This is a genomic window from Senegalia massiliensis (assembly GCF_900626135.1).
Classification (GTDB): Bacteria; Bacillota; Clostridia; order Tissierellales; family SIT17; genus Anaeromonas; species Anaeromonas massiliensis.
The window spans coordinates 1-57,671 of record NZ_LR130785.1 but is presented as its reverse complement, the minus strand read 5'-3'; the positions used below and the strand labels follow the sequence as shown (position 1 = coordinate 57,671).

General features: G+C 27.0%; 45 protein-coding genes, 2 pseudogenes and 1 riboswitch (1 of these 48 running past the window's edge). Of the genes and pseudogenes, 37 read left to right on the top strand and 10 right to left on the bottom strand.

The window, feature by feature from the left end:
- The 16 genes from E0D94_RS00235 to E0D94_RS00160 all read left to right on the top strand — a co-directional run.
- A protein-coding gene (locus E0D94_RS00235; RefSeq protein WP_130805314.1) for an ABC-F family ATP-binding cassette domain-containing protein crosses the window boundary here: on the top strand, positions 1-846 show its 3' end. 1,050 nt of this gene lie to the left of the window's left edge; the window shows 846 of its 1,896 coding nt (coding positions 1,051-1,896); its start codon lies off the left edge, out of view; its stop codon occupies positions 844-846.
- A 44-nt stretch (positions 847-890) separates the two neighbouring features.
- Entirely contained in the window at positions 891-1,454 is a 564-nt protein-coding gene (locus E0D94_RS00230; RefSeq protein WP_130805313.1) for a class I SAM-dependent methyltransferase, read from the top strand.
- A gap of 117 nt (positions 1,455-1,571) precedes the next feature.
- Positions 1,572-1,883, top strand: coding sequence for a hypothetical protein (locus E0D94_RS00225; RefSeq protein ID WP_130805312.1), 312 nt, complete (start codon positions 1,572-1,574; stop codon positions 1,881-1,883).
- Between the two features lie 22 nt (positions 1,884-1,905).
- Positions 1,906-2,967 carry a V-type ATPase subunit gene (locus E0D94_RS00220; RefSeq protein ID WP_130805311.1) on the top strand — a complete coding sequence of 354 codons (1,062 nt, stop codon included), beginning with the start codon at positions 1,906-1,908 and terminating at the stop codon, positions 2,965-2,967.
- Complete coding sequence (locus tag E0D94_RS00215) at positions 2,968-4,929, top strand: V-type ATP synthase subunit I (protein ID WP_130805310.1); 1,962 nt, start codon at positions 2,968-2,970, stop codon at positions 4,927-4,929. It begins immediately after the preceding gene.
- Positions 4,930-4,947: 18 nt separating this feature from the next.
- Positions 4,948-5,376 carry an ATP synthase subunit C gene (locus E0D94_RS00210; protein WP_165442815.1) on the top strand — a complete coding sequence of 143 codons (429 nt, stop codon included), beginning with the start codon at positions 4,948-4,950 and terminating at the stop codon, positions 5,374-5,376.
- 9 nt (positions 5,377-5,385) lie between these two features.
- The gene (locus E0D94_RS00205) at positions 5,386-5,694 is read left to right on the top strand and encodes a V-type ATP synthase subunit F (protein WP_130805309.1); all 309 of its coding nucleotides are present in this window, start codon (positions 5,386-5,388) and stop codon (positions 5,692-5,694) included.
- A gap of 12 nt (positions 5,695-5,706) precedes the next feature.
- Positions 5,707-6,342, top strand: a complete 636-nt coding sequence (locus tag E0D94_RS00200; RefSeq protein ID WP_165442814.1) for a V-type ATP synthase subunit E — start codon at positions 5,707-5,709, stop codon at positions 6,340-6,342.
- 49 nt (positions 6,343-6,391) lie between these two features.
- Positions 6,392-8,125, top strand: a complete 1,734-nt coding sequence (locus E0D94_RS00195) for a V-type ATP synthase subunit A (RefSeq protein WP_242620511.1) — start codon at positions 6,392-6,394, stop codon at positions 8,123-8,125.
- Complete coding sequence (locus tag E0D94_RS00190; RefSeq protein WP_130805307.1) at positions 8,125-9,510, top strand: V-type ATP synthase subunit B; 1,386 nt, start codon at positions 8,125-8,127, stop codon at positions 9,508-9,510. Before E0D94_RS00195 ends, E0D94_RS00190 begins: the two co-directional genes overlap by 1 nt.
- Positions 9,511-9,512: 2 nt before the next feature.
- Positions 9,513-10,127 carry a V-type ATP synthase subunit D gene (locus E0D94_RS00185; protein WP_130805306.1) on the top strand — a complete coding sequence of 205 codons (615 nt, stop codon included), beginning with the start codon at positions 9,513-9,515 and terminating at the stop codon, positions 10,125-10,127.
- Positions 10,128-10,337: 210 nt separating this feature from the next.
- Positions 10,338-10,922, top strand: coding sequence for a helix-turn-helix domain-containing protein (locus E0D94_RS00180; RefSeq protein WP_130805305.1), 585 nt, complete (start codon positions 10,338-10,340; stop codon positions 10,920-10,922).
- 626 nt (positions 10,923-11,548) lie between these two features.
- Positions 11,549-12,052, top strand: a complete 504-nt coding sequence (locus E0D94_RS00175; RefSeq protein WP_130805304.1) for an RNA polymerase sigma factor — start codon at positions 11,549-11,551, stop codon at positions 12,050-12,052.
- Positions 12,049-12,948 (top strand): zf-HC2 domain-containing protein, encoded by a 900-nt coding sequence (locus tag E0D94_RS00170; RefSeq protein WP_130805303.1) that lies wholly within the window; start codon positions 12,049-12,051, stop codon positions 12,946-12,948. Before E0D94_RS00175 ends, E0D94_RS00170 begins: the two co-directional genes overlap by 4 nt.
- Before the next feature lie 195 nt (positions 12,949-13,143).
- Positions 13,144-13,647 carry a hypothetical protein gene (locus tag E0D94_RS00165; protein ID WP_130805302.1) on the top strand — a complete coding sequence of 168 codons (504 nt, stop codon included), beginning with the start codon at positions 13,144-13,146 and terminating at the stop codon, positions 13,645-13,647.
- Between the two features lie 85 nt (positions 13,648-13,732).
- On the top strand, positions 13,733-14,392 hold the full coding sequence (locus E0D94_RS00160; RefSeq protein ID WP_130805301.1) for a CPBP family intramembrane glutamic endopeptidase: 660 nt from the start codon (positions 13,733-13,735) through the stop codon (positions 14,390-14,392).
- A gap of 245 nt (positions 14,393-14,637) precedes the next feature.
- Here E0D94_RS00160 and E0D94_RS00155 read toward each other — a convergent pair whose 3' ends face one another.
- Complete coding sequence (locus E0D94_RS00155; RefSeq protein WP_130805300.1) at positions 14,638-15,597, bottom strand: helix-turn-helix domain-containing protein; 960 nt, start codon at positions 15,595-15,597, stop codon at positions 14,638-14,640.
- Between the two features lie 273 nt (positions 15,598-15,870).
- Here E0D94_RS00155 and E0D94_RS00150 point away from each other — a divergent pair, with 273 nt between their 5' ends.
- The 4 genes from E0D94_RS00150 to E0D94_RS00135 all read left to right on the top strand — a co-directional run bounded on the left by E0D94_RS00150 (position 15,871) and on the right by E0D94_RS00135 (position 22,286).
- Positions 15,871-17,187 (top strand): hypothetical protein, encoded by a 1,317-nt coding sequence (locus tag E0D94_RS00150; protein ID WP_130805299.1) that lies wholly within the window; start codon positions 15,871-15,873, stop codon positions 17,185-17,187.
- Entirely contained in the window at positions 17,160-20,204 is a 3,045-nt protein-coding gene (locus E0D94_RS00145; RefSeq protein ID WP_130805298.1) for a M28 family metallopeptidase, read from the top strand. Before E0D94_RS00150 ends, E0D94_RS00145 begins: the two co-directional genes overlap by 28 nt.
- A 152-nt stretch (positions 20,205-20,356) precedes the next feature.
- Entirely contained in the window at positions 20,357-20,890 is a 534-nt protein-coding gene (locus E0D94_RS00140) for a sigma-70 family RNA polymerase sigma factor (RefSeq protein ID WP_130805297.1), read from the top strand.
- Entirely contained in the window at positions 20,883-22,286 is a 1,404-nt protein-coding gene (locus tag E0D94_RS00135) for a DUF4179 domain-containing protein (RefSeq protein ID WP_130805296.1), read from the top strand. Before E0D94_RS00140 ends, E0D94_RS00135 begins: the two co-directional genes overlap by 8 nt.
- Before the next feature lie 31 nt (positions 22,287-22,317).
- Here the strand turns inward: E0D94_RS00135 and amrS are convergent, their stop codons facing one another.
- On the bottom strand, positions 22,318-23,169 hold the full coding sequence (gene amrS, locus E0D94_RS00130; protein ID WP_479725509.1) for an AmmeMemoRadiSam system radical SAM enzyme: 852 nt from the start codon (positions 23,167-23,169) through the stop codon (positions 22,318-22,320).
- Between the two features lie 23 nt (positions 23,170-23,192).
- Positions 23,193-24,531, bottom strand: a pseudogene (gene amrA / locus E0D94_RS00125) (AmmeMemoRadiSam system protein A).
- Positions 24,532-24,638: 107 nt separating this feature from the next.
- Between amrA and E0D94_RS00120 the strand changes: the two are divergent.
- Together E0D94_RS00120 and E0D94_RS00115 are read left to right on the top strand one after the other, a co-directional pair.
- Positions 24,639-26,444 carry a MutS-related protein gene (locus tag E0D94_RS00120; protein WP_165442813.1) on the top strand — a complete coding sequence of 602 codons (1,806 nt, stop codon included), beginning with the start codon at positions 24,639-24,641 and terminating at the stop codon, positions 26,442-26,444.
- Positions 26,445-26,512: 68 nt separating this feature from the next.
- Positions 26,513-27,910 (top strand): L-cystine transporter, encoded by a 1,398-nt coding sequence (locus E0D94_RS00115; protein WP_130805293.1) that lies wholly within the window; start codon positions 26,513-26,515, stop codon positions 27,908-27,910.
- Positions 27,911-27,952: 42 nt separating this feature from the next.
- Here the strand turns inward: E0D94_RS00115 and E0D94_RS00110 are convergent, their stop codons facing one another.
- Positions 27,953-29,509 carry an ABC-F family ATP-binding cassette domain-containing protein gene (locus E0D94_RS00110; RefSeq protein WP_130805292.1) on the bottom strand — a complete coding sequence of 519 codons (1,557 nt, stop codon included), beginning with the start codon at positions 29,507-29,509 and terminating at the stop codon, positions 27,953-27,955.
- 126 nt (positions 29,510-29,635) lie between these two features.
- On the opposite strand from E0D94_RS00110, the gene E0D94_RS00105 reads away from it, so the two are divergent.
- From E0D94_RS00105 to E0D94_RS00095, 3 genes are all read left to right on the top strand, one after another.
- Entirely contained in the window at positions 29,636-31,330 is a 1,695-nt protein-coding gene (locus E0D94_RS00105; RefSeq protein ID WP_242620446.1) for a Na+/H+ antiporter NhaC family protein, read from the top strand.
- Between the two features lie 273 nt (positions 31,331-31,603).
- Positions 31,604-31,687, top strand: a riboswitch (cyclic di-GMP riboswitch).
- Between the two features lie 89 nt (positions 31,688-31,776).
- Positions 31,777-32,781, top strand: a complete 1,005-nt coding sequence (locus E0D94_RS00100; RefSeq protein WP_130805291.1) for a ketoacyl-ACP synthase III — start codon at positions 31,777-31,779, stop codon at positions 32,779-32,781.
- Between the two features lie 21 nt (positions 32,782-32,802).
- The gene (locus tag E0D94_RS00095) at positions 32,803-34,335 is read left to right on the top strand and encodes a methyl-accepting chemotaxis protein (RefSeq protein WP_165442812.1); all 1,533 of its coding nucleotides are present in this window, start codon (positions 32,803-32,805) and stop codon (positions 34,333-34,335) included.
- Between the two features lie 38 nt (positions 34,336-34,373).
- Here the strand turns inward: E0D94_RS00095 and E0D94_RS00090 are convergent, their stop codons facing one another.
- Complete coding sequence (locus tag E0D94_RS00090; RefSeq protein ID WP_130805289.1) at positions 34,374-35,606, bottom strand: aminopeptidase; 1,233 nt, start codon at positions 35,604-35,606, stop codon at positions 34,374-34,376.
- Positions 35,607-35,745: 139 nt separating this feature from the next.
- Here E0D94_RS00090 and E0D94_RS00085 point away from each other — a divergent pair, with 139 nt between their 5' ends.
- Entirely contained in the window at positions 35,746-37,683 is a 1,938-nt protein-coding gene (locus E0D94_RS00085) for a S9 family peptidase (protein WP_130805288.1), read from the top strand.
- Between the two features lie 37 nt (positions 37,684-37,720).
- Here the strand turns inward: E0D94_RS00085 and E0D94_RS00080 are convergent, their stop codons facing one another.
- Entirely contained in the window at positions 37,721-39,070 is a 1,350-nt protein-coding gene (locus E0D94_RS00080; protein ID WP_130805287.1) for a sodium-dependent transporter, read from the bottom strand.
- A 111-nt stretch (positions 39,071-39,181) separates the two neighbouring features.
- Positions 39,182-39,394 (bottom strand): EscE/YscE/SsaE family type III secretion system needle protein co-chaperone, encoded by a 213-nt coding sequence (locus tag E0D94_RS00075; RefSeq protein ID WP_242620444.1) that lies wholly within the window; start codon positions 39,392-39,394, stop codon positions 39,182-39,184.
- A 279-nt stretch (positions 39,395-39,673) separates the two neighbouring features.
- On the opposite strand from E0D94_RS00075, the gene E0D94_RS00070 reads away from it, so the two are divergent.
- The 4 genes and pseudogenes from E0D94_RS00070 (at position 39,674) to E0D94_RS00055 (ending at position 44,707) form a co-directional block, all read left to right on the top strand.
- On the top strand, positions 39,674-40,999 hold the full coding sequence (locus E0D94_RS00070) for an FAD-dependent oxidoreductase (RefSeq protein ID WP_130805286.1): 1,326 nt from the start codon (positions 39,674-39,676) through the stop codon (positions 40,997-40,999).
- Between the two features lie 94 nt (positions 41,000-41,093).
- Positions 41,094-42,872, top strand: a pseudogene (locus tag E0D94_RS00065) (YgiQ family radical SAM protein); the annotation flags it as partial.
- A gap of 213 nt (positions 42,873-43,085) precedes the next feature.
- Positions 43,086-44,609 (top strand): sodium-dependent transporter, encoded by a 1,524-nt coding sequence (locus tag E0D94_RS00060; protein WP_130805284.1) that lies wholly within the window; start codon positions 43,086-43,088, stop codon positions 44,607-44,609.
- On the top strand, positions 44,609-44,707 hold the full coding sequence (locus tag E0D94_RS00055; RefSeq protein ID WP_130805283.1) for a MetS family NSS transporter small subunit: 99 nt from the start codon (positions 44,609-44,611) through the stop codon (positions 44,705-44,707). Before E0D94_RS00060 ends, E0D94_RS00055 begins: the two co-directional genes overlap by 1 nt.
- Positions 44,708-44,750: 43 nt before the next feature.
- On the opposite strand, the gene E0D94_RS00050 is transcribed toward E0D94_RS00055, so the two are convergent.
- Positions 44,751-45,752 (bottom strand): YhdH/YhfP family quinone oxidoreductase, encoded by a 1,002-nt coding sequence (locus E0D94_RS00050; RefSeq protein ID WP_130805282.1) that lies wholly within the window; start codon positions 45,750-45,752, stop codon positions 44,751-44,753.
- 119 nt (positions 45,753-45,871) lie between these two features.
- On the opposite strand from E0D94_RS00050, the gene E0D94_RS00045 reads away from it, so the two are divergent.
- From E0D94_RS00045 to E0D94_RS00035, 3 genes are all read left to right on the top strand, one after another.
- Entirely contained in the window at positions 45,872-47,569 is a 1,698-nt protein-coding gene (locus E0D94_RS00045) for a M3 family oligoendopeptidase (protein WP_130805281.1), read from the top strand.
- 23 nt (positions 47,570-47,592) lie between these two features.
- Positions 47,593-49,347: a sigma-54-dependent Fis family transcriptional regulator gene (locus tag E0D94_RS00040; RefSeq protein ID WP_130805280.1), complete on the top strand. Its 1,755-nt coding sequence runs from the start codon at positions 47,593-47,595 to the stop codon at positions 49,345-49,347.
- Between the two features lie 153 nt (positions 49,348-49,500).
- Positions 49,501-50,790: an L-cysteine desulfidase family protein gene (locus E0D94_RS00035; protein ID WP_130805279.1), complete on the top strand. Its 1,290-nt coding sequence runs from the start codon at positions 49,501-49,503 to the stop codon at positions 50,788-50,790.
- A 24-nt stretch (positions 50,791-50,814) separates the two neighbouring features.
- Here E0D94_RS00035 and E0D94_RS00030 read toward each other — a convergent pair whose 3' ends face one another.
- Positions 50,815-51,354: a GNAT family N-acetyltransferase gene (locus E0D94_RS00030; protein WP_130805278.1), complete on the bottom strand. Its 540-nt coding sequence runs from the start codon at positions 51,352-51,354 to the stop codon at positions 50,815-50,817.
- Between the two features lie 129 nt (positions 51,355-51,483).
- Positions 51,484-52,332, bottom strand: coding sequence for a patatin-like phospholipase family protein (locus tag E0D94_RS00025; protein ID WP_207289569.1), 849 nt, complete (start codon positions 52,330-52,332; stop codon positions 51,484-51,486).
- Between the two features lie 127 nt (positions 52,333-52,459).
- On the opposite strand from E0D94_RS00025, the gene menA reads away from it, so the two are divergent.
- From menA to E0D94_RS00005, 4 genes are all read left to right on the top strand, one after another.
- The gene (gene menA, locus E0D94_RS00020) at positions 52,460-53,407 is read left to right on the top strand and encodes a 1,4-dihydroxy-2-naphthoate polyprenyltransferase (RefSeq protein ID WP_130805277.1); all 948 of its coding nucleotides are present in this window, start codon (positions 52,460-52,462) and stop codon (positions 53,405-53,407) included.
- Positions 53,408-53,590: 183 nt separating this feature from the next.
- On the top strand, positions 53,591-54,070 hold the full coding sequence (gene nuoE / locus E0D94_RS00015) for an NADH-quinone oxidoreductase subunit NuoE (protein ID WP_130805276.1): 480 nt from the start codon (positions 53,591-53,593) through the stop codon (positions 54,068-54,070).
- A 9-nt stretch (positions 54,071-54,079) separates the two neighbouring features.
- On the top strand, positions 54,080-55,978 hold the full coding sequence (locus tag E0D94_RS00010) for an NADH-ubiquinone oxidoreductase-F iron-sulfur binding region domain-containing protein (protein ID WP_423213398.1): 1,899 nt from the start codon (positions 54,080-54,082) through the stop codon (positions 55,976-55,978).
- A 12-nt stretch (positions 55,979-55,990) separates the two neighbouring features.
- Positions 55,991-57,671 (top strand): NADH-dependent [FeFe] hydrogenase, group A6 (locus tag E0D94_RS00005; RefSeq protein ID WP_130805275.1); only part of this gene is annotated, 1,681 nt, incomplete at its 3' end.

Sequence of the window (57,671 nt, the reverse complement as noted above, 5' to 3'; positions counted from 1 at the left end):
AAATCTACTTTGATAAATATAATAACTGGAATTACAAATCTTGATGCTGGGAAAGTAGAGATAGGTGAAACTGTTAAAATAGGATTATTTTCTCAAGAGACTTCTCATATTGATGGAAATCAACGTGCAATTGAATATATAAAAGAAGGAGCAGAATATATAGAAACAGGAGATGGAGATAAAATAACTGCATCTCAAATGATGGAGAACTTTCTCTTTTCAAAAGATTTACAATGGTCATATATATCTAAGCTTTCTGGTGGTGAAAAAAGAAGGTTACATCTCTTAAGGGTTCTTATGGAAACACCTAATGTATTATTATTAGATGAACCTACAAATGATTTAGATATAGAAACTTTAAGAATACTAGAAGATTATTTAGAAAACTTTGATGGAGCTGTAATAGCAGTTTCACATGATAGATATTTTCTAGATAAAATAGCAGAAAAATTATTTGAATTTAAAGGTAAAGGTGAAATAGTACAACATACAGGTAATTATACTGCATTTAAAAAGAGTAGAGATAAAGCAATAAATACATTATTTAAAAAAGAAGAAAAAACTAACAATGAAAAGAAAAATAAAGAGAAATCTAAAAGTCAAAAATTAAAATTTTCTTATAATGAAAAAAAAGAATATGAGGAAATAGACGATATTATATTAGATTTAGAAACTAAAATAGAAGAAGTTGATAAAAAAATAAATGATACTACTTCAGATTATGTTTTATTACAAGATCTATTAAAAGAAAAGGAAATATTGGAAAAAGAGTTAGAAGCAAAGATGGAAAGATGGATATATTTAAATGGATTAGCTGAAAAAATAGAAGAAGAAAAAAGCAAATAATAACTATATAATTCATATACTATACTAAACTAAGGAGGGATTATATGGCATATTTCGATAATATAGAAAATGCAAAAGAATATATTAATATGGCAGAAGGAATAGATGGAACTTATTTAGTTAACATATTAAAGAAATATTTACAAAAAGGTTCTACAATTTTAGAACTAGGTATGGGACCAGGAAAAGATTTAAACTTACTTAAAAAAGATTATAAAGTTACTGGTTCTGATAAATCAAAGGCTTTTTTAGATTTATATAGTGATGAAAATAAAGATATAGAACTATTATTACTTGATGCTAAAACCTTAAATATAGATAGAAAATTTGATTCTATTTATTCAAATAAGGTTTTAATACATTTAGATAAAGATGAATTAAAGGAATCAATAAATAGACAATATGATATACTGAACAATGATGGTATAACTGTTCATAGTTTTTGGAGAGGAGAAACAGAAGAAGTAGTAGATGGATTAAAATTTGTATATTATGATAAGGATGAATTAATAAATTTGTTTAGTAAAAAATTTAAAATTTTAGATATAGCATATTATACTGAAATGGAATATAAAGATTCAATATATATTGTTATAAAAAAGGCTTAATTCAGTTTGAGTCTTTTTTTTGTTTAATGGGTATATTATTAGTGTAGAGTTGAATTTAAAATTTAAAGAGATATAATATAATTATATGAAAATTCAAAATTAATAGAGGTGATATATTTGGAACAGATTATAAAAAAGATAATTGATATAGATAAAGAGGCAACTGACTTAGAACAAAGAACTAAGGATTTAATAGAGCAAAAGCAAAATAACTTGAGAATGTATTTTCAAGATATAGAGGATAGAGAGCAAAAAAAAGCAGAAGAAAAAATACAAAAAGAAACAAATTTTATAAGACAAGAAACCTATAAAACTATTAAATTTATGGAAAATAAAAAAGAAAAAAAGATTTCAAACTTCAAACAAATATATAGTGAAAATAAAGATGAAATAATTGAAAAAGCTCTAAAAGAAATATTAGAAATATAATTTTATCTAAGGAGTGAATACGTTGAGTAGTGTTACAAAGTTTGCTGCTGTAAATACTAAAATAAGAGCATTGAAACGAAACATGCTTACATTGAATGATTATGAAAATTTAATATCAAAAAAAAATATTGAAGATTTTGTAGATTATTTAAAATCTAATACAGGATATAGTGAAGCATTAGAGCAAATTAATACAAAAGGTATACATAGAGATAAGTTAGAAATATATCTTAAAAAATATATGAAAAATCAATATGAGAAAATAATTCATTTTTTCATTGGTGAATATAGAAAACTATTTAAAATACTATTTAAAAAATTTGAGATAGAAGATTTAAAACTATATCTAAGAACTCTTGCTAGAGGAAAAGATTTAGATTCAATAAAAGATTTGATACTTTACAAAGGAAGTTATAGTACTATTGATCATGATAAGTTAATTAAATCAAAAAATACTTCTGAGTTAATAGAAAATTTAAAAGGAACAATATATTATGATAGACTTTATCCTTATTTAGACGAAGAAGAAGATAGACTGATGTTTTATATTGAGATGAACCTAGATAGATTTTATTTTACAAAATTATATGAACAGATTGAACATTTAAAAAGCACAGATAGAAAAACTTTAGAAGATATATTAGGCATAAATATAGATCTTTTAAATATAGAGTGGTTATATAGAGGCCGTAAATTTTTTAATTTATCTAAAGAAGAGCTAGTAAATTATGCTTTAAAAGGTGGAAGAATAACAAATTATAATTTAATTAAAAAACTTAGTTATGCAAATTCTGAACAAGATTTTATAGAAATAGTAGCTACTACTCCGTATTATTTTTTATTTGAAGATAAAAATACAATAGACTTATATATGGAAATAAAATTAGAAACTTATATGTATAATAGATTTTTAGATTATTTTAATCAAGGAAAAATGAATATAATGGTTGCTGTAAGCTATATCCATTTATTAGAATATGAAATAAGAGATATAATATCTATAGCTGAATCCATAAGATATGATTTAGATAAAAAAGAAACAGAAAGATATATAATAAGAGAAATTAGCAAGGAGGTGAAATAATTGAGTATAGAAAAAATGTCTATGATAAATTTAGTAGGTTCAATTGAAGATGTAGATAAAATTGCAAGACAAATTATACTTTCTGGAAATTTAGATGTAGTAAGTGCATTAAATGAAATAAAACAAAGTAGATTTAATTTAGATGTAACAGAAAAAAATGTAGAAAGTTTAGCAGGAATGGCAAGTGTTCATCCTTTAACTTTACATGAAGGTTATAAAAAAGCTCTTGAAAAAATGAAACTAATAGAAAAAATATACGATGAAAGCTTTGATATAAAGGAAGAATATATAGATGAAAATTGTAGTTTAGATGACATGGAAAAAAATATGGATGAGCTTTATAACAAAATCTTACCTATAATGAATAAAAGAGAAAAAATTAAAGGTCATATGGACAATATACAAAAATCACTTGATAATATAAAGCTAATAGAAGGATTGGATATAGAGATTGAAAAATTAGATAATATGGAAAGATTTAATTATTATTTTGGATTATTATCTAAAGAAAACAGAATAAAATTGAAAAAAAACTATGAAAATATTCCCGCGATAGTTTTACATGAAGATACTTTAAACTCTGGAGAACTTTATCTTGTAATATTTCCAGTTGACTTAGGCAAAGAAACTGAAAGAATATTACGTTCTTTAAGTTTTAAAAAATTAGATATTAAAAAGGGATTTAAAGGTAAACCTAAAGATATAATAGAACAATTAAATCAAGAAAAACACAATAAAAAGTCAGAATTATTAAAAGTTAGAGAAAAACTAGAAAATTTCAAACAGGAAAATAGAGAAATGATTGAAAGGTGTTATTCAATATTCAAACTACAGGAAAGAGTAAATAGCTTAAAAAAATTAATGGTAGCTACTAAATACTTTTTTTATTTATCTGCATGGATACCTACGGATTGTACACATGAGTTTGAATCAAGATTAAAAGATTTTGATATAACTATTCATTATGAAAAGGAAGAAAATTTAACTACATCATTAAATCCTCCTACAAAATTAAAAAACAATTGGTTATTATCTCCTTTTGAATACCTTATAGAGATGTATGCAACGCCTTCATACAAGGAATTAGACCCTACTCCCTTCTTAGCAATAACATATATGTTGTTTTTTGGAGCTATGTTTGGTGATGTAGGTCAAGGTTTTGTGATAACCGTTGGAGGGATTTATTTAAGTAGAAAAAATGGAAGTAAATTTGCAAAACTTATATCAAGAATTGGAATAAGCTCTATGATATTTGGGGTTTTATATGGAAGTATATTTGGTTTTGAAGAGATAATTCCTGCATTAGTAATCAGACCTTTTGAAAATATACAAACTGTTTTAATAGCTTCAGTTTCAGCAGGTGTATTTTTAGTATTTATAGCTTATATATTTAATATTATTAATGGAATAAGATTAAGTGAATATGAAGATGCTTTATTTGGGAAAAATGGAATTGTTGGTGGATTATTTTATGGAATTGTACTTTATTTGGTAGCACAGAATTTCTTAAACATACCTCAGATTTCAATATTTTTAGGAATTATAATATCCTTAATTTTAATAGCATTAATGATATTAAGAGAGCCTTTAACAAATATTATTTTTGGGAATAAACCTTTATATTCTGAAGATATAGGTGCTTATTATATAGAAAGTTCATTTGAAATAATTGAAACATTACTTAGTATGATTAGTAATACACTTTCTTTTATAAGGATTGGAGCATTTGCCTTAACACATGTAGGGTTATTTATGGCATTTCAAGTTATATCTGATATTTTAAGCAACTTAGGTTTTAGCATAATAGTGTTAACTATTGGAAATATAATAATAATTGCTTTAGAAGGTCTAATAGTTGGTATTCAATCACTTAGACTTGAGTATTATGAATTATTTAGTAAATATTATAGAGGAGAAGGAAGACCTTATAAACCTTTTAAAATACATGAAGAAAATAAATAGATTATAGGAGAGATAAAAATGATTATTGCAATAATGATTATGACAACTATTTTAGTAATTGCTACTATAGCAACAGGCTTATATTTTTTAAATAAAGAAAATGAAAAGACAGGATTTAAAATAAGCAAAGCTTTAAGAATAAATCTCTTTGTATTTATACCTTTACTTTTAGGAGCACTTACTATACTAATGCCAGATGCTGTAAAAGCTGCTACTAGAGCACCAGAAGAGACTAGTGCTTCTGGACTTCAATATATTGCAGCAGCACTGTCTACAGGACTTGCAACGATAGGTGCAGGTTATGCAGTTGGAGCAGTAGGATCCTCAGCACTTGGTGCAGTATCAGAAGACCCTAAAATACTAGGTAAAACTCTTATATTTGTAGGGCTTGCAGAAGGTGTTGCAATATATGGATTAATTGTATCTATATTTATACTTTTTGTATAGGTGATATTTATGAAATCATTTTTAATAAGTGACAATAGAGACACACTTCTTGCAATGAGACTTGCAGGAATTGATGGAATAATAGCACATGAAAAAGAAGAGATTTTAAAACAACTAAACTCTGCACTAAAAGATAAAAATATAGGAATTATAATAATAACAGAGAGAATACAAGATAAAATCATGGATAGGGTAATGGAAGTAAGGATAAATGAAAATAATCACCTTATAGTTACAATACCTGATAGACATGGATTTTCAAGTAAAGAGGATTTTATAACTAAATATATAAATGAATCTATAGGAATAAAAATATAGGGTGGTGGTATTTTGATAACCATTGAAGAGAAATTAAATCTCTTTTCCAAACATGTTTTTGAAGAGATTAGAGGAGCTAGCGAAGAAAAAATAAGGAAAATAGAACAACACAATAAAGAGCAAATGGACGCACATAGATATAAAATAGAACAAGAAAAGAAAGCATATGCAGAAGAAATAATAAAAAAAGAAAAAGAAAAAAATGACAAACAAATTTCTCAGAAAAAAGGACAAATAAAAAAAGAAATTATGCTTGAAAAGAATAAACTATTTAATAAGCTTATAGAAGGTATAAAAAATAAATTAACAATATTTATAACTACTAATGAGTATAAAAATTATCTGAGAAATATTCTAGAAAACGGATTGAAGGAAATGAGTAACAAAAGTAATATAGAAGTGAAAATTTCTAAATATGATATAAAAAATAATAAAGACTATATAAAAACTATAATATTAGACAATGGTTTTACTAATGTAAATATGTTGGAATCAGATGAAGATATAATTGGTGGAATGATATTACTTGATAAAAGTAATCGTGCTATTTTGGACCTTAGCCTTCTAGATAAATTAGAACAGAATAAAGAGTATATAGGAAAAATGTTATATGAAGCATTGAGAGAAGGTGAAGAAATTGAAAAATAAATATGGCATAATATCACAAATTAATGGACCTGTTATAAAAGGAAAATCTATGAGCAGTTTTAGGATGAGGGAAATGGTTACAGTAGGAAATGATAAATTAATTGGAGAAGTAATATCAATAAATGGTGACATAGGAACTATTCAAGTATATGAAGAAACAGAGGGACTTAAGCTTAATGAGAAAATTTATCCTACAGGTAGACCTTTATCACTTAAACTAGGACCTGGAATGCTTGGGAATATGTTTGATGGAATACAGAGACCTTTACAAAAAATAAATAATATTTCACAAAATTTTATACCTGAAGGAATAGGCCTTTTATCTATTGATGAAGAAAAACTATGGAGTGTAAAAATCAATGTTAAAAAGGGCGAAAAGCTACAATCAGGAGATATTTTTGCAGAAGTAGAAGAAACTTCTTTAGTAACTCATAAAATAATGGTTCCACCTAAAGTAAATGGAGAAGTAGTAGAAGTAAAAGAAGATGGACAATACAATATAGAAGAAACACTTATAGTTTTAAAAGATAATAGAGGTAATAATCATGATATAAAAATGTATCAATATTGGTCAGTAAGAGAACCTAGACCAGTGATGAAAAGAAGGCAGATAGAAAGACCACTTGTTACAGGTCAAAGAGTTATAGATATATTTTTTCCTATAGCAAAAGGTGGTACTGCTGCAATTCCAGGTGGATTTGGTACAGGGAAAACAATGACCCAGCATCAACTTGCTAAATGGTCTGATGCAGATATTATAATATATATAGGTTGTGGTGAAAGAGGAAATGAGATGACAGAGGTTTTAGAAGATTTTCCAAAGCTTATTGACCCTAAATCAGACAAACCTATAATGGAGAGAACAATACTTATAGCAAATACTTCAAATATGCCTGTTGCAGCAAGAGAAGCAAGTATTTATACAGGAATTACTATGGCAGAATACTTTAGAGATATGGGTTATCATGTAGCAATAATGGCAGATTCTACTTCAAGATGGGCAGAAGCTCTTCGTGAGATATCAGGTAGACTTGAAGAAATGCCAGCAGAAGAAGGATATCCTGCATATCTTCCAACAAGACTAGCTGAGTTCTATGAGCGAGGTGGCTATGTTGACACATTAAATGGGAAAGAAGGTTCAGTTACTATAATAGGAGCAGTATCTCCTGCAGGAGGAGATTTTTCTGAGCCTGTAACTGAAAACACTAAAAGATTTGTAAATGTATTTTTAGCTTTAGATAAAAATTTAGCATATGCAAGGCATTATCCAGCTGTAAATTGGCTTGAAAGCTATAGTGGATATATTAAAGTGTTAGATGAATGGTATACGGAAAATGTAGCAAATGATGTATTTAAATTAAGAGCTAATATTATGAGATTGCTTCAAGAAGAAGATAAATTAAAAGATATAGTTTCTCTTGTAGGTGAAGATGTATTACCAGATGATCAAAGACTGGTATTAGAAATAGCAAAAGTTATTCGTAATGGATTTTTACAACAAAATGCATTTCATAAAGAAGATACTTATGTACCACTTAAAAAACAATATAAAATGTTAGAAGCTATAGATTACTTATATAAAATGACAAGTAATAGTATAAGGGAAGGGATTGCAATATCTCAAGTGAAAAATGATGAATTATTTAATGAAGTCACTAAAATGAAATATAATATTTCTAATAATGAGCTAGAAAAAATAGACCAACTAGAGGAAAAAATTAAGTCTTATTATACAAATTTACTGTCAAAATATAAAGATGATGGAAATGAGGATGTGATTTAATGAAAAAATCTTATATGGGACTCAAATCTATAGATGGACCACTCATATCCTTGAATTCTATAGAAGGGGTAGGATATGGTGAACTGATAAATATAGAAACTGAAGACAATGAACATAAAACTGGAAAAATTATAAAAATAGAAGAAGATAATATGGTAGCTCAAGTATTTGAAACTACATCAGGTATGAGTACAGAAGATACAAAAATAAGATTTACAGGAAAGCCATTTACAGTAAAATTATCAAAAGATATAATGGGGAGAGTTTTTAATGGATTAGGTGAACCTATAGATGGTGGAGGCAATATTTATACTGGGAAAGATTATAATATAAATGGTAGGCCTATAAATCCTGTAGCGAGAAAATACCCTAGAAATTTTATACAAACTGGCATATCTTCTATAGATTGCTTAACAACACTTATAAGAGGACAAAAATTACCTATATTTTCAGGAAATGGACTAAGTCATAATGAACTTGCAGCTCAAATAGTAAATCAAGCTAAAATAAGCTCAGATGAGGATAAAGAATTTGCTATAGTTTTTGCAAGTATTGGTTCAAAACATGATGATGCTAACTTTTTCATAAAAAGTTTTGAAGAATCAGGAGTACTTGATAATGTAGTAATGTATATAAATTATGCAGATGATCCTATAGCAGAAAGAATTACTACTCCAAGATGTGCATTAACTGCAGCAGAATATTTGGCATTTGAAGAAAATATGGAAATCCTCGTTATAATGACAGATATCACAAGCTATAGTGAAGGACTTAGACAAATTTCATCAGCTAGAGAAGAAGTGCCAAGTAGAAAAGGATATCCAGGATATCTTTATTCAGATTTAGCGGCACTTTATGAAAGAGCAGGAATGCTTAAAGATAGAGAAGGTTCTATTACATTCTTACCAATACTTACAATGCCAAATGATGATATAACTCATCCTATACCTGATTTAACAGGATATATTACAGAAGGACAAATAGTTCTAGCTAGAGATTTAGATACTAAAAATATATATCCTCCAGTTGATATATTGTCATCACTTTCAAGACTTATGAAAGATGGTATAGGGGAAGGTTACACAAGGGAAGATCATCCTGATGTTTCAAATCAACTTTTTTCTTCATATTCTAAAGTAATTGATATTAGAGAATTAGCACAGATTATAGGAGAAGATGATTTGTCAGATGAGGATAAAAAGTATATGGAATTTGGAAGAAATTTTGAAGAAAAATTTTTAAAGCAAGGGAATTCAGAAAACAGAACTATAGAAGAAACTCTAAACTTAGCTTGGGAGATATTAGCTATATTACCTCCAAATGAATTAGATCGTATAGATCCAAAGATTATAGAAAAGTATGGACATTATGGAAAGGACAAATAATAATGGCTAAGAGAAAAGTTCCAACTAAGAGTAATTTAATGAAAGCTCAAAGTTCAAAAAAATTAGCTGAAAAGGGATATGATTTATTAGATAAAAAAAGAACCATATTAATAGGAGAAATGATGAATCTAATAGATGAAGCGAAAGAGATACAATCTAAAATTAGATCTACATTTAGCGATTCATATAAAGCATTACAAGATGCAAATGTCACAATGGGTATAAACAGTGTAGAAGAAATAGCCCTTTCTATAAATAAAGAAGATGATTTTGAAATATTACTTCGTAGTGTAATGGGAGTGGAAATACCACAGGTTAAATATAATAAAAAAGACTTTAAAGCTCAATATGGTATATTTAGATCAAATCCAGCACTAGATACAGCAGTAATTGATTTTCAAAATATAAAATATCTAATATATAGATTAGCTGAAATAGAAAACTCAGTATTTAAATTAGCAACAGAAATACAAAGAACTCAAAAAAGAGCCAATGCTTTAGATAAAATTCAAATACCAAAATATAAAAAACAAATTAAATATATAGAAGAAACCTTAGAAGAAAAAGAAAGAGAAGACTTTTTTAGACTTAAAAAAGTTAAGGAAAAGAAGAAGTGAAAAGCTAGAATGGGTAAAACTGTTCTAGTTTTTTAATGTATAAGATATATCAATATGATAAAATTAGTTTAAAGATTAAAATTAGATAAATACCGTATATAAGCTATTTGTAAAATGCTTTTGACAATTAAAATACACTACTAGCAAAGACTTTTGATAGCTAAAAAATGTTTCTTTGATTAATATAAAAGAGAAGGGAGATGAGGAAAGATGGAATTAGGAAATCAGATTAGAAAGTATAGAAAGGAGTTAAAAATTTCTCAAGAAAAACTAGCTGAAAAAATTTATGTTTCTAGACAAACTATATCTAATTGGGAAAATGATAAAAATTATCCAGACATAAATAGTCTACTTCGTCTAAGTGAAATTTTCGAAATCTCTCTTGATATTTTAATTAAAGGAGATTTGGAAAAGATGAAAAAAGATATAAGTGAAAAAGACAGAAAAGATTTTGATAAGATAAGTAATATACTTGCTGTTTTATTTGGACTATTAATATCAACACCTATGCCTTTATTGTACTTTTTAGATAAAGCTGGAATAATAATTTGGTCTATATTAGCTATAGTTTCGATGTATGTAGCTTTTTTAGTGGAAAAGAAGAAAAAAGAATTTGATATTCAAACATACAAAGAAATTATAGCTTTTAGTGAAGGGAAAAATTTAGACGATATTTCAAAAGCAAGAGAAGAAGGGAAACGTAAATATCAAAAAATATTACTAGCTTTTTTTGCTGCTACATCTACTCTAGTATTGTCGATAGGAACTATGTATTTATTAACTAGATTTTTTTAAATAGTAATAATAAAATTCATTGTAAAGGAATTTTTATCTGTACTGGTAAAAAGGTTAAAAAAAATATAGCAAGTTCAACTAGTAATATTCTTTTTTTGAAAAAGAAGAACAAAAAGCTAAGGCTTCTAAAATGATAAAAGGTTATTATAAAAAAATCGTATTATATTCATGGAAATGAACCTAAAGCAATAAATGATAGAGAAGAATTTGAGCTAAGAGAAATTATTAAATTTATCAATAAAAATACTCAAAATCACCTTGATTTGATATTAAAATTATTTATAAAGAACTTAAAAGACAAGGATTATAATGAATTAATTAAAGATATGATAGATATTAGTTTGTCTTAAATACAATTATAATAAACTTGTTTAAAAACTCATAAATATTGATATTATATAAATTATGCATGACTTATGAATAATTATTTTTTCTAATATTTTTTTGATTTTTCATAATAAACAAAAACTTATTGAGTATTTAAGTGTAACATACGACATGAGCTAAAAATAATTATATAGTAAAAAACTAGAATAAGGAAAACTGTTCTAGTTTTTTACTATATAATTCAAAAATATTGTAAGATATTTATTCTTTATGCGTCTTATATATGAGGAGGTGAAAAAGTGACAAGTGAAGAATTTGAAAAGATATACCAAATTTATTTTAAAGATATATATTATTATATGTTAAGTTTATCTAAGGATAAACATATAGCAGAAGATATAACTTCTGAAACATTCCTAAAAGCAATAAAATCTATCGATAAATTTAGAGGAGATACTAAGCTTAGAGTATGGCTATGTCAAATTGCAAAAAATGAATATTTTTCATATTTAAGAAAAAATAAAAAAGTAGATTTCAGGAAAGATTTAGACGATATTATAGAAAAAGAAGAAACTGACCTTTTTGAAAAAGATATAATATCCAATGAAGGGTTTATAAAAATAAGTAATATTATTCATTCTTCACTTAAAGAGCCTTACAATAAAATATTTAGATTAAGAGTATATGATGAATTAAGCTTTAAAGAAATAGGAAATATATTTGGGAAAACTGATAACTGGGCTTGTGTCACTTATCATAGAGCAAGGAAGAAAATACAAAAAGAATTGGAGGGAAAATCATGAAATTAAGTTGTAATACAATTCAAGATCTATTGCCTTTAGTAGCAGAAGATTTAGCGAGTGAAGATACAGTAAATATTATAAATGAACATCTAGAAAAATGTGAACGATGTAGAGGTGAATATAAAGAACTAAAATCAACTGAAATAGACTTTGAAAATGAAAAGGATTTAGAAGCGATTCCCTTAAAAAAGGTTAAAAGAAAACTTAAAAATAGAAATATCTATATAGGAATTTTAACAGCACTTATCGTCTCTTTATTTTTATTTATAGCATTTGATAAACTTACAAAACCTATCCCTATAGTTTATTCCAAAGCTGTTGAATCAATAGAAGAAGACGACGGAAAAGTGTTCATAGAATTTAGTGAAGATGTATCTAATTATGAAATTAATTACTCTGAATATTATGGAGAAGTTCATTATGATATTGTTGCCTGGACAACTTATTTGAGTAGTATATTTGATACAGGAGAGGTGAAAAATGCGGTAATAAATGTTAAAGAAGATAAAGTGGATGTAGTGTACTATTTAAATCAAGATGGTAGTTTAGATAAACTTATTTATGGTGAATCTTTTGAAAAAAATACAATTACTCTTCCGAGACTAACTATTAATTATTATTTTGTGATAGCAGGAATAGTTTTTATTATATTCATGATTTTATCATTAATATTTAGAAAAAATCATAGAATAAATAAAATAACTACTCCAATAATGATATTAGCTTTATCTTATATATTATCACATATTATTATATTAGGAACTAATGGCACAACTTATCACATGATTAGAGATTTTCTCTTTATTATCATAACAGGAATATTATTATTTAGTATATTTATATTGTTGATATATAAGAATTATTTCGCAAAAATTAAAAACTATATAAATAAATAAATGTAATATAATTTTATAATATATAAAGGGAATATATAAAACAAATAAAGAAGAAAAACTAGAATGGGTAAGACTATTCTAGTTTTTACCGTTTAAACCAAATTACTGGTAAATTAAATAGGTTTGATTTATAATAGTATATAGAAGGTAATAAAAAATATATAAAATAAATTATTGAAAGGATGGGAGTTCTTTATGGATATATTATGTTCCTTAAAATCTTATTATAGAGATAATAAATTAATTAGTATTCTAATTAATTTGTTTTTTCTTCTTGTTGTTTTAGTTTACTTAATGCCCTTTTATGCAGATGATGATACATTTAGTTACATTTACAAAATATTTCAATTAGATTATGCTATAACAGGGGCGTTTACATTAATTTTTATAATGATGTATACTTTTTTAATGTTTGATAGTAAGATTGTTAAAGTTCTTTATACTATAATGGTTGCTTTAAACTTTTTATTTGCATATTTTGGAATAAGAATGTTTTCATATTCATATTCTTATGAAGATTTGCTACTAATCTCACCCTTAATATTATTAACCCTTTTTGGATTGGTCTATGTTAAATTTAAAAAATATAAATGTGTTAAAAAATATAATATAAATGATTTAATGATATTGGCATCAGTAGTTATACCATTACTTTTATTAAATATACTTGGAAGATTAATATTTTCTTTTATTGCATAAAGTTTATAGATTATCTTTGAAATCTAAATATATTATATAAGGAGAGTATGATTTTCTTTTATAGACTTCATACAAAATTAATATTATGTTATGGATAATTATAATGATTTTTTCACTTTTTCTCTATACAATTCTAGAATTCTTTTTATATAAGAAGAATTTTTTAAGTAAAAATACTTTGCTTTGGTCTAGTCAGTGGGCTTTTCTTTGGGGTTCTATATTATTCATAGTACTTATTTTTATAATTCCTGGTGAATATAAACCTTGGGGAAATATTTTATATATCAAAGAAGCCATTAAACATATATTTTCTTGGATATCAGGAATTTTAATATTTTATTTTTTAACTGATCAAAATCTAAATGGTACTGCTGCAGCTCATAGTTGGAATAGTTCAGAATTCTATTATTTTTCTTTTGTAGTACCTATTTTTGAAGAGATTCTATTTAGAGGTATTATTTTAATGAGCTTGCTAAATATGTTTCCAATATTGAAATATGAGGAACCATTTGTAATGATAAGCTCATTATTATTTTCTGTGTTTCATATTAATTATGAGAGAGAATTTAAATTCAATAGAAATTCTATATTGAGATTCATTATGATTTTTATTGTGGGAAATGCTATAGGTTATCTAGTTTTACTCACATCATCACTGTGGATGAGCATTTTGATGCATATTCTCATTAATCTTACTGGCTCTATTTATTTTAATGTAAAGAAGAAAAGAATAAGGGTGCAGTAGATAATTATATTAACGTTAAATAAATTAGTATATTTATCTAACCTAGAACTGGTTATTGATTCATTTAAAGCTTGTATGGTTCTATAATATTATAGAACCATACAAGCTTTAAATTTAGATGTAGAAGAACTAGAAGATTAAATTAAATTATAGAGAAGTTTGCTATGAAAGAAAGTGCTGAATGATTTTTCCACTTGAAAAGAGTTAAGAAATAGAAGAAAAATATTATTACTTTTTAAATATTATTACCTATCTAAATATATGTTATATTTATCTTTAGTAATCTCTTTATACTTTTTAGCTAATTCATAATATCCTTTTATTTCTAATATATGTATGGCTTTATTAAGAGAATCTTTATAAATACTTTCATCTTTATCAAGTAAATATTCTGCAATACCTTTTCTATAATATAGATGGTTTAAAGCATATATAATATCTTGGTTAATAGCATAGACTATGCCTTTAATAGCATACTCTAGAGATTTCATATAATTATTCATATTATGATAATTATATGAAATATTAGAAAAACATTTAATTATAAGCTTTTTTTCATTTAGAAGTGATTCTTCACTAAAATCTAAAGATTTAAGTACAAATTTTAAAATTTCATTACTTTTTTCATAATTATTATCTCTTTTAAGAGCCACTGCTATCATAATTAATATACGAATTTCAAATAGATTATATTTAAACTTAGAGAAATTATATAAATTAAAATCTTTTAGAGTAAGTTTTAATGCTTCTTTAAAGATACTCATTATTTTTTTATTATTCTGATCTTTTTTAATTAATTTTTCAATTCCTTTAACTATTAATCTGAATTGCTCAATAACCCTACCTTCATATAAGCTAAAATCAGAAGGTGATTTATCTTTAAAATTAACTTCAAAATCATTAGATATATTAATAAGTTTATCGTAATCATATGAACTTATAATATCATCTATCTTTTCATAATAATTTAGTAAGTTTCTGTTAGTATTATAATGAGCTATCTCGTGAAATAAGTCTTTTTTGAAGAACATGGATAATTTATTTAATGTATCAAAGGTCACAATATTATTTCCATTTTCTATTCTTCTCAAAGTATCTCTATGAACACCCGTTTCTGTAGAAACTTGTATTTGACTATAACCTAATGACTTTCTTATTTTTCTTATTCTTGTACCAAAATTTTTTAAATCATAAGTTTCAAACATGTTACCCCCTTATAAAATGCCGAAAATTTTCGTATGGTTTTATTATTTTAAATATTTTATAATGTAAATAAGTAAGAAATATTTAATGTATAAATACCCAAAATATACTATATTAACTACTTATAATAATTTTTAAATTTAAGGGGGTTAGTAGAGATAAAATATTCAGAAGATTAACATTACTATTTATTATAATGAAGTTATTAGGCCTAAAATCTTATAAATACTAATTCATTAAACGAAATTATTCATTTAAATGAAAGGGGTTTAGAGGTGAAATTAATTAAAGGTATTTTAATAATAAGTATAATTACTATTCTTTTAAGTGGATGTAGTGAAACAGATAAAGTAGGTACGAAATTAAAGGATGATATGAATTATGAAGATTTTTTTATTAGTGTTCGTGAAAATAATGATAAGGTCGTTATAGTTTATGGCACTATAGGAAGTGAAAAAGAAAATTTGTCTTCTGAAAAATCTGCTTATGGTTATGAAAATCTTATGCTTAAACTTTTAAAGGTAAATTCTTCAGATAACATAATAATTAAATCTGATATTGAAGTGACTGAAGAAGATATTAAAAATGCACATATTATTTTAACAGGTAATCCATCAGTAAATTCTATGTATAAAGAAATCAATGATAAATTGCCAATATATATAGATGGTGATGAAGTAATAGCCGGGGATAAAATATTTACAGGAGATAAAGTAATGTTTAACTATATTCATCCAAATCCTTTAAATACTAATAAATATGTATGGATAAATGGTTCGTTAGACAATGAATATATTGCTATAAATCAAGATAATAGTATAAGAGAAGATTATGATATAAAAGTTAATGAAAATGAAAGATATAAAGGAGATTTTATTAAAGAAGATGATGAATGGAAAGTTCAGTTAGGTGATAATGATTATTCTGATAAAAATAATATAGTTAAAGAAAGTGACAATTTCAAGTTCATATATAGTGAATTTAATACGGATGTAGATGAAAATATAGAAAAGATAATGAAAGAGAGAGAAAAAATCTATGATAATATATCTGATAAATTAGGATTTAAAAATCCTGAAAAAATAAATGATTATATTTTATTAGATTTTAAGCAAATAGAAAATAAAGTAGTGTATGGAAATCATAATAGTTCTTATTTGGGGAGTATTTATGAAGTTTATGGAGAAGATTCAAGTATTATGGCCCGAATATATCAAGCAATTAATATTCAAAAGGGGTTTCCACTAAACCAGTTTATAGAATATGGTCTATTTTATTATATAACTATGGATAAAGTTGAAAGTGAATTAGATATAGAGTTAGATATAGGAAAGGTTATAGAAGAGGATAAATATATTCAATTTAGTTATATGTCTGATTATATGATAGATAGAAAATTAGATTGGGATATAGTAGTAACTGAACTTACTTTATTTTCTAAGCACCTTGTAGAAATATATGGATTAGATAAATATATTGAACTTTATGAGACGAATACAGAGAAAGGATTAAATGATTCTTTTGTCAAAGTATATGGGAAAGATTTAATCCAATTAGAAGATGAATGGTTATCTCAAGTAGAAGGAAATTAGATGTGAATAGGAAAAATAGAAAAAAAGTAATTCTAATATTTATTTTAATATATTTGATTGTTACTCTTATGGGTTGTAGCAAGACTAATAATTTAAAGTTTAATGAAGACAATGCTTATAATCACATAAAAGAGTTATCATCTGATAAATATGAAGGTAGACTCCCTGGGGCAGAGGGACATAGAAAAGCATCAGAATATATAGCTCATGAATTTAGAGAAATGGGACTTGCTCCTATACATAAGAGAAATGAATACTTTCAAGAATTTCAAGACTACTCTCCTATCCTTAAAGAAGAACCTACTTTTCAAGTTATAGATAAAAACGGAAATATAGCTCATGAATATAGTATCAGAGATGACTATACTGAACTTCCTGTGAATAATACTGTAGGTGGATTAATAGAAGGTAATGCAACTATAGTTAAATCACTTGATGAGATAGAAGAGAATAGTAAAATAATATTAAGTTCTAAAACTTTTTATAACCATATTGACATAGAAAAATTAAAGAGTTTAGGAGTTAATCTAGTAATAAGTCCATCTAAAGATAATAGTGAAAATAAATTTCTTAAAACTGTAATAACGGATGGAAAGACTGATGATGCCGAAGAATCTCAATTAATTAGAATTTTAGTTAAATCTGATGTTTTTAGTGAATTAGTAAAATATACTAAAGAGGGATATACCATTAAATTTAATATGGATTTAAATGTGAAAAAGGTAGATATGAGAAATGTGATAGGTTATATCCCTGCTAAAGACAAGGAAACAGAAGAAGCTTTGATAATAACAGCACATTATGATCATGTAGGCTATGATGCAGATGGAAAAGTATTTAATGGTGCATTAGATAATGCATCAGGTATAGGTATGTTATTAGAAGTAGCTAGGAGTATTAAAGAAAGCAATATATCTCCTAAGAAAAATATAGTATTTGTAGCCTTTGATGGAGAAGAAAGTGGACTTAAAGGTTCCACTTATTATACTAGGTCTAGACCTTTTGATTTAATAGGAAGTAAGATTATCAATCTAGATATGATAGGATCTAAAGAAAATCTAGACCTGTATATAGACTATTTTCCCAATAGCCAAACTAGTAAAGATTTAGCAAAGGAAATAAAAGATAAGTGGGGAGAGGATTTAAAGCTTAACCCTTCAGCTTCTAGTGATCATGCTGTATTTGGAGAGAAAGACATTCCTTCTATAACATTAAATCATCCATCAATGGAACTTATTCATGCATACAGTGATGATATAGATAATATTGATAAAGAAAGATTAAAACAACCTGGCGAGCTTGTATTATGGATAACGGATTATTATGGAGTTAAAGCTAAAGATTTAATAAATAGGAGTATATCTGATACTCAAAATAAGAATATATATATATTAATAGTATCATTATTCTTTATAATTTTTGTTTTTCTATTATTATTAAAATATAGAAAGAAAAAGGGCAAACCTATACTTACTATTATACTTTTAATTGTGATAATGATTTTAATTTTACTTTATAATACCTTCTATGAATATGAACAGTATGGAGTTACTAGGATGATAAATACAGATAAATATAAAGGCAAGCCATGGAAGGACACTGAAAATATCACTAAAGCTCAGGGTATAAATGACTCTGATTTTTATGAAAATATAAATATAGTTATAAATGATAATAAAAATATAGCTAACTTAACAATAAATAAAAAAGGTGAATTAAGTGACAGAGAAGAGTTAAATCTCCATAATATATCATCAGAAGATATAAAAATATTAGACAATGAAGTATATTTTATAAACAAAAACACACTCTCTAAAATAAATGATAGAAATGAAGTTGAAGAAATAAAAGATAATATTATTGGATTTGATGTATTAAGAAAAGGTAAGACACCTTATATAATAGCATCTGATGAAAAAAGGCTATATTTAATAAATGAAGGCTCAGTGAGAGAAAAAGTTATTTCTGGTATTGAAAGTATTAAGGCTAGAGAAGACAGAAATGAAAATATTCATATACTATTAGAAAGAGAACAAGAATCAAATACTGAATTATTATACTTATATAGTAATTCTAATGAAGAAATAGGAGAAATAAAATCAATAGGAAAAATAGATAAAAAGAATGATATTCAATTTGGTATAGATATAGGTAAGGGCTATATATTTACAAACGATAAAAAAACTATTAAGTATGGGACATTTAATTTAGGGTCAAGAAGCTCAACTATTAGATCTTTTAAGAAATTAGAATTGACTGGAAATAGTGGCATTAAAGTAGATAAAGATTTAAATTTAACTATAAATAAAGATATGGATAAAGATGGAGAGATATCATTAGTAGCAAAAGGCAAAGATAAACATAATGTATCTTATATATTTTTAAGAAATTTATATAATGGAAGAGTTACTGAGGAAAAATTAATATACAAAAAAGATAAAGTAAATATAAAAGATTTACAAATTTTAGATTCAAGTAACTATAGTTATGTTTTTTGGATGGAAGGTAAGGGGAATAACTATACTTTGAAAGCTTCATCATCAGACTCTCAGTTTGGAAATGATGAGAAAAAGGTAGATTTCTTTATAAAATTAGGAAATATAATACAAAATATAATTATGATGCCTGTATTTTTAGTCAGTAGAATGTATTTGGTATTACCAGGATTAATAATTCTAGGGATATATAGGTTATTAAGAAAAGAAAACTCTAAATATCTTAAAATTGTAGTTTTTAGTAGTTTAATAATCAATATTTTATTTGAAATAATATCCATGAGAGAGAATTATGTATTTGGATATTCAATGGAGTATATAATAGTACCTATTATCATAGCAATATGTGCTTTGATAATTACATTTTTCTACTTGAAAGAGACAAATAATAAAGCATTGTTAAAAACATTTGTTATATTTACAATAATAAATATGATATTATTGTCAACTTTATATGCTCCTTACAGCTTAGAATGGGGAGTAGAAAGAGGCCAATTAGATGAACAAAATCTTTTTAAATAATTTATATAAAATATGATGTATATATTAATTGAAAAGAAAAACGAAAAAACTAGAATGGATTAAAACCGTTCTAGTTTTTTTATGATAAAATTTAAAAAAGTTGAAACTTTTTTATCCATTTTTCCCACTAATGTATTGAAAGGAGTTATGAAATGGAAAAAAATGATTATAAATTAATAAAAAAAGCAATAAAAGGGAATAAAAAAGCTTTTGAAAGATTACTTAAGAAAAATTATGAACAAATTTATCGCACAGCTTATTTATATGTACATAACAAAGAAGATGCCTTAGATATTGTTCAAGAAGCAACTTATCAGGCTTTAATATCTATTCATACCTTAAAGCATCCAGAGTATTTCATGACTTGGTTTACAAAGATTATAATTCGATGTGCCGGTCAAGTACTTTCAAGAAGGAAAAATATCATTTCTTTAACAGAAGGTATTTCCTTTAAGTTAAACTCTGATATTGGAGTAGTAGATAATGATTCTTTATATATTATAGAAGCTATAGGTAAATTAAAGGAAAATTACCGAACACCAATTATACTTTTTTATTATCATGATTATTCTATAAAAACTATTAGTAAAATCATGAACATACCAGAAGGGACTGTAAAGACTTATTTAAGTAGAGGTAAAGCAGAACTAAAAAAGAAATTTGAAAGGGAGAGAAGCTATGGATAATAAATATATGAAGTCATCTATTAATAAAATAGAAGTACCAAAAGAAGATGTTTTCAATGCAATTGATGAAGGAATAAAGAGAGAGAGTCAAACTAAAACAAAAAAACCTACTAAAAAGAAATTAATAATTAGTTGTGTAGCTGCTGCATCTATTTGTGGTATTACTTTTTTATCAGGTTTTTTCATTCCCAGTATGAATCAAGTATTAGCTAGTGCACCCTTTATTGGAAGAATATATGAAGAATTTGGAGATAACTTAGGAGTAGAATTAGCTAAAGATGAATTAGTAACAGAATTAGGTGAAGAAATAACTCAAAATGGAGTGACAGTTAAATTAAAGAATGCATATTTTGATGGTGATAATGTTTCAATTATAGGACATGTAAGTGGAAATATTGAAAAAGGAGAAGTACATTTTGATGTTAATTTTGAAAATAATAAAGGGGATAAGGAAGATTCATGGCTTAATAACATGTCAACTGGAATACATGAATCAGAAGATGGATATGACTTTCAATGGAAATTAAAATATCCTTATGGAGAGATTAAAGAAGATTTCACATTACCTGTTTCTATTCATAATATTAATGGTATAAAAGGAAATTGGAGTTTTGATGTTCCTATTAAACAAGAGATAAATAAGACATTAATGGTTAATCAATCTAAGTTTTATAAAGACGAAGAAATTAAAATAAAAATTGATGAAATTAACGTAGCAAGAGAAACTTCCAATATAATTTTTGAAACTGTATCAAAATATAAAAATGATTATATAGATATTTATAAAGCAGAAGATGAAAATGGAAAGGAATTATTTAACTATAAAAATAATACTAAACTTTCTACTTTATTAAAAGACGATAATCATTATAATATTTACAGGAAAAATATTAATAAAATTGATAAAGATATAAAATCAATTAAACTTTATCCGTCTCTTTCAATATCTGAGACTCCTGTTCAAGAGACTTTAAATAAAACATCATTTATATTAGAAAGCAAACGTACAGATTTTGAAATTAAAGTGAATAACGTTACTGAAGAAGGAAATAAACTAATTGTTGATTATAATTTTAAGGGGCTAAAGGAAAATTTAAGCAAGGATAAATTTGATATATTAGCTCATAATCTATCTTATAGCTTTTCTTTAGTTGATAAATACTTTATCAATGACATTGATCCAGAAAATCCTTTTTTACCTAAAGGTCATAGTATATCTAGAAATAATGTAAAATTAATTGATAAAGATAATTATCATTTTCAATCAGTATTTGAACTTGATGGAGAAGAAAAGATAGAAGATTTCTCATTAGAAAATACTATTTTACGATTTGATTTCACAAGTTTTATTGAAAATAAAAAATTAGAGCCTTTTACTATTGATTTATCAAAGTAATGCATAAAGCTGAACTAATTAAAGTTCAGCTTTATACATTACCTAAAACTACCCTATCCAAATATTTCTCTGCTATTTCTTTTGCTTTATACATTATATTTAAATCTGTAGGTGGATTATCCATTTTATACATTGGAAAATATCTTGTAATGTGTAAGGGGATAGATTTATCAATATTAGATAGAAATTTTGCTAAGTTTTCTATTTCATCTAGATTATCATTTTCTCCTGTAACTAATAGTGTTGTTATTTCTACATGGGTACTTTTTGCTGCTATTTCTATTGAATCTAGTACTGGATTTAATCTGCCACCACAAATTTCAGTATAATATTCATTATTAAATCCTTTTAAATCTATATTCATTGCATCTACATATGGGAGCAATTTTTCTAAGGGCTCTTTATTTATAAATCCATTTGTAACTATTACTACAGATTTAGTACTATCCTTTTCTTTTAATAATTTAGCTGTTTCATATACATATTCATACCAAATTGTAGGTTCATTATAGGTAAAGGCAATACCTATATTATTAGAAGTGTGAAGGGCTGAAGCTACTAATTCTTCTTTTGTTATTCTTTGGCTAGGAGCATGATAATCTGTAAATTGAGCTATAGAATAATTTTGGCAAAAAGCACATGTTAAATTACATCCAAATGTACCTACAGATAATATATTTGATCCTTCTCGAAAGAATTTTAGAGGCTTTTTTTCTATAGGATCAACTGTTATAGCTGTAACTTCTCTATAATTAGTAGAAAAAAGCTTACCATCTTCATTTAACCTTACACTACATTTACCTACATTCTCATTTTCTATTACACAATTATGTGGGCATAAATAGCAATGTACTTTTTTATCATCTAGTTTCTCATAAAACATAGCTTCTTTTTTGATAATATCACCTACTCTTCTTCATATCTTGTAACTGTAAATCTTTCTATTTCATAATTTTCACATTTACTTATTTGGGCTTTTTTAAGTGTTATATCAATTTGTTCATCCACTGTATCTACTCCTTCTAAATCAGGAAGTAATACCCCACTTTTTCCATTACTTGTAATTATTATTCCATATTTTTTAGGATCTAAATTCTCCCTGCTAGTTCTTTCTGGTTTTGATAGTACATCTACTGAAAATTGTATATCTTTTAATTCATCTTTTGTAACTGCAGGAAACCTAGGGTCATAAACTCCTGCCTCTATAGAGTTTCTTATAATTTCTCCAACTATGGACTCAGTTACAGGGGAAATTGTACCAATGCAACCTCTTAAATTTCCATTTTTATGAAGGGTTACAAATACTCCTCTTCTAGTTTGCTGCATTTCTTTTGTTATATAATCAGGTAAAATATTTAATATATGTCTATTTTCTATATATTTAGTTAAATTTTCTCTTGCTAATTTTATATAAGGATTATTGCCTTTTATAGTCAAATTTCATCACTCCATATCCTACGCCAAAAGTATTTTCGTAACTTAACAGTTTTCCTTTGTAGTTATACTCAGAAAGAGAACCTAAAAGTATACGAATTGATCTCATTCCACATTCTCCTGCATCTTTTATCATTTCTGTGTCCATATTAAATATTTTTTTAGTTTGTCCTTTAGTTAAAAGATTTAGTATTTCTTTATCGAATTTTTCTCCAGCTGGATGATAGTCATAAGGACCACTATCTTTAAGTCTATGAGATAAATCTCCACTAGCTATAAATACTGATTTTGTTTCCATATTTTCTATTGCTTCTTTTATAACCTTTCCAAATTCATATAATTTTTCATCTTCTATTGGAGCATAAGTTATATGGACTATTTTATAATCAGTGTATAATTTATTTATAAAATATAATGGAACTATTGCTCCGTGGTCTAAATAAAAAGAAGCATCATAACTATCTAGTAATGAAGATGTTGATTTTAATACGGGAATTTCTTTGTTTTCAGCTAATTCATAAATTTTATCAGTGAGAGATAAATCAATATCTAAATCCATGCTTACATTATTCACACCAAAATCTGATAAATCACCATGTATAGTAGTACCATGTGAAATAGATATGGCATCTCTAAACATAGTACCATGTGGAGTTACTAAAATAATAGTGTCAGGAGAAATTTCTTTTATATTTCTTGCTACAGTTTCTAAACTTTCATAAGTTTCTTTTATTCTCTTCTCTTCTCCTCTTCCAACCTCTGGAATAACTATAGGAGGGTGGGGGAGTAAATAAAAACCTTCTATGCTCAAATTTCTTCACCTCCAAATTAATTTCAAAAAATTAAATCTCTTATGGATATATTTACCCTTTTTAGATACAATTATTATATAGAGATAAAAGAAAGGTGGATATAATTTTGGTTGAGCCAATAAATATATATAAAAGAAGAAAAGCAAAATATAGTAATTTATTAAAAAGTACAAATAAAACAATGAATATAATTAGTACTATTAGACTTTTAACAGCTGCAGTTATTATAATGCTAGGGATATTTTTAGCTAGAGATTTAGGTGATTTAGTATTATGGGGATTATTTACTATTTCATTATTATTATTTTTATATCTTGTAAAAATACATAATGATTTAAAAAATTATCATAGATATATATCATCTATACGAGATATAAATAGTAATGGAATAGAAAGATTAAATTGGAATTGGAAAAATTTCAAAGAAGATGGAAAAGAGTTTATTGATATGAATCATAGATTTAGCTATGACTTAGATATATTTGGTAAAAATTCACTTTTTCAATATATAAATAGGACATATACTCCTATTGGGAAAGAAAAGTTAGCAAATATTTTAAAGAATCCTCCTAGTAATATAGAAGTTATAAAAAGTAGACAAGAGGCTATAGAAGAGTTATCAAAAAAGAGATGGTGGCGACAAAGATTTGCTGCATCAGCTATAGAGAAGGAAAAGAAGGGTAATAGAGATAATACAGACATAATATCATGGGCGAAACATAAAAAAGATATATATACCAAAAAAAGCACTAATATATTTTTAAAAATATTACCATTAATAACTATTAGTTTACTTTTAGGGGCATATGTATTTTTAGCTATACCAAAAATGGTAGCATTATCATTTGTAGCAATTCAATTTTTGATGAGAGCACTTAACTCTAACAACTTAAATAAGGAATTTGACAAAATATATAAATATGGAGATGATATAAAAACCTATACAAAGATGATAGAAAAGTTTGAAAAAGGTAATTTTAAATCTAAATATATTTTAGATTTAAAAAATAGTTTAAGAAATAAAGATAATGAAGATGCTTCTAATCAATTAAGAAAACTTGAGAAAATAGTTGAAAGATCTCTAAATCGAAAAAATATGATCTTCTTTCCTATAAATGTATTACTTTTATGGGATTATCAGTGTTTAATATCTTTATATAAATGGAAAGAACAATCAGGGGATAATGTTGAAAAATGGATTAATATAATAGGAGATTTAGAAGAATTAAGTTCTTTTGCAGGACTTAGTTTTGATAATAGAGATTGGGTATTTCCAAATATAGAAAAAAAAGATTCAATTTTTAATTCAAAAAGTATAGCTCATCCTCTTTTAAGAAAAGGAGTAGCTAATAGTATAAATATAGAAGATCCTTCTAGAGTAATACTTGTAACAGGCTCAAATATGGCAGGGAAGAGTACTTTTTTAAGAACTATTGGAATAAATATAGTGCTTGGCTATTGTGGCTGTAAAGTATGTGCAGAAAGTATGAATTTATCTATAATGAATTTACAAACCTGTATGAGAATAAGTGATGACTTAGAAGCAGGTATTTCTTCGTTCTATGGCGAGCTTAAGAGAATAAATAGTATAGTAGAAAAGTCAAATAAAGATTTGCAAGTATTTTTCTTATTAGATGAAATATTTAAAGGTACCAATTCATATGATAGACATATTGGTGCAAAAATGCTTTTAAAACAGCTTTATAAGAATAAAGCTATAGGCCTTGTTTCTACTCATGATTTAGAATTAGGTGAAATGGAAAAGGAGACTTTGGGTAATGTACTAAATTATCATTTCAAGGAATACTATGAAAGAGGAGAAATACATTTTGATTATAAGTTAAGGAGGGGTGTATCAACTACTAGAAATGCAATATATCTTATGAAAATGGCAGGTGTAAATATAGAATAATTTTAATTCCCTATTTACATACCGGAATAGTATGGTATAATATAAAAAAAGAGAAGGAGGCAATAATATTGAATGATATATTTTTAACCATAATAAACATTTTAGTATTTTTAGCTATAACATTTGGGTTATTTATGATGCAAAAGAAATATGTATCATTTACCAAAAGAGTACTTTTAGCATTACTTGGTGGTATAGTATTTGGGGCAGTACTGCAATTAATTTATGGTCCAAACTCAGAGGTTGTTATTCAATCTAATACATGGATTTCAATAGTAGGTACAGCATATGTAAGACTTCTTAAAATGATTGTAATTCCTCTTGTATTTATAGCCATAACTGGAGCCATAATAAAACAAACTGGAAAAGATTTAGGTAAGATGGCAGGTATTATAATATTAGTATTAGTATTAACTACAGGTATTGCAGCTTTAGTAGGTGTAGGTACAGCATCTATATTTGATCTTTCTGCAGAAGGACTTCAAGTGGGAGAAGATGAATCACAAGCAGCAGATAATCTAGAAAACAGATTAGGAGAATTTACAGCAAAACCTATTCCTGAACAAATAGTTGAGATAATACCAATAAATCCTTTTTATGCAATGACTGGTCAGGGAAGTTCGGCTACTCTTTCAGTAGTTGTATTTGCAGCATTTATATCTATTGCAACACTTGGTCTTAGAAGAAAGAAACCAGAATCAGCAGAACATTTTGCGAAAATAATATCTACACTTCATGATGTGGTTATGAGAATGGTTACTTTAGTATTAAGACTTACTCCATATGGAGTTTTAGCTCTTATGACAAGGGTGGTTTCTACAAGTAATTTTAGTGAAATTGCAAGGTTACTTAAATTTGTAATAGCTTCATATGTAGCACTTATAGTTATGTTTATTATTCACTTTGTAATATTGGCTATATTTGGATTAAATCCTATGACATATCTTAAAAAATCAGCTTCAGTTTTAACATTTGCATTCACATCTAGAACTAGTGCAGGAGCTATTCCGTTAAATGTTGAAACTCAAACAGATAAACTTGGAGTATCTGAAGGTCATGCAAATTTATCAGCATCTCTTGGATCAAGTATTGGTCAAAATGGATGTGCGGGAATCTATCCAGCTATGCTTGCTGTTATGATAGCACCAACAGTAGGAATAAACCCTTTAGCGCCAGCATTTTTGATTAAACTTGTAATAGTAATAGCACTTAGCTCATTTGGTATTGCAGGTGTAGGTGGAGGAGCAACATTTGCAGCTTTAATAGTTCTATCTACAATGGGTCTTCCTGTTGGACTTGTAGGGCTTTTAATAGCAATTGAACCATTAATTGATATGGGTAGAACTGCAGTAAATGTAAGTGGCTCTATGCTTGCAGGACTAGTTTCAAGTAAGGTTATGAATAATATTGATATAGAAAAATATAATGAGAAAGAACATAGAGAAGAATACACGGAAGAAAACTAAATTTATAAAAAATCCTGATTTATAAATCAGGATTTTTTATTTTTAAACTATTCTTGTTGTCCAATTTTCACAATTCCAAATATCTGTTACAATATCATTGTAAAACTCTGGTTCATGTGAGATTAAAAGTATTGTTCCATTGTATTCTTTTAATGCTCTTTTCAGTTCAGATTTTGCATCTTTATCTAGATGATTTGTAGGCTCATCTAAAATTAATATATTAGTTTCTTTATTTATAAGTTTGCATAATCTAACTTTTGCTTGTTCTCCACCACTTAGAACAACTACTTTACTTTCAATATGTTTTGTAGTAAGTCCGCATTTGGCTAGTGCAGATCTTATTTCATATTGATTAAATCCAGGGAATTCACTCCACATCTCATCAATACATGTATTATAATTATCTTTTTTTATTTCTTGTTGAAAATATCCTATATATTGATTTTGACCTTTTTCAACTGTGCCTGATATGGGTTTTATTTCGCCTAATATACTCTTTAGTAATGTAGTTTTACCTATACCATTTGCTCCAACTATAGCTATTTTTTGTTTTCTTTCTATGCGAATATTTAAAGGCTTAGTAAGAGGCTCATCATATCCTATAACTAAATCATTAGTTTGAAAAATTAGTTTTGATGGAGTTCTTGCTTCTTTAAAATTAAATTCTGGCTTTGGCTTTTCTCTATCTAATTCTATTATATCCATATTATCAAGCTTTTTTTGTCTACTCATAGCCATATTTCTAGTAGATACTCTTGCCTTATTTCTTGCTACAAAATCTTTAAGTCCTGCTATTTCTTGTTGTTGTTTTTTATATGCTGCTTCTATTTGTTTCTTTTTCATTTCATAAACTTTCATAAAATCATCATAATCTCCAACATATCTATCTAATTTTTGATTTTCCATATGATAGATTAGATTTATTACACTATTTAAAAATGGTATGTCATGAGAAATGAGTATAAATGCATTTTCATAATCATTTAAATAAGTTTTTAACCATTCTATATGTTCATAATCTAAATAGTTTGTAGGCTCATCTAATAGTAATATATCTGGTTTTTCTAATAATAACTTTGCAAGTAGTACTTTAGTCCTTTGCCCTCCACTTAAATCATTTACATCTTTTTCAAATCCTATAGCATCAAGTCCAAGACCTCTTCCTATTTCTTCTACCTTTGCATCTATTATATAAAAATCATTATTTGTAAGAATATCTTGGATTGTTCCCATATCTTCTAAAAGTGTTTCTAATCGTTCAGGAGTAGCACTAGCCATTTCATCACATATAGCATTCATTTCTTTTTCTAAATCAAAAAGATAACTAAAAGCAGACTTTAATGTATCACGAATAGTCATACCTTTTTTTAAAACTGTATGTTGGTCTAAGTATCCTATTCTTACTCTTTTAGACCATTCAATGTCACCTTCATCTGGCGTTATTTTTCCTGTAATTATATTCATAAATGTAGACTTACCTTCTCCATTTGCCCCAATTAGTCCGATATGCTCACCTTTTAATAATCTAAATGATACATTATCAAATAAGGCTCTATCACCAAAACCATGAGTTAGGTTTTTAACTGTTAAAATACTCATAAAATCTTCCTTTCTACGAAGCTATTCATAATACATAATATATAATAATTAAATTTAAATGTAAACTTACAATTAGGATATTTTTAAAAGTTGTCGAATATATATTTAAGAAAGGAGGGATTATTCTTGAAGAGAAAAGTATTGTTATTAGTACTAATATTTATTTTTATTTCTACTTATGCTTTAGCAGATGAAGTAGATAGTGCAAAGCTTAATGCAGAAAAATTTGGTATTTGGACTCTTTTACCACCACTTATAGCTATAGTTCTTGCATTTATAAGTAAAAATGTAATTATATCATTATTTATAGGAGTTCTTACTGGAGCATTTATTCTATCATTAAATAATTATAATGTATTTGGAGCATTAATTCATAGTTTTTTAGACTTAATAGTATATATGGTTTCATCTCTTGCAGACAGCTGGAATGCAGGAATTATTCTTCAATGTTTAACTATTGGTGGAATGATTGCTTTGATTTCAAAAATGGGTGGAGCAAAAGCTATTGCAGAGTCTTTAGCTAAAAAAGCTAAATCACCTGTAAGTGCACAAATAATTACTTGGATATTAGGGCTTTTTATATTTTTTGATGATTATGCAAATGCACTTATAGTAGGTCCTATTATGAGACCTGTAACTGATAAAATGAGAATTTCAAGAGAAAAATTAGCATTTATAATAGATGCAACAGCAGCACCTATTGCAGGTATTGCACTTATATCTACTTGGATTGGATATGAGGTAGGTCTTATAAAGGATGCATATGAATCAATAGGACAAAATGTAAATGCATATGGCATATTTGTATCTACAATACCTTATAGATTTTATAATATACTTATACTTATATTTATAGTAGCAACAGCAATTCTTATGAAAGAATTTGGACCAATGTATAAAGCGGAAAAAAGAGCTAGAATTAAAGGTGAGGTATTAAGAAAAGATTCAAGTCCAATGATGAGTGATAATGATAAAAACTTAGAACCAAATGAAAATACTAAATTAAAAATAAAAAATGCACTGGTTCCAATACTTGTGCTTATGATATCAGCTTTTGCAGGGTTTTATTATAATGGATATGTAGCTTTAGCAGAAGATGCTAATATGATAGAAATGATAAAGGATTCTCCTTTATCAATTATGGCTATAAGAGAAACATTTGGAGCATCAGATGCTAGTATAGTTTTATTTCAAGCAGCACTTTTAGCAAGTATTGTAGCACTTTTAATGGGAATAAAACAAAAAATATTTACAGTAAATGAAGGTATTGATACTTTTATACATGGTTTAAAATCATTACTTATTACTGGTGTTATATTAGTCCTTGCTTGGTCACTTTCAGGAGTGATAAAAGATTTAGGAACAAGTAAATTTTTAATATCAATATTAAGTGATAAAATGCCTGAGTTTTTACTTCCATCAGTAATATTCATATTTGGAGCAATAATATCATTTTCTACAGGTACATCCTATGGAACAATGGGTATACTTATGCCACTTACAATACCTTTGGCATTTTCTATATCTCCGGAAAATTCATACATGTTAATGAATGCAGGAGCAGTACTTACAGGGGCTATATTTGGTGACCATTGTTCACCTATCTCAGATACTACAATATTATCTTCAATGGGTGCTGCATGTGATCATATAGATCATGTAAAAACTCAATTATATTATTCTATAACTGTTGGTATAATTACAATATTATTTGGTTATATTCCAGTAGGACTTGGAGTTCCAGTTTATGTTGTTCTTCCATTAGGATTAATTGTAGTAATATCATTTGTATATTTATTTGGAAAAAAAGTTACCTTCTAATAGTAGCAATATTTGTTTTAAAACATATCATATATTATTAGGAGGTGTGGTAAATGTCAGCAACAACAAAAGGCTTTTTTGGATTGGATGATGATTTATTACTTATAATTTGTGTGATTGTAGTTATATTCCTTATTTTCCCTAGCTTTGGTCACAAATATTAATAAAAAAGGTGAGAATTGATAGATTCAATTCTCATCTTTTTTATTAATATATTGGAAAAAGATACTTTATATGATATTATAATCTAGTAAAATATTGTCGAATTATATAACTTAATAAAGGCAAACTTATCGAAAGTTAAGGACGCAAAGCTATGGGTCTAAGGAATTAATCTATGATTGCCAAGCCGCTAAGTTGATCGCTATAAAATAGATAGCTCTACTTAGAGTTATCTATTTTACTTTGTCTATCTTCTTAGTAACTAAACTAAAGGGGAGTGTAAAATGTATCAAAATGTACTAATAAAAGGTGTTGGTTCATATAATCCAACAAAAGAAGTGAGAAATAAAGAAGTGATAGACCACTTTAAAAAGTATGAATTAGATGATCATGTAACTAATTTAATGAAAAAATTAGGTAGAGACATAAGAAAGCAAGCTGATGAAAATGAAAGTATGATAGGTATGGGAGTTAAGTCTGCTAAAAAAGCATTGAAAAATGCAAATCTTTCTCCTGAAGATATAGATATAATAATATCTGCTACAGATACACCACAATATTTAATGCCTTCTTGTGCATTGATGATGAGAAATGAATTAAAGGCTACTAATGCAACATCAGTTTTTGATTTAAACAATAATTGTGTTGGTATGATAAGTGCTATTGATGTAGCAACTAGATATTTAAAAACTGATAAAAAATTTAAAAGAGCTTTAATAATTGGTTCTTTACATGTAAGTCCTTTTGCTAGGGAAGATGATATGATTACATATTCTATTGTAGGAGATGGTGCTGCTGCAATTATTTTAGAATCTATAGAAGAAGACAAACAAAGAGGGTTTTTAGCAACAAGAATGTTTACTGATGATAATTACAATGATACTATAAGATTTCCAGAATGTGGACTTGAAAATATAGTTGATACAAATATAACAAGCTATGATAGAAAGATGCAATGGAAACCTTTTGATTTTAGCTTTCTTTCAGATGAGTGGTCAGAATTAGTAGTTAACTTACTAAAAGAAAATGAATATACTCCAGAAAATGTATCACATTATTTTATGTCACAATTTTCTAAAGATGATATAAAAGTTACTTTAGAAAAATTAGGCAATACTTCGGAACAAGCTACCTTTATAGCTGATAAATATGGATATACTGGTAGTGCCAGTCCAATAATGGCTCTAAATGAAAGGTTAGAAAAAGAAAATTTTATAGAAGGTGACTTAATAGTATTTTGTTCTGTTGCAGCAGGTTATACTATGCAAGCATTGAGCTATAAATGGTAAATATTTATGAAGGAGGTTAATATGAGAGAAGATACTAATACGATAATAGATTATCAGAAAAAAACTTTGAAATTTGTACTTATTATTTATTCAATAAGTGGATTATTAGCTGCAATAACTTTTTCAGCTATGAAATATTTAGGGTTATATAGTTCAATTAAATGGTTAGATTTGTCATTATTTGGACTTTTAATTATAGTTGAATCTATTATTTTTTATTTAATGCATAGAAAAACTATTGAAGGTGGAAATTTTAATAAAAAGAATTTTAATATTTTAAAGTATATAATATTTATTATGACTTTTATAAATTATTTATATTTAGTATTTATGATTCCATCTAAAGAATTATGGATGAGCATATTTTACTTTATTATTTTAGGAGCATTATTTTTAGATGTTAAATTAAATATTGCATTTATAATTGCTGGAATTATAAGTCAAATAGCTATATTTACATTTAACTCTAATACACTTCCATCTGAAGAGTTTATTATACAAGAATTTGTAATCAGAGCAATAATAATTACTTTGACTTCTTTTGGTATATTTATATTTACATTGTTTGCTTCTAATATACTTAATCAAATACAAAAAAGAGAAGAAGAACTGGCAAATAACAATCAAAAAATATCAAACATTTTTAATAGAACTTCTGAATTTGCAGATTCATTATTAGACTCTAGTAAAATGGTATCAACTATAGCAGAAGAAGAAAGTACAGCTATGCAAGAAATAGCTTATACTAGTGATAATGTACTACAATCAAGTAACTCTATGTTAGACAAGTCTAAAAAGAATACAAATATATTAGATGAATTGTTATCAGAGAATGAGAGTATATATAACAAAACAAATAATAGTAGGAGCATAGCTTTAGAACTTATAGAAAAATCCAATAAAAATGAAATATCATTAAATGAAGCGTCTAGCATTATGAATAAAATAAAGGAAAGAATAGAATTTACTTTTGATGCTACAAGAAAACTTCAGAATAAGGCTGAAGAAGTAGATGAGATATTAGTTATTATTGGAAATATTGCTGAACAAACTAATTTACTTGCATTAAATGCTTCAATAGAAGCTGCTAGAGCTGGAGAATCTGGAAGAGGATTTGTAGTTGTAGCTGAAGAAATAAGAAAGCTAGCTGAAAATACTAAGCATTCATTAAAAGATGTAGCTGGAATAACTACAGAGTTAAAAACAAAAATTTCTGATGTAGAAGATTTAATGACTAATAATAATAATCATATAACTGAAGGGAATAATATAGTAGGTGATACTGTACATAATGTAAAAGATATGATATCAGAATTAAAAGGTTTTACTGAAACTATAAAAAATATAAATGTTATGACTAAAGGACAACTTAATAAAACAAAAGAAATAGTAAATTTTAATGAAAATATTTATGAAAATACAGAAAGTACAATAGGAGAATTTAATACTTTAATTCAATCAATTCAACAAAGTGCAGCAATGAGTGAAGAACTTTCGGCAAATGCTGAAAACTTAAAAGACATAGCTGTACAAATGAATGAATTGATTAAATAACGAAATAACCACTAGGTTAATCCCTAGTGGTTATATTTTTATATAGACCAATTACCATCTTTAAATATTTGTACTTTTTCACCATTTTGTTTTTCAGCTATTATATTCATATCAGCTGAACCTATCATGAAATCTTCATGTATAAGTGAATCATTTGCACCTTTTTCTGTTAACTCTTCTGTTTCCATATCACTTCCATTTTCTATGCATGTAGGGTATGCTTTTCCTAAAGCTAAATGACAAGATGCATTTTCATCAAATAATGTATTATAGAATATTGTATCTAAATTTGATATAGGAGAGTCATGTGGTACCAATGCAACTTCACCTAAACGTAATGCTCCTTCATCAGTTTCTAACATTTTTTTAAGTACATCATAGCCCTTTTCTGCTTTAAAATCTACAACTTTACCATTTTCAAATGTAAGTGTAAAGTCATCTATTAAATTGCCATTATAATTAAATGGCTTAGTATTTTTAACTACACCATTTACTCCAGTTCTATGAGGCATAGTAAAGACTTCTTCTGTTGGAATATTCGCTACAAAATATGTGTCCTTATCATTCTCTTCTCCTCCACCTGCCCAAATATGGCCTTTTGGTAGTTCTACTTCTAAATCTGTAATAGAGGATTTGAAATGTAATTTCTTGAAGTTTTCTTTATTTAGATATTTTACTCTATTTTCTAAATTTGTAGTATGTTCCTTCCATGCTTCTACAGGGTCTTCTCTATCTACTCTAACTATTTTAAATATTTTATCCCAAAGTTTTTCTATAGCTTTTTCACTGTCATCAATACCTATAACCTTTTTAGCCCATGCTTTTGAAGGAGCAGCTATAACACACCAAGCTACTTTGCTAGCCATTGTATATTTTCTATATTCCTGAAGGGCTTTGAGTTTTGTTTTAGTATCTGTTGCCATTTTTTCAGGATCTACATCTTTAAATATGTCTGGATCATTACCAGTAATTGATATAAAGGCAGCATTATCCTTTGCAAGCTCTGCTAATCCATCTGCCTTCCATTGTGGAAATTCTTTAAATGCTTTGTCTGGTGCATTTAAAAATCTTATAAGGGCTAATTCATCGTCATTCCAATTAACCATAACATCACGTGCACCTGCATCATAGGCAGATTTTGAAAGAGCTCTTACAAATTCATTGCTTTCAATAGGAGCATTAATATAAAGAATTTGATCCTTTTGAATGTTTACACCAATATTAATTGCAATATCAGCATATTTTTTTAATAATTCATTGAAATTGTTCATTTTATCATCCTTTCATATAGTTTAATATTATTTTATATTAAATTTTCTAAAAAGTCATTTAAATTCTCAAATATTATAATGTTTTAATAATTCTGATATTATTATATAATATAAATTAGAATAATAGAGGGGGAATTTAATGGAAAAGTTAAAATTAGATGATTTTACAAAGTATAAGTTTTTATCAGGTATTAAACATGGAAAGGAAAAAGGAAAATTTGCTTTTGTAGTACATAATATTGATAAAGAAGAAAATAAATACTTATCTAATATTTGGTTATATGATAAAGGTGATTTAAGACAGCTCACTACATTTGATAAAGAAAGTTCATTTATATGGATAGATGATGAAGAGATAATATTCTCAAGCAATAGAGATGAAATAGATAAGAGTAAAGAAACAAAAGAAGAAATTACTAAATTTTATAAAATAAATATAAATGGAGGAGAAGCCAAAAAGTATTTTGAAATAGATAAAAATGTAATTAATATTGAAAAGTTAAGTGACAATAAGTTTATATTTACAGCTAGCTATGATAAAGAAGATAAAAATAAAGATGAAAAAAATTTTGTTGAATTAGACGAAATACCTTTTTGGTCTAATGGTAGTGGCTATACTAATAAAAAAAGAAGTAGATTATATATTTATGATTTAGAAAAAGAAGAATGTAAGGCTATTACAGATGAAATTACAAATATAGGTGAATTTTCATTAAATGATAATAAGGATAAAGTAGTATTTATATCTAATAAATTTGAAAACAAAATGGATTTAGCTGATTCATTATATATTTATGATATAAAAAATGATGAATTGAAAAATATCCATAGTAATGAATTTTCATATTATTATTCTAGATTTATTAAAGATGATACTTTGATAATAAATGCTACAGATATGAAAAATTATGGTATAAATGAAAATGGTAAGTTTTATACTTATGATTTAAATCAAGATGAAATGAAATGTATAACCCCTGATTTTGACAAAAGTGTATGGAACTCAGTAGGTTCAGATGTAAGGTATGGTGCGTCATCTAGTGTAAAGTTAGATAGAAATTATCTTTATTTTATTACTACAGAAAATGATAGTTCGTATATAAATAGAATAGATGAGAATGGTAATATACAAAAGTTAGTAGAGAATAAAGGTTCCGTAGATGGATTTAGTGTAAAAGATGGAGAAATATATTTTATAGGGCTTCGTGATTTAAAATTACAAGAAATATATAAATTAGATGAAAAAGAAGAAATTCAAATATCTAATTTTAATAATTGGTTACAAAAAGAAAGAACATTATCTCAGGTAGAAAATTATAGTGTGGAAAATGATGGGGTTACTATTGATGGATTCATAATTAAACCTGTTAATTTTGATAAAAATAAAAAATATCCAGCCATATTAGACATTCATGGAGGACCTAAAACTGTATATGGAAATATTTTTTATCATGAAATGCAATATTGGGCAAATCAAGGTTATGTAGTGTTTTTCTGTAATCCTCGTGGTAGTGATGGAAAAGGAAATGATTTTGCAGATATTAGAGGGAAATATGGAACAATTGATTATGATGATATAATGAAATTTACTGATAAAGTACTTGAACAGTATTCTTTTATAGATAAAGAGAAGGTAGGAGTTACAGGTGGATCTTATGGAGGTTTTATGACAAATTGGATAATAGGTCATACTAGTAGATTTAGATCAGCTGCATCTCAAAGAAGTATATCTAACTGGACGAGTATGTATTCTACTACAGATATAGGATATTACTTTACACAGGACCAAATTGGTGAAACTCCTTGGAGTGATAATGAAAAATTGTGGTGGCATTCTCCCCTTAAATATGCAGATAAAGTAGATACTCCTACGCTTTTTATTCATGGAGAAAAAGATTATAGATGTTGGGTAGTTGAAGGAATACAGATGTTTACAGCACTTAAATATCATAATATTGAAAGTAAATTATGTATATTTAAAGATGAAAATCATGAACTTAGTAGAAGTGGTAAGCCAAAAAGTAGAATAGAAAGACTTGAACAAATAACTAATTGGTTTGATAAATATTTAAAATAAAATAATCCCTGCATATTAATATGCAGGGATTATTTTATTATATATCAATAACCGATTTAAAGAAATCTATATAAGAATTAACTAATATTATCCCAACAGCAATAGGAACTACATACTTTATGAGTAAAGACCAGATTTTAGATAATCTAAACTCTATTTTAGATCTCTCTATTTCTTCTATTGCTTTTTCTGGAGTTAAAACCCATCCTACAAATATTGCAAGTAAGAATGCACCTGTTGTTAAAAGTATATTTGAAGCTAATTTATCATAAAGGTCAAAGAAGTTCAAATTACCTAATACTTTAAATGACCAAGCTCCAAGAGAAAGTGAAGCAGGTACTCCAAGTAAAAATATAAATCCTCCTGTAATTATAGTTGTTGGTATTCTCTTTTTGCCTTTTTCATCTACAAAATATGATACAGCTACTTCTAGCATGGATATAGAAGAAGTAAGGGCTGCAAATAATACTAATATAAAAAATAATAAGCTGAAAAAGTAACCAAATGGCATAGATGAAAATACAGCAGGTAATGTTATAAACATAAGTCCTGGACCTTCTGTAGGCTCAAAACCAAGGGCAAATACGGCAGGTAGTATTGCAAGACCTGCAAGTATAGCAATAATTGTATCTAATACTGGAATAAGAGTTGCTGTAGATAAGAGATTATCTTTTTTATCTAAATAGCTTCCATAAGTAATCATAGTTCCTATTCCTATAGAAATTGAGAAGAATACTTGACCTAGAGCATTCATTGCTACGTTCATATTAATTTTTGAAAAGTCAGGTACAAATAGAAACTCTATACCTGCTATACCACCTTTAAGAGTAATACTTCTTATAGCTATAATTATAATCATTATGAATAAAGCCGGCATCATTATTTTTGAAGCTTTTTCAATTCCACCACTAATACCTCTTAAAACTATTAATATGGTAGCTATCATGAAAATAAATTGATATGACAATAATTCTATAGGAGAATTAAGTAAATTATCAAAAATACTACCTAAATATGCTGAATCAGTAGTGTTTAGATCACCTACTATTGCTGATTTTAGATAAAATATAACCCAGCCTCCTACAGTAGAATAAAAGGCAAGTATAATAAAACCACATATTATTGCTAGAGTACCAACAAAAGCCCATCTTTTATCAATGCTTCTATATGCACCAAAAACAGATAATTCAGTTTTTCGTCCAAGAGTTATAGCTGCAAGCATTAAAGGAATACCTATAATTGCTAGAAATAATAGATATAATAAAACAAAAGCTCCACCACCATTTGAACCAGTATTATATGGAAATTTCCATAAATTACCTAAACCTATTGCAGAACCAGATGCTGCCAAAATAAATCCTAAATTTGAAGACCATTTATCACGAATATTCTCACCCCCTTTGATTAATATTTATATTATAATTTAATTCTAAATATTAATCAAATTTAATATTTAGAATTAAAAAAAGGAGCCTAAGCTCCTTTTAAAATAAATATATTATTCTTTATAATTTGATAATGTATCATTAGCAGATTGTAATGCACTATTTACTGAGTTAAGAGTATTTTGGATTTTTTGCTTATTTTCTGGTTTTTCAACAGAAGAAAGAGCTTGATTTAACTCATTTACTGAAGATTGAAGCTGACCTGTAACTCCTTGAACTCTTTGTCTAGCATTTTTACCTTGATTATTTCCCATTTTATTTTTCAAAGTTTTCACTCCTTTTAAATTTTTGCTGCCATATTATTATGTGTATTAAATAAAAATTAATTCAAACTATGATTATGTTAATATAACAATAAATAGTAAAATTAAACGTAATTCAGTTTCTATGACCATTTGAGTAATACTAATTTTCATATTATTATTAAATTTTCATGTTTTATTGAAAATAATTATCAATTAAAGTTTATTTTTAAAAATTGTGGGTACTATTAATATAGCAGCAAATAAAATAATTTTAAATTTAACAATCAAGGAGTGTGTTTTATGAAAATAGTAGTTATAGGATGTACACATGCGGGAACAGCGGCAACAGTAAATGCTGCTAAGATGTATCCTGATGCAGAAATTACAGTTTACGAAAGAAATGATAATATTTCTTTTCTTTCTTGTGGTATAGCATTATATGTAGGTGGATTTATAGAGGATCCAGAAGGATTATTTTATTCATCACCAAAGGAACTTGCTAAACTTGGAGTTAATACCAAGATGCAGCATGATGTATTAGATGTAGATACTGACAAAAAGAAAATAAAAGTTAGAGATATGAAATCAGGAGAAGAATTTGAAGAGCTTTATGATAAATTAATAGTTACAACAGGCTCATGGCCAATAGTACCTCCTTTTGAAGGTATAGACTTGGATAACATATTATTATCTAAGAATTATAATCACTCAAATACTATTATAGAGAGAGCTAAAAATGCAAAGAATATAGCAGTAATAGGTGCAGGATATATTGGTGTAGAGCTTGCGGAAGCATTTAATTTAAATGATAAAAATGTTACTCTTATAGATATGGCTGATAGAATACTAAGTAAATATTTAGATAAAGAATATACTGATATAGCTGAAAATACTTTTAGAGAAAAAGGAATAAAACTTGCGTTAGGTGAAAAAGTTACAAAATTTGAAGGAAATGATGGTAAAGTATCAAAGGTTATAACTGATAAGGGTGAGTATGATATAGATTTAGTTATATTATGTATTGGTTTCAAACCAAATACTTCTTTACTTAAGGATCAAGTAGAAATGTTAGGTAATGGTGCAATAAAAGTAGATGAATATATGAGAACAAGTAAAGAAGACGTATTTGCAGCAGGAGACAATTCAGCAATAATTTATAACCCAACAGGAGAGCATAGATACATACCATTAGCTACAAATGCAGTAAGAATGGGAACTATAGCATCTAAAAATCTCTTAGAAAATAAAGCTAGATATATGGGTACTCAAGGAACTTCTGGTATAAAGATATATAATCATAATATTTCTTCTTCAGGGCTTACAGAAGAAGCAGCAAAACAAGCTGGTTTAGATTTTGATACTGTTACAGTAAAGGATAAATATAGACCTGAATTTATGCCGACACATGAAGAAGCTACATTAAAGGTAGTATATGAAAAAGGTACAAGAAGAATATTAGGTGCACAAATTATATCAGATGCAGATTTAACACAGTATATGAATACTATGTCAGTAGTTATACAAAATAAAATGACTTTAGATGAACTTGCATATACTGATTTCTTTTTCCAACCACATTATAATAAACCATGGAACTTATTAAATTTACCAGGTTTAAATGCATAAATTTTAAAACCGCCTTATTTAAGGCGGTTTTTTGTTGATTAAAAGTATTATAATGTATATAATAACTATATTATAATACAAAGGATGAATATAAATGGAATTTTTACCAATATCACAAAAAGATATGAAAGATAGAGGATGGGATATATTAGACTTTATAATTGTATCAGGAGATGCATATGTAGATCACCCATCATTTGGAGCTGCAATAATTGGAAGGGTACTAGAAAGATATGGATATAAAGTTGGAATAATAGCTCAACCTAATTGGAAGAGTTTAAAAGACTTCAAAAAATTAGGTAAGCCTCGATTAGCATTTCTTGTAACAAGTGGAAATATTGATTCTATGGTAAATCATTATACAGTAGCAAAAATGAAAAGAAGAAATGACTTATATTCACCTGGAGGTAATGCAGATTATAGGCCTGATAGAGCTTCTATAGTGTATAGTAATAAAATCAAAGAAGCATACAAGGATGTGCCTATTATACTTGGAGGAATAGAGGCAAGTCTTAGAAGATTTGCTCACTATGATTATTGGGATAATAGTATTAGAAGAAGTATAATAATAGATTCAAGAGCAGACTTAATAGTATATGGCATGGGAGAAAAGCAAATAGTAGAGATAGCTGAATCCTTGGAAAGTGGTATACCTATAGAAGAAATAACATATATAAAAGGTACAGTATATAAGACAAAAGATAAGGATAGGGCTTATGAGCCTATTTTCTTGCCTTCATATAGTGAAATAACTAATAATAAGAAAAAATATGCAGAAAGTTTTATGATTCAATATAAAAATATGGATAGTATACAAGGCAAACCACTAATAGAATCTTATGAAGATAATTACTATATTGTACAAAATCCACCTCAAGAACCTATAGAAAATATAGATTTAGATGATATATATAATCTTCCTTATACTAGAAATTACCATCCTATATATGAAAAACAGGGTGGGATACCTGCAATAAATGAGGTTAAATTTAGTATTATAAGTAATAGAGGCTGTTTTGGAAACTGTAATTTCTGTGCCTTAGCTTTTCATCAAGGAAGGGTAGTTAAATCAAGAAGTCATAAGTCTATATTAAATGAAGCAGAAAAAATAGTTGAAGATGAAAACTTCAAAGGATATATTCACGATGTAGGAGGACCTACTGCTAATTTTAGGAAAAGAGCTTGTAAAAAGCAAGAAAAATATGGAGTATGTAAAGAAAAACAATGTTTATTTCCTAGTCCTTGTACCCAGCTTGAAATAGATCATAAGGATTATTTACATCTTTTAAGGAAACTTAGAAATATTCCTAAGGTGAAAAAAGTATTTATTCGTTCAGGAATTAGATATGATTATCTTATACATGATAAAGATGATACTTTTTTTAAGGAATTATGTAAACATCATATAAGTGGTCAATTAAAAGTTGCACCAGAACATATTTCAGAGAATGTATTAGAAAAAATGGGAAAGCCTAAAAAAGAAGTTTATGAAAAATTCATAAATAAGTTTGAAAATATAAATAAAAAAATAGGAAAAGAACAATTTGTGGTTCCTTATCTTATGAGTTCTCATCCAGGTTCAACTTTAAAAGATGCTATATCCCTTGCAGAATATTTAAATAAAATAGGACACAGACCAGAACAAGTACAGGATTTTTATCCAACCCCTTCTACTCTTTCTACTTGTATGTATTACACAGGTCTTGACCCTAGAACTATGAAAAAAGTATATGTGGCAAAGTCACCACATGAAAAAGCTATACAGAGAGCATTAATTCAATATAGTGACCGTAGAAATTATAAACTTGTGAAAGAAGCTCTTTTAAAAGAAAATAGAGAAGATTTAATTGGTTTTTCTAAAAAATGTCTTATAAAACCTTAAATATAACGATTAAAATCACCTATATAATATAGGTGATTTTAATTATTAACAAAAAGTAAAAAAATATAATTTAAAGTGTTGCTAAATTGAAATAAATCGTATATAATTGTCATATGTTAAACTAATGATACAAAATATTCTGAATATACAGAAAGGGGGATAGTGGTTTTATATAATAATTTTTAAGCAAGGAGTTGATATTTTTTGGAAAACAATGACAGAGGACAATGGGGTTCGAAATTAGGTTTTATTTTAGCAGTTATAGGTTCGGCAGTTGGTTTAGGAAATATTTGGAGGTATCCTTATCTCTTATATACCAACGGAGGAGGGGCGTTTTTAGTACCTTATTTTATAGCTTTATTTACAGCAGGGATACCTTTGGTTATATTAGAATATGGGTTTGGACATAAGTTTAGAGGGTCTGCTCCATTATCGTTTGCTAGAGGAAATAAGAAGTTTGAATGGCTTGGTTGGTGGCCTAGTGTTACATCCTTCATTATACTTACTTATTATACAGCAATATTAAGTTGGGCAATTAATTATTTGTTTTTCTCATTTGGTCAAACTTGGGGTTCTGATACTAATGCATTTTTCTTTGGTGAGTTTTTACAGGCTTCATCTGGTCCCTTAGATATATCAGGAATGAGGTGGCCAATATTTATAGGAATTACAGCTATTTGGTTTATAAATTGGTTTGTATCTTATAGAGGAGTTTCCGGTGGAATAGAGAAATTAAATAAAGTACTCATACCTACATTACTTGGAATTATGATTATTATAGTTATTAGAGGAGTTACACTTCCTGGAGCATCTTTAGGATTAAATAAACTATTTACACCTGACTGGTCAAAAGTAAAAGATTTAAATGTATGGATAGATGCATATGGGCAAGTATTTTTCTCACTTAGTTTAGCTATGGGAATACTCATAACATATTCATCTTATTTACCTAAAAAGTCAGATATAAATAATAGTGCATTTATAACTGCATTTTCAAATAGTGGATTTGAATTTTTATCAGCTATAGGAGTGTTTGGGATATTAGGATTTATGGCAACTAGCCAAGGAATACCAATTGAAGATGTTGCAACACAAGGTATTGGTCTTGCTTTTGTAGCTTTTCCAAAAGTCTTTAGTTTAATGGGACCACTTGGTGCTGTTTTTGGAGTATTATTCTTTTTAGCATTAGTATTTGCAGGACTAACATCAAGTATTTCATTATTAGAAGCATTCTCTAGTGCAGTTATAGATAAATCTGGAGCAAGTAGAAAAAAAGTAATTACTATAACTTCCATAGTAGGATATTTAGTATGTGTAATATATGCAACAGGAGCTGGAGTTTTTGTACTAGATATAGTTGATGCGTTTATTAATTCATTTAGTTTAGTAACTGTAGGATTACTCGAAGCATTAATATTAGGTTGGATAATTGGTGCAGATAAGATAAGAAAGCATACTAACTCAGTATCTATTTATAGTATAGGTAAATGGTGGGAAGTAATGATTAAGTTTGTAACACCTGCAATACTAGGTGTAATGCTTATTACAAAGATAATTAATGAAATAAAATCTCCTTATGGTGGTGGAGATTACTCATCTTCTGCACTTCTACTATTAGGTTGGGGAGTTGTAGGATCTATTATAGTTATTGCATTTATAGCTAAAAGTACAAGATGGCATAAGGGAGTATTAGAGAAAAATATTGAAGATGAAGAGGAGGCAATTTAATGACAGGAACTTCTATAGCATTTTTCTTATTTGGAGCAATTGTATTATGGGGTGGCATAGCAGTTACTGTTACTATAGCCATAAAAGATAAAAGTTAATATAAAAAATAATGACATCATATCAATATGATGTCATTATTTTTTATTTTTCTAAATTTACAATAGTTCTTCCTTTATGATTTCCATTTAACATTTTATCAATTTCTTCATTTAATTCTTTAAGTCCAATTTCATTTATATTATCATGTAAAGTATCTATTTTCCAATCATTTGAAAGCAAGCTCCATAATATATTTCTAAGCTCATTATCTACATTTACTGAGTCAACTCCAAGCAGTGATATTCCTCTTAATATAAATGGATAAACAGATGCATCAAATTTATGACCAGCTACATTTCCGCATGTAGTTACACTACCACCATAATTTGTAGTTTTTATTGCAGTTGAAAGCATATTACCTCCAGTTGTATCAATCACTCCAGCCCATCTAGATTTTAAAAGAGGTTTTCCACTTTCATCTTCCAATTCATGTCTATCTATGATGTCTTTTGCTCCCATATCAACTATCATATCTTTTTCTTCTTTTTTTCCTGTAGCACCTATTACATTATATCCTAATTTAGATAATATTTTTATAGCAGTACTACCAACTCCACCAGTAGCACCAGTTACTAATATCTCTCCATCATTAGGTTTTACTCTTCCTAATTTCATAAGTTTATATACAGATATAGCGGCAGTAAAACCTGCTGTACCATATATCATACTTTCTTTTAATGATAAATTCTCTGGGAGTTTAACTACCCACTTACTAGGAACACGAATATATTCTTCAAATCCACCATCAGTATTCATTCCTAAATCATATCCTGTGACTAATACTTTATCGCCTTCTTTTATATTATTATCATTACTTTCTACTACAATTCCAGCTGCATCAATTCCAGGAGTATGAGGATAATTTCTAGTTACTCCTTTATTTCCTATTGATGACAATGCATCCTTGTAATTTAAAGAAGAATATTTTACATTTATAGTAATATCACCTTCTGGCAAATCACTTATTTGTTTTGAGATTATACTTCTTTTAAAGTTTTCTCCATCTTCTTCCACAAAAAATGCTTTAAATTTTACATCTTTCATTTGTATCCCTTCTTTCTATATATTCAATTTATTATTACCCATATATATTTATATTATAGTAGAAAAAAAGTAATAGATAGTGATATGATATAAGTAGAAAATAAAAGGAGTGATTATTTTTGAAAAAATTTAATGAATATGAATATATAAGACCAAATATTAAAAAGTTAGAACGAGAATTTATAGATTATTTAGAAAAATTTAAAGAAGCAGAAACTGTAGATATTCAAAATGAAATGATGAAAAATATAAACAATTTAAGAAAAAACTTTGAGACTATGGAAAACTTAGTTTTAATTCGTCATACAATAAATTTAAATGATGAATATTATGAAAAAGAAAAAGAATTTATGGATGAAAATTCTCCTGTTTATACTGGACTTGTTTCACATTATTATAAAGCACTTATTAATTCAAAATTTAAAAATGAATTAAAAGACCAATGGGGAGATCAGATATTTAAAATTGCAGAACTTAAAATTAAAACTTTCTCTGAAGATATAATAGAAGACTTAAAAAAAGAAAATAAATTAGTAAGTAGATATACTAAATTACGTGGCTCTTCAAAAATAAATTTTGAAGGAGAAGAAAGAAATTTATCTGAAATGGGTCCATTTTTACAATCAAAAGATAGAAATATAAGAAAAAAAGCCCAAGTTGCTTATAATAATTTCTTTTTTGAAAATGAACAAGAATTTGATGATATTTATGATGAAATGGTAAAAGTTAGACAGAAAATAGCAAAAAAATTAGAATATAATAATTTTATAGAACTTGCATATGATAGACATAAAAGAAGTGATTATAATAAGGATATGGTAAAACAATATAGAGATCAAATTAAAGAAGAAATAGTTCCTATTGCAAACTCTTTAAGAAAAAGGCAAGCAGAAAGATTAGGAATTGAAAATCTTAAATATTATGATGAACCTTTAGAATTTTTATCTGGAAATGCTACGCCTAAAGGCGATAAAAACTGGATGATACAAAATGCAGAAAAAATGTATAATGAATTGTCTGCTGAAACAGGTGAATTTTTTAAGTTTATGAAGCAAAAAAATCTTATGGATCTAGAAGCTAAAAAAGGTAAAGCTGGTGGTGGATATTGTACATTTATAGATGATTATAAATCACCATTTATATTCTCAAATTTTAATGGCACTTCAGACGATGTAGATGTTCTAACTCATGAAGCAGGTCATGCTTTTCAAATGTATAGTAGTAGGGATTTTGAATTGCCTGAGTATAATTTTCCAACTCTTGACGCATGTGAGATTCACTCTATGAGTATGGAATTCTTAGCATGGCCATGGATGGACTTATTTTTTAAAGAAGATACTTTAAAATATAAATTTTCTCATTTAAGTGGAACAGTTTTATTTTTACCTTATGGAGCATTAGTAGATGAATTCCAACACTTTGTATTTGAAAATCCAGAAGTATCAAAAATTGATAGAAAAAGAAAATGGAGAGAGTTAGAAAAGAAATATCTTCCTAATTTAAATTATGAAGATAATGATTTCTTAGAAAGAGGAGGATTTTGGTTTAGACAAGGTCATATTTTCACAGATCCTTTCTATTATATAGATTATACTTTAGCTCAAGTTTGTGCATTTCAATATTGGGTTAAATATAGAGATAATAAAGAAGAAGCTTTAGAAAGCTATATAAAATTATGTAAAATGGGAGGAAGTAAATCTTTCTTAGAATTAGTAGAATTTTCAGGACTTAAAAATCCATTTAATGAAGGAACTATATCTGAAATTTCAAAACCTATAAAAGAATGGTTAGAAAAAATAGATGATAAAAAACTTTAAAAATATTTTAAGGATTTGATAAAATGTATAGTCAAAATGATTTATATAAAATATCTGATACTCTTACAAATATAACTAATGCTATAGCAAGTGTAATCAATGTAGATGTTACAATAGTTGATGAAAAATTAAATAGAATTGCCGGAACTGGAAAATATTTAGATAATATAGGCGAGAAGCTAAATGACAATTGTCTTTTTGCTTATGCTCTTAAGCAAAATGAAAGCTTTATAATAGAAAATCCTAGAGAACATGAAGCATGTAAGAATTGTACTCATAAAGGTGTGTGTAGAGAATGGGCTCAAGTATGTTGTCCTATTAAAATAAATAGAGATACAATTGGGATTATAGGGCTTATAGCATTTAATAAAGAACAAAAAGAAATAATATCAAGTAATAAGATGAATTTGTTAGAGTTTTTAAATCATATGGCAGATTTAATTGCATCTAAATTAGACGAAAATAGAAAAAAAGAAGAAATTACTCTTATGGCTAGTGAGTTAGAAATACTATTAAATTCTATGAATACAGGAGTAATTTCAACTGGACAAAATGGAGAAATAAAAAGATGTAATATAATAGCAAATGAAATGTTTGAATTAAATAAAATAAAGAATATAAAAGAAATAATAAAAAATAAATTTTCAAATAAAAAGTCACCTATATCAAATAAAGAATTTGTATATAAATATAAAAATAAAAATTATAGAGCATTTTATAGTGTAAAACCTATAATTATAGAGAATGAAGTAACAGGTTATATATTTACATTTACTAAAATGAAAGAAATACTAAAAGTAGTAAATGATTTATCAAGTCCTACTCAAATGACATTTTTTAGTGATATTATTGGTGAAAGTATAAATATAAAAGATGTAAAAAGATATGCAAAAAAAATATCTAAAAGTAATTCTACTGTATTAATAACTGGTGAAAGTGGTACAGGGAAAGAACTTTTTGCAAGAAGTATCCATTTTGAATCGGAAAGAGCAGATAAGCCATTTATTGCAATAAATTGTACTGCTATTCCTGAAAATTTAATAGAAACTGAACTTTTTGGATATGAAGAAGGTGCTTTTACAGGAGCTAAAAAGAGTGGAAAATTAGGCAAATTTGAACTTGCACATAAAGGAACTATATTTTTAGATGAAATAGGTGACATGCCATTACATTTACAAACAAAATTACTTCGTGTATTACAAGAAAGTGTAATTGAAAGAGTAGGAGGAAATAGTGTAATTCCAGTAGATGTAAGAGTTATAGCTGCTACAAATAAGTTATTGGAACAAAAGGTGAAATATAAAGAATTTAGGGAGGATTTATATTATAGATTGAATGTAATTCCTTTAAAAATACCACCTTTGAGAGAGAGATTAGATGATATAACTATATTAGTAGATAATTTTCTTGAGAAATTCAATAAAAGATTAAATAGAAATATAAATAAAGTAAGTAATAATGTAATTGAATTGTTTAGACAATATCATTGGCCTGGAAATATTCGTGAACTTGAGAATGTAATAGAATATGCTGTTAATATGTGTGTTACAGATATAATAAATATAGGAGATTTACCAAGGAATATAAGAGAACAAGAATATGAAAATATAAAAGAAAATACTTCTTCTATAATGACTATAAAAGAGTTAGAAAAAATAGAGATAAAAAAAGCTTTAGATAGATATGGTAGGGATAACAAAGGTATAGAAAAATCTGCAAGGGTTTTAGGTATTGGAAGAGCAACAATATATAGAAAAATAAAATCATATAATATTTAAATAGGTATCAATTTGAGATATTCTCTCAAATTGATACCTATTTTTAAACAATTGGAGTATCATAATGATACAGATTTAGGTTGGATATTATGAAATAGCTATTGGCATAGAATTTGCAAATATAAACAGTAAATGAAATGATAGGATGATTAGATGGAATTAAAAAATATAATTATAAATATATTAAAAAATGAAGTAGTTCCTGCAATGGGATGTACTGAACCTGTTGCTGTAGCATTTGCATGTGCCAAATCAAAACAAGTATTAGAGGATGAATCCATAAGAAAAGTACAAGTTTTTGTAAGTCCCAATATATATAAAAATGGTCTTGGTGTAGGTATACCCAATACTGAAGAAGTAGGACTTAGTATTTCTGCTGCACTTGGAATATCTATAGGTAATGCTAATAAAGGTCTTGAACTATTAGAGGATGTAGATGAAAATATTTTATTAAAAGCACATAAGATTTTAAAAGACATTCCCTTTAAATTAGATATCAAAGATACAGATAAAAAAATATATATAGAAGTTAATATAGAAGGAAAATATAATAATGTAAATTTAATAATAGAAGATAGGCACAATAATATAAAATATATTGAAAAAAATAATGAGATAATACTTAATAAAGGTAGTAATGATGAGAACAAAGATAATACTGAAATATCATTTTTAATTAATAAAACAATACAGGATATTGTAAAAACAATAGAGAAAATAGGCACAGAAGATCTATTATTTTTATTAGATGGTATGAATATGAATAAAAAAATGGCTGACAAAGGTTTAGAAAAAAAGTTTGGAATAGGAGTAGGATATAGAACAAAAAAATTAATAGATAAAAATATACTTTCAAATGATTTATTAAATAATTCAATGATGATTACAGCTGCAGGTGCTGATGCAAGGATGAGTGGAGTTGATTTGCCAGTGATGAGTTCAAACGGAAGTGGGAATAATGGTCTGACAGCAATACTTCCTATAGTAGCATTTAATCAAAAATATCATCAAACTAATGATAAATTAGTTAAAGCATTAGCTATAAGTCATGTGATAAATTGTTATATAAAATCATATATAGGAAGGTTATCAGCATTATGTGGGTGCGCAGTAGCAGCTGGTACTGGAGCAAGTGCAGCTATAACATGGCTTATGGGTGGAAGTTATGAACAAATTGATGGAGCTATAAAGAACATGATAGCTAATATAAGTGGTATGATTTGTGATGGTGCAAAGTCAAGTTGTGCATTAAAAGTATCTACTTCTGCTTCAGTAGCAGTACAGTCAGCACTTCTTGCAATAAATGGAGATATTACATTTGATAGAAATGGAATAATTGAGGCTTCTGCTGAAAAAACCATAAAAAACTTGGGGATATTAAGCAGTGATGGAATGCATAATATGGACAATAGTATTTTAGCTATAATGGAAAATATGATTTAAATATAACCCTGACATATGTCAGGGTTAACTTATTCTCTCTATAGGTTCTATAAATTTTGAGAAATAGACAGTATTAATTCCATCACCACGGTCATTTTCAAATTTATGAAAAAGAGTATATCCATAATTTTGAAGAAGACTCATTTGTGGAAAGTTAGATGACCAAGTTCTTCTTACTATAAAAGGTAATGAAAGTTCAAATGGTAATTCATTTTCTATAAATTTATTAAATTTTGAAGCGATTTTTTGTCCTCTATAATCAGGGTGTACACATGCAATTTTTATATAATTACATGGTGTATATTGTGATATGATATCTTCATAATAATTATGATAAAAAATAGAAAAACCAACTAGATTTTTATTATCAAATGCTAGTAAAAATTTAGCTTCATCTATGAATAAGCTTTTAAAATATTTATAAGGTCCATTAGGGTTATTTTCCCTTTCAGATAATGAGGGATAAAAATCTTTATCACATAATAATAAAAGATTCCAAATAGCATCTTTAAATGGTAAGATGTCGTTTAAATTATCAATAAAGTTTAAATTAATATTTTTCATTTTTCACCTCGAAATTATTTTTTTTATTTGTTCTAAAATTATATAATAATTTTAGTCAAATAACAATATATTAAATAAAAAATATTATATATTAAATTTAATAATTTTATTAATAATTTAGCTAAATTTTTAATAAATATTATCCCATTGATTAATAGCTTGTTTGCCCTTCTTTAAGCCTGTTTTATAATCGTTGTTTAATATATTTAAATCTGTAGTGAATCTTGTGGTTTTAAAATCTAAAGGAGGGTTAATTTCTAATATATTTATATTCTTTGGTGGCTTTCTTATGAAATCTATTGATTCATTATATTTTTTAGCTCTATTTCCTAAAGCGTATATTAAATTAGGATAATCTCTCAATATAAATTTGCTTATATAATATGATTTACTGACTGTCATTCTATAATTTTTAGGTCTTGAACGTATTACTATAATATTTTTGGCATTTCTTTTATAGGCCTCTTTGACTGGTATTGGGTCTGAAATACCACCATCAGCATATTTTTGTCCATTGATTTCAATGGGACTTCTATATACTACAGGTATAGCACTAGAAGCTTTTACTACTTTACTTATATTATTTTTATTAGGTTCAATATACTCTATATTTCCTGTATTTATATTGGTAACTCCTACAAGATATTTACCTTTGTATTCCATTATTTTATCTATATCAAGTTCAATTTCTTTCAATGATATATCCCATAACCAATCTAAGTCTAAAAGGTCTCCACCCTGAAGAAATCTTTTAATATTTATAAATTCTTCACGAGTAGAATATTTTGTATATATATTCATATTTCTTCCGTGCATATTTGAAAGGTATCCTGATAATGTAGTAGCACCAGCTGATACACCAATACACATATCAAAAGGGTTAAAATTTTCTTTCAAAAATGCATCTAATACTCCTGCTGCAAATATTCCTCTCATAGCTCCACCTTCTACTACAAGAGCATTTTTATTTTTTGTCAAACAGATCACCTACTTATTAAATTTAATAAATCTTATATATATTATTTACCATATTTTTAAAAGTGTTAATCATATGAAGATTTATATGTTATAATATTATCGATAAAATGATTAAAGGAGTTTTTATATGGGAATAAAAAGCTTTTTGAAATTAGTAGAAATACAAACGAAAGTTGCTAGTATTATTCCATTTATATTAGGAACAGTTTATACATTATATAGATATGATAATTTTAATGTTAAGAATTTTTTATTTATGTACATTTCTCTAATCACATTTGATATGGCTACTACTGCTATAAATAATTATATTGATTATAAAAAAGCTATAAAAAAACATGGCTTTGGATATGAAGTTCATAATGCCATAACAAATTTTAATCTCAAAGAAAGTACAGTGATTTTTACCATATTTATATTATTACTAGTAGCTATAACAATGGGCGTAATATTATTTATTAATACAAATTATATACTTTTAATTTTAGGAATTATATCTTTTGGTGTTGGAATACTATATTCATTTGGTCCTGTACCAATTTCTAGGATGCCTCTTGGTGAAATGTTTTTAGGCTTTTTTATGGGTTTTGTAATACCTTTTGTATCTATATATATTCATAGATATAATAAAGGTTTAATAGATATGAATATTAATTTATCACAAATAATTGTTAAATTTGATATTTTAGAGGTGATAATTATATTTTTAATATCATTACCTACTGTTGTGTGTATTTCTAATATAATGCTTGCAAATAATATTTGTGATATAGAAGACGATATAGAAAATAAAAGATATACTCTACCTATATATATAGGTAGAAAAAAATCACTTAAATTGTTTAAATATCTATATTATATTGCTTATATAAATATTATATTCTCTATAATATTTAAAATATTACCTATTACAACTATATTAGTATTCTTGACGTTGATACCTATAAAGAAAAATATAGATATATTTTTTAAAGAGCAAACAAAAAAGAATACATTTATTTTTGCGGTGAAGAATTTTATACTTATTAACAGCATATATATATTAAGTATATTACCTGGCTTATTATTAAAATAATTATATAAGTTTATCAAACAATTAAATCTATTTTATAGATTTAATTGTTTTTTTATAAAAAGAACTAGGTATAAGGACAAGTTTATGGTAAAATATTAACGTATATAGAATGTTAATATTTTATCATTAAATCTTTTCTTAGATTAATAATTAAATTATACTTTTATTTAAGGTGGTGTTAAGATGGAAAATGTAAGAAAGTTACCAGAAGTAAAGTATCAAGAATTAGAATTATTTATTGATAACTTAGAAGCACCAAAAGAATCTTTAATACAAGTACTTCATAAAGCACAATCTATTTTTGGGTATTTACCTAATGAAGTACAGTTGTTTATAGCAAGAAAATTAGATATTCCTGCATCAGAAGTATTTGGAGTAGTAAGTTTTTATTCATATTTTTCTACAGAGCCTAAAGGAGAACATACTATTAGTGTGTGTATGGGTACAGCTTGTTATGTAAAAGGTGCAGAAAAATTAATGAACAAATTAGAATCCGAATTAAATATTAAAAGTGGAGAAACAACTAAAGACAATAAGTTTACTCTAAAAGGAGTTAGATGTATTGGAGCGTGTGGACTTGCACCAGTTATAACAGTAAATGAGAAGGTATATGGAAAAGTAAAAGAAGATGATATAAAAAATATATTAAATGAATATATTTAAGGGGGTATAATATTGCAAGTAAAATCATTGGAACAATTAAAAAAATTATCTAAAGATTCAAAAATCAAAGTAGAGTTAAGACGTGAAAATGATCATGATAGAAATATGCAAGAAATATCAGGTAATTATAAAAGCAATATTATGGTTTGTGCTGGTACTGGATGTGTATCTTCAGAGAGTGATGAAATTATAGATAGTTTAAATTCAGTGTTAAAAGAAAAAGGATATGATGATAAGGTACAAGTTGCAAAAACTGGATGCTTTGGTTTTTGTGGACAAGGTCCTATAGTTAAAATCTATCCTGAAGATGTTTTTTATGTTAAGGTTTCTCCTGATGATGCAGAAGCTATAGTGAATGAGCATATTATAAATGGAAATAGAGTAGAAAAACTTTTATATGAAGAACCTATAACAAATACTAAAATGGATAAACATCACGATATGCCATTTTATAAGAAGCAATATAGAATAGCCTTAAGAAACTGTGGAATTATAAATCCTGAAGTTATAGAGGAATATATAGCTTTTAGAGGATATGAAGCCTTAGGAAATGCCGTAAAAACTGATAGAGAACAATTATTAGATATAATAAAGCAAAGTGGATTAAGAGGCCGTGGTGGTGGAGGTTTTCCTACAGGAGTAAAGTGGGAAATGACTAAAAAAGAAAATTCAGATGAAAAGTATATTATATGTAATGCTGATGAAGGAGATCCAGGCGCATTTATGGACAGAAGCATATTAGAAGGAGATCCTCATAGTATAATAGAAGCCATGGCAATAGGAGGATATATTACAGGGGCAAGTAAAGGCTTTGTATATATTAGAGCAGAATATCCTTTAGCAATATCAAGGTTAAATCATGCAATAACTCAAGCACGTGAATATGGATTTTTAGGAAAAAATATTTTTGATTCTGATTTTTGTTTTGATATAGATATAAAAATTGGTGCTGGAGCATTTGTATGTGGGGAAGAGACAGCACTTATTCACTCAGTAGAAGGTAAAAGAGGAGAGCCAACTAGAAAACCTCCATTTCCATCACAATCTGGATATAAGGAAAAGCCAACTAGTGTAAATAATGTAGAAACATTTGCTAATGTTCCACCTATACTTTTAAATGGAGCAGATTGGTTTAATTCTATAGGAACAGAAAAAAGTAAAGGTACAAAAGTATTTGCATTAGCTGGTAAAGTTAATAATGTAGGACTTGTAGAAGTACCTATGGGAACAACTTTAAGAGAAATAATATATGATATTGGTGGAGGAATAATAGATGGGAAAGAGTTTAAAGCAGTCCAAACTGGAGGTCCATCTGGAGGCGTTATTACTGAAAAAGATTTAGATACTCCTATAGATTATGAATCATTAAAAGCAATTGGGTCTATGATGGGATCTGGTGGAATGATTGTAATGGATGAAGATAATTGCATGGTGAATATAGCTAAATTTTATCTTGAATTTACTCAGGAAGAGTCCTGTGGTAAATGTACTCCTTGTAGAGTAGGTACAAAAAGAATGCATGAAATATTAGAAAATATAACAGATGGAAAAGCAGAAAATACAGACTTAGAAAATTTATATCAATTATCAAATACTATAAAAGATACAGCACTTTGTGGTTTAGGTCAAACAGCTCCTAATCCAGTTTTAAGTACTATGGATTTTTTTGAAAATGAATATAAGCAGCATGTAGAAGAAAAATATTGTGAAACTGGTGAATGTAAGGCTCTTAGTAAATATGAAATAATACGTGAGAATTGTGTAGGATGTACAGCATGTGCTAGAGTTTGTCCAGTTAATTGTATTGATGGAGAAGTAAAAAAGGTACACGTAATAGACCAACAAAAGTGTATAAAATGTGGAGCTTGTTACAATGCATGTAAATTTGAAGCAATTAAAAAGCCATAAAGGAGTGATAATATGCTTAATATTAAAATAAATGAACATGAATTACAAGTTGAAGAAGGTACTACAATATTAGAAGCTGCTAAAAAAGTAAGTGTTCATATACCTACATTATGTCATTTAGATTTAGGTGGATTTGGAGCAGTAAATGAAGGAGCATCTTGTAGAGTATGTATGGTAGAAGTGGAAGGTAGACCTAATTTAATGCCAGCTTGTTCTACAAAAGTGTATGATGGAATGAAAATAAAAAGTGATACATTACGTGCAATTATGGGAAGAAGAATGAGTGTAGAACTTTTACTTTCTAATCATCCTAATGATTGTTTTACTTGTCCGAAAAATTTAGATTGTGATCTTCAATCCTTAGCTAAAGAGCTTGGAATAAGAGATATTCCGTGGCAAGGAGAAAAAATAGATTATGAAACAGATAAGTCTAGTGATGCAATTGTAAAAGATCCAAATAAATGTATAATGTGTAGAAGATGTGAGACTATGTGTAATGAAGTTCAGACATGTAATATATTATCAGGAATAGATAGAGGATTTGATGCTTTTGTAGGACCTGCTTTTAACCTACCAATGAAAGATACATCATGCACTTATTGTGGACAATGTGTAGCAGTGTGTCCTACAGCTGCATTAACTGAACTTAATCATACAGATAAAGTTTGGAGAGCATTAAATGATCCTAAAAAGCATGTAATTGTTCAAGTAGCTCCAGCTATAAGAGTTGCAATAGGTGAGATGTTTGACATGGAGCCTGGAAGTCTTGTTACTGGGAAACTAGCAGCATCACTTAGAAGACTTGGCTTTGATGGAGTATATGATACAGACTTTGGTGCTGATCTTACAATAATGGAAGAAGCATCAGAGCTTGCACATAGATTACAGCATGATGGTACTTTACCAATGCTTACAAGTTGTTGTCCTGCATGGGTAAAATTTTTTGAACATCAGTTTCCAGATTTATTAGATATACCTTCAACTTGTAAATCTCCTCACATAATGTTTGGAGCAATTGCTAAAACATATTATGCACAAAAGATAGGTATAGATCCAAAGGATATTGTAGTAGTTTCAGTAATGCCATGTGTTGCAAAAAAAGCTGAAGCAAAAAGACCAGAACTTACAAAAGATGATAATGACAATGTAGACTTAGTAATCACAACAAGAGAATATTCACAGATGTTAAAAGAAGCTGGAGTAGATTTTAAAAATTTAAAAGACGAAGAATTTGATAAATTATTAGGTGAGAGTACGGGTGCTTCTGTAATATTTGGAACTACAGGAGGAGTTATAGAAGCTGCAACAAGAACGGCATATGAATGGCTTACTGGAGAAGAGTTAGAGAATGTAGAATTTGAAGCTTTAAGAGGTATGGATGGAATTAGAGAGGCAGAAGTTCAAATTGGAGATAAAAGTTTGAAAATAGGTATAGCTCATGGTTTAGGCAATGCAAGAGCAATGCTTGAATCTATCCAAAAAGGGGAATCTAAATATGATGCTATAGAAATAATGGCTTGTCCTGGTGGATGTATAGGTGGTGGAGGCCAACCTTATCATCATGGTGACATGGAAATTATAAAGAAAAGACAAAAAGCTATTTATAGCGAAGATAGAAATAAGAAAAGAAGAAAGTCTCATGAAAACCAAGAAGTTTTGAAGTTATATAAAGAGTTTTTAGGTGAACCTTATG

Bases quoted from the DNA above. Each gene is read 5' to 3' on its own strand.
- E0D94_RS00085 (WP_130805288.1), top strand. From the start codon at position 35,746: ATGGAAAAGTTAAAATTAGATGATTTTACAAAGTATAAGTTTTTATCA.
- E0D94_RS00230 (WP_130805313.1), top strand. From the start codon at position 891: ATGGCATATTTCGATAATATAGAAAATGCAAAAGAATATATTAATATG.
- E0D94_RS00100 (WP_130805291.1), top strand. From the start codon at position 31,777: ATGTATCAAAATGTACTAATAAAAGGTGTTGGTTCATATAATCCAACA.
- E0D94_RS00185 (WP_130805306.1), top strand. From the start codon at position 9,513: ATGGCTAAGAGAAAAGTTCCAACTAAGAGTAATTTAATGAAAGCTCAA.
- E0D94_RS00110 (WP_130805292.1), bottom strand. From the start codon at position 29,509: ATGAGTATTTTAACAGTTAAAAACCTAACTCATGGTTTTGGTGATAGA.
- E0D94_RS00070 (WP_130805286.1), top strand. From the start codon at position 39,674: ATGAAAATAGTAGTTATAGGATGTACACATGCGGGAACAGCGGCAACA.
- menA (WP_130805277.1), top strand. From the start codon at position 52,460: ATGGGAATAAAAAGCTTTTTGAAATTAGTAGAAATACAAACGAAAGTT.
- E0D94_RS00095 (WP_165442812.1), top strand. From the start codon at position 32,803: ATGAGAGAAGATACTAATACGATAATAGATTATCAGAAAAAAACTTTG.
- E0D94_RS00165 (WP_130805302.1), top strand. From the start codon at position 13,144: ATGGATATATTATGTTCCTTAAAATCTTATTATAGAGATAATAAATTA.
- E0D94_RS00160 (WP_130805301.1), top strand. From the start codon at position 13,733: ATGTTATGGATAATTATAATGATTTTTTCACTTTTTCTCTATACAATT.
- E0D94_RS00090 (WP_130805289.1), bottom strand. From the start codon at position 35,606: ATGAACAATTTCAATGAATTATTAAAAAAATATGCTGATATTGCAATT.
- E0D94_RS00135 (WP_130805296.1), top strand. From the start codon at position 20,883: ATGGATAATAAATATATGAAGTCATCTATTAATAAAATAGAAGTACCA.
- E0D94_RS00040 (WP_130805280.1), top strand. From the start codon at position 47,593: ATGTATAGTCAAAATGATTTATATAAAATATCTGATACTCTTACAAAT.
- E0D94_RS00145 (WP_130805298.1), top strand. From the start codon at position 17,160: ATGGTTATCTCAAGTAGAAGGAAATTAGATGTGAATAGGAAAAATAGA.
- E0D94_RS00055 (WP_130805283.1), top strand. From the start codon at position 44,609: ATGACAGGAACTTCTATAGCATTTTTCTTATTTGGAGCAATTGTATTA.
- E0D94_RS00180 (WP_130805305.1), top strand. From the start codon at position 10,338: ATGGAATTAGGAAATCAGATTAGAAAGTATAGAAAGGAGTTAAAAATT.
- nuoE (WP_130805276.1), top strand. From the start codon at position 53,591: ATGGAAAATGTAAGAAAGTTACCAGAAGTAAAGTATCAAGAATTAGAA.
- E0D94_RS00050 (WP_130805282.1), bottom strand. From the start codon at position 45,752: ATGAAAGATGTAAAATTTAAAGCATTTTTTGTGGAAGAAGATGGAGAA.
- E0D94_RS00140 (WP_130805297.1), top strand. From the start codon at position 20,357: ATGGAAAAAAATGATTATAAATTAATAAAAAAAGCAATAAAAGGGAAT.
- E0D94_RS00030 (WP_130805278.1), bottom strand. From the start codon at position 51,354: ATGAAAAATATTAATTTAAACTTTATTGATAATTTAAACGACATCTTA.
- E0D94_RS00210 (WP_165442815.1), top strand. From the start codon at position 4,948: ATGATTATTGCAATAATGATTATGACAACTATTTTAGTAATTGCTACT.
- amrS (WP_479725509.1), bottom strand. From the start codon at position 23,169: ATGTTTTATGAGAAACTAGATGATAAAAAAGTACATTGCTATTTATGC.
- E0D94_RS00190 (WP_130805307.1), top strand. From the start codon at position 8,125: ATGAAAAAATCTTATATGGGACTCAAATCTATAGATGGACCACTCATA.
- E0D94_RS00170 (WP_130805303.1), top strand. From the start codon at position 12,049: ATGAAATTAAGTTGTAATACAATTCAAGATCTATTGCCTTTAGTAGCA.
- E0D94_RS00205 (WP_130805309.1), top strand. From the start codon at position 5,386: ATGAAATCATTTTTAATAAGTGACAATAGAGACACACTTCTTGCAATG.
- E0D94_RS00035 (WP_130805279.1), top strand. From the start codon at position 49,501: ATGGAATTAAAAAATATAATTATAAATATATTAAAAAATGAAGTAGTT.
- E0D94_RS00155 (WP_130805300.1), bottom strand. From the start codon at position 15,597: ATGTTTGAAACTTATGATTTAAAAAATTTTGGTACAAGAATAAGAAAA.
- E0D94_RS00195 (WP_242620511.1), top strand. From the start codon at position 6,392: ATGAGCAGTTTTAGGATGAGGGAAATGGTTACAGTAGGAAATGATAAA.